Origin of the sequence: Gordonia sp. X0973 (assembly GCF_013348785.1) — a bacterium.
Lineage (GTDB): Bacteria > Actinomycetota > Actinomycetes > Mycobacteriales > Mycobacteriaceae > Gordonia.
The window spans coordinates 1758837-1816507 of sequence record NZ_CP054691.1; the positions used below are offsets into that span (position 1 = coordinate 1758837).

The 57671-nt window shown below is 70.5% G+C and carries 55 protein-coding genes and 1 riboswitch (2 of these 56 cut by a window edge); of the genes, 51 read left to right on the forward strand and 4 right to left on the reverse strand.

The window, feature by feature from the left end; genetic code table 11:
• The 15 genes from HUN08_RS08645 to HUN08_RS08715 form a co-directional block, all read left to right on the forward strand.
• Positions 1-519: the 3' portion of a PP2C family serine/threonine-protein phosphatase gene (locus HUN08_RS08645; protein ID WP_301546950.1), read on the forward strand. It extends 426 nt beyond the left edge of the window; only the last 519 of its 945 coding nucleotides appear in the window; its start codon lies beyond the left edge, outside the window; its stop codon occupies positions 517-519.
• Positions 512-1240, forward strand: a complete 729-nt coding sequence (locus tag HUN08_RS08650) for a hypothetical protein (RefSeq protein WP_124246327.1) — start codon at positions 512-514, stop codon at positions 1238-1240. The genes HUN08_RS08645 and HUN08_RS08650 overlap by 8 nt, the downstream gene beginning before the upstream one ends.
• Before the next feature lie 158 nt (positions 1241-1398).
• Positions 1399-1941, forward strand: a complete 543-nt coding sequence (locus HUN08_RS08655; protein ID WP_124246328.1) for a LuxR C-terminal-related transcriptional regulator — start codon at positions 1399-1401, stop codon at positions 1939-1941.
• Between the two features lie 151 nt (positions 1942-2092).
• A complete protein-coding gene (locus HUN08_RS08660) occupies positions 2093-2953 on the forward strand; it encodes an acyl-CoA thioesterase II (protein ID WP_124246329.1) in 861 nt (286 codons plus the stop codon).
• The gene (gene pdxT / locus HUN08_RS08665) at positions 2950-3576 is read left to right on the forward strand and encodes a pyridoxal 5'-phosphate synthase glutaminase subunit PdxT (RefSeq protein WP_124246330.1); all 627 of its coding nucleotides are present in this window, start codon (positions 2950-2952) and stop codon (positions 3574-3576) included. The genes HUN08_RS08660 and pdxT overlap by 4 nt, the downstream gene beginning before the upstream one ends.
• Before the next feature lie 30 nt (positions 3577-3606).
• A complete protein-coding gene (locus HUN08_RS08670; protein WP_124246331.1) occupies positions 3607-4362 on the forward strand; it encodes a YebC/PmpR family DNA-binding transcriptional regulator in 756 nt (251 codons plus the stop codon).
• A 115-nt stretch (positions 4363-4477) separates the two neighbouring features.
• Entirely contained in the window at positions 4478-5056 is a 579-nt protein-coding gene (ruvC, locus tag HUN08_RS08675; RefSeq protein ID WP_124246332.1) for a crossover junction endodeoxyribonuclease RuvC, read from the forward strand.
• Positions 5053-5643, forward strand: coding sequence for a Holliday junction branch migration protein RuvA (gene ruvA, locus HUN08_RS08680; RefSeq protein WP_124246333.1), 591 nt, complete (start codon positions 5053-5055; stop codon positions 5641-5643). The genes ruvC and ruvA overlap by 4 nt, the downstream gene beginning before the upstream one ends.
• A 7-nt stretch (positions 5644-5650) precedes the next feature.
• Positions 5651-6742, forward strand: a complete 1092-nt coding sequence (gene ruvB / locus HUN08_RS08685; protein WP_124246334.1) for a Holliday junction branch migration DNA helicase RuvB — start codon at positions 5651-5653, stop codon at positions 6740-6742.
• A 31-nt stretch (positions 6743-6773) separates the two neighbouring features.
• Positions 6774-7166, forward strand: coding sequence for a preprotein translocase subunit YajC (yajC, locus tag HUN08_RS08690; RefSeq protein WP_124246621.1), 393 nt, complete (start codon positions 6774-6776; stop codon positions 7164-7166).
• 20 nt (positions 7167-7186) lie between these two features.
• Complete coding sequence (gene secD, locus HUN08_RS08695) at positions 7187-8884, forward strand: protein translocase subunit SecD (RefSeq protein ID WP_124246335.1); 1698 nt, start codon at positions 7187-7189, stop codon at positions 8882-8884.
• Positions 8881-10152, forward strand: coding sequence for a protein translocase subunit SecF (gene secF, locus HUN08_RS08700; RefSeq protein WP_124246336.1), 1272 nt, complete (start codon positions 8881-8883; stop codon positions 10150-10152). Before secD ends, secF begins: the two co-directional genes overlap by 4 nt.
• Before the next feature lie 19 nt (positions 10153-10171).
• On the forward strand, positions 10172-11860 hold the full coding sequence (locus HUN08_RS08705; protein WP_124246337.1) for an ABC transporter substrate-binding protein: 1689 nt from the start codon (positions 10172-10174) through the stop codon (positions 11858-11860).
• Positions 11845-12399, forward strand: coding sequence for an adenine phosphoribosyltransferase (locus tag HUN08_RS08710; protein ID WP_124246338.1), 555 nt, complete (start codon positions 11845-11847; stop codon positions 12397-12399). Before HUN08_RS08705 ends, HUN08_RS08710 begins: the two co-directional genes overlap by 16 nt.
• A gap of 93 nt (positions 12400-12492) precedes the next feature.
• A complete protein-coding gene (locus HUN08_RS08715; RefSeq protein ID WP_124246622.1) occupies positions 12493-14850 on the forward strand; it encodes a bifunctional (p)ppGpp synthetase/guanosine-3',5'-bis(diphosphate) 3'-pyrophosphohydrolase in 2358 nt (785 codons plus the stop codon).
• A gap of 42 nt (positions 14851-14892) precedes the next feature.
• Here the strand turns inward: HUN08_RS08715 and HUN08_RS08720 are convergent, their stop codons facing one another.
• Positions 14893-15879 (reverse strand): peptidylprolyl isomerase, encoded by a 987-nt coding sequence (locus HUN08_RS08720; protein ID WP_301546951.1) that lies wholly within the window; start codon positions 15877-15879, stop codon positions 14893-14895.
• A 126-nt stretch (positions 15880-16005) separates the two neighbouring features.
• Between HUN08_RS08720 and HUN08_RS08725 the strand changes: the two genes are divergently transcribed.
• Together HUN08_RS08725 and hisS are read left to right on the forward strand one after the other, a co-directional pair.
• Positions 16006-16767 (forward strand): MBL fold metallo-hydrolase, encoded by a 762-nt coding sequence (locus tag HUN08_RS08725; protein WP_124246339.1) that lies wholly within the window; start codon positions 16006-16008, stop codon positions 16765-16767.
• On the forward strand, positions 16764-18041 hold the full coding sequence (gene hisS, locus HUN08_RS08730) for a histidine--tRNA ligase (protein WP_124246340.1): 1278 nt from the start codon (positions 16764-16766) through the stop codon (positions 18039-18041). Before HUN08_RS08725 ends, hisS begins: the two co-directional genes overlap by 4 nt.
• A gap of 40 nt (positions 18042-18081) precedes the next feature.
• On the opposite strand, the gene HUN08_RS08735 is transcribed toward hisS, so the two are convergent.
• Positions 18082-18972 (reverse strand): neutral zinc metallopeptidase, encoded by an 891-nt coding sequence (locus tag HUN08_RS08735; RefSeq protein ID WP_124246341.1) that lies wholly within the window; start codon positions 18970-18972, stop codon positions 18082-18084.
• Positions 18973-19161: 189 nt separating this feature from the next.
• Here HUN08_RS08735 and aspS point away from each other — a divergent pair, with 189 nt between their 5' ends.
• From aspS to aroB, 11 genes are all read left to right on the forward strand, one after another.
• The gene (gene aspS, locus HUN08_RS08740) at positions 19162-20991 is read left to right on the forward strand and encodes an aspartate--tRNA ligase (RefSeq protein WP_124246342.1); all 1830 of its coding nucleotides are present in this window, start codon (positions 19162-19164) and stop codon (positions 20989-20991) included.
• A 34-nt stretch (positions 20992-21025) separates the two neighbouring features.
• Positions 21026-22192 carry a hypothetical protein gene (locus HUN08_RS08745; protein ID WP_124246343.1) on the forward strand — a complete coding sequence of 389 codons (1167 nt, stop codon included), beginning with the start codon at positions 21026-21028 and terminating at the stop codon, positions 22190-22192.
• A gap of 12 nt (positions 22193-22204) precedes the next feature.
• Positions 22205-23581, forward strand: a complete 1377-nt coding sequence (locus HUN08_RS08750) for a replication-associated recombination protein A (RefSeq protein ID WP_124246344.1) — start codon at positions 22205-22207, stop codon at positions 23579-23581.
• A gap of 76 nt (positions 23582-23657) precedes the next feature.
• Positions 23658-26351: an alanine--tRNA ligase gene (gene alaS / locus HUN08_RS08755; RefSeq protein ID WP_124246345.1), complete on the forward strand. Its 2694-nt coding sequence runs from the start codon at positions 23658-23660 to the stop codon at positions 26349-26351.
• The gene (ruvX, locus tag HUN08_RS08760) at positions 26351-26806 is read left to right on the forward strand and encodes a Holliday junction resolvase RuvX (protein WP_124246346.1); all 456 of its coding nucleotides are present in this window, start codon (positions 26351-26353) and stop codon (positions 26804-26806) included. The genes alaS and ruvX overlap by 1 nt, the downstream gene beginning before the upstream one ends.
• Positions 26807-26932: 126 nt before the next feature.
• A complete protein-coding gene (gene mltG / locus HUN08_RS08765) occupies positions 26933-28570 on the forward strand; it encodes an endolytic transglycosylase MltG (protein WP_301546952.1) in 1638 nt (545 codons plus the stop codon).
• Positions 28571-28583: 13 nt separating this feature from the next.
• Positions 28584-29399, forward strand: coding sequence for a shikimate dehydrogenase (locus HUN08_RS08770; protein WP_301546953.1), 816 nt, complete (start codon positions 28584-28586; stop codon positions 29397-29399).
• A 127-nt stretch (positions 29400-29526) separates the two neighbouring features.
• The gene (locus HUN08_RS08775) at positions 29527-29922 is read left to right on the forward strand and encodes a prepilin peptidase (RefSeq protein WP_124246348.1); all 396 of its coding nucleotides are present in this window, start codon (positions 29527-29529) and stop codon (positions 29920-29922) included.
• A gap of 34 nt (positions 29923-29956) precedes the next feature.
• Positions 29957-31165 carry a chorismate synthase gene (gene aroC, locus HUN08_RS08780; protein WP_124246349.1) on the forward strand — a complete coding sequence of 403 codons (1209 nt, stop codon included), beginning with the start codon at positions 29957-29959 and terminating at the stop codon, positions 31163-31165.
• The gene (locus HUN08_RS08785; protein WP_124246350.1) at positions 31162-31725 is read left to right on the forward strand and encodes a shikimate kinase; all 564 of its coding nucleotides are present in this window, start codon (positions 31162-31164) and stop codon (positions 31723-31725) included. The genes aroC and HUN08_RS08785 overlap by 4 nt, the downstream gene beginning before the upstream one ends.
• Positions 31722-32813, forward strand: a complete 1092-nt coding sequence (gene aroB, locus HUN08_RS08790) for a 3-dehydroquinate synthase (RefSeq protein ID WP_124246351.1) — start codon at positions 31722-31724, stop codon at positions 32811-32813. The genes HUN08_RS08785 and aroB overlap by 4 nt, the downstream gene beginning before the upstream one ends.
• On the opposite strand, the gene HUN08_RS08795 is transcribed toward aroB, so the two are convergent.
• On the reverse strand, positions 32810-33295 hold the full coding sequence (locus tag HUN08_RS08795; RefSeq protein ID WP_165353434.1) for a B-4DMT family transporter: 486 nt from the start codon (positions 33293-33295) through the stop codon (positions 32810-32812). The two genes, aroB and HUN08_RS08795, sit on opposite strands and share 4 nt — an antisense overlap.
• Before the next feature lie 60 nt (positions 33296-33355).
• On the opposite strand from HUN08_RS08795, the gene HUN08_RS08800 reads away from it, so the two are divergent.
• From HUN08_RS08800 to ribD, 21 genes are all read left to right on the forward strand, one after another.
• Positions 33356-34477, forward strand: coding sequence for an aminopeptidase P family protein (locus HUN08_RS08800; RefSeq protein WP_124246352.1), 1122 nt, complete (start codon positions 33356-33358; stop codon positions 34475-34477).
• A gap of 95 nt (positions 34478-34572) precedes the next feature.
• Positions 34573-35136, forward strand: a complete 564-nt coding sequence (gene efp / locus HUN08_RS08805; RefSeq protein ID WP_124246353.1) for an elongation factor P — start codon at positions 34573-34575, stop codon at positions 35134-35136.
• 15 nt (positions 35137-35151) lie between these two features.
• Positions 35152-35637 (forward strand): transcription antitermination factor NusB, encoded by a 486-nt coding sequence (nusB, locus tag HUN08_RS08810; protein ID WP_124246354.1) that lies wholly within the window; start codon positions 35152-35154, stop codon positions 35635-35637.
• A gap of 59 nt (positions 35638-35696) precedes the next feature.
• Positions 35697-36278, forward strand: a complete 582-nt coding sequence (gene pyrR, locus HUN08_RS08815; RefSeq protein WP_124246355.1) for a bifunctional pyr operon transcriptional regulator/uracil phosphoribosyltransferase PyrR — start codon at positions 35697-35699, stop codon at positions 36276-36278.
• The gene (locus HUN08_RS08820) at positions 36278-37264 is read left to right on the forward strand and encodes an aspartate carbamoyltransferase catalytic subunit (RefSeq protein ID WP_124246356.1); all 987 of its coding nucleotides are present in this window, start codon (positions 36278-36280) and stop codon (positions 37262-37264) included. Before pyrR ends, HUN08_RS08820 begins: the two co-directional genes overlap by 1 nt.
• Positions 37261-38556 carry a dihydroorotase gene (locus HUN08_RS08825; RefSeq protein WP_124246357.1) on the forward strand — a complete coding sequence of 432 codons (1296 nt, stop codon included), beginning with the start codon at positions 37261-37263 and terminating at the stop codon, positions 38554-38556. The genes HUN08_RS08820 and HUN08_RS08825 overlap by 4 nt, the downstream gene beginning before the upstream one ends.
• Complete coding sequence (locus tag HUN08_RS08830; protein WP_124246358.1) at positions 38553-39098, forward strand: transporter; 546 nt, start codon at positions 38553-38555, stop codon at positions 39096-39098. The genes HUN08_RS08825 and HUN08_RS08830 overlap by 4 nt, the downstream gene beginning before the upstream one ends.
• Positions 39099-39104: 6 nt before the next feature.
• On the forward strand, positions 39105-40256 hold the full coding sequence (gene carA, locus HUN08_RS08835; RefSeq protein WP_124246359.1) for a glutamine-hydrolyzing carbamoyl-phosphate synthase small subunit: 1152 nt from the start codon (positions 39105-39107) through the stop codon (positions 40254-40256).
• A complete protein-coding gene (carB, locus tag HUN08_RS08840; RefSeq protein WP_124246360.1) occupies positions 40256-43624 on the forward strand; it encodes a carbamoyl-phosphate synthase large subunit in 3369 nt (1122 codons plus the stop codon). Before carA ends, carB begins: the two co-directional genes overlap by 1 nt.
• The gene (gene pyrF, locus HUN08_RS08845; RefSeq protein ID WP_124246361.1) at positions 43621-44448 is read left to right on the forward strand and encodes an orotidine-5'-phosphate decarboxylase; all 828 of its coding nucleotides are present in this window, start codon (positions 43621-43623) and stop codon (positions 44446-44448) included. The genes carB and pyrF overlap by 4 nt, the downstream gene beginning before the upstream one ends.
• Positions 44449-44463: 15 nt before the next feature.
• On the forward strand, positions 44464-44940 hold the full coding sequence (locus tag HUN08_RS08850) for a nucleoside deaminase (protein WP_124246362.1): 477 nt from the start codon (positions 44464-44466) through the stop codon (positions 44938-44940).
• A 410-nt stretch (positions 44941-45350) separates the two neighbouring features.
• Positions 45351-45668 carry an integration host factor, actinobacterial type gene (gene mihF, locus HUN08_RS08855; RefSeq protein ID WP_007323128.1) on the forward strand — a complete coding sequence of 106 codons (318 nt, stop codon included), beginning with the start codon at positions 45351-45353 and terminating at the stop codon, positions 45666-45668.
• Complete coding sequence (gene gmk, locus HUN08_RS08860; protein ID WP_124246363.1) at positions 45661-46254, forward strand: guanylate kinase; 594 nt, start codon at positions 45661-45663, stop codon at positions 46252-46254. Before mihF ends, gmk begins: the two co-directional genes overlap by 8 nt.
• Before the next feature lie 64 nt (positions 46255-46318).
• Entirely contained in the window at positions 46319-46615 is a 297-nt protein-coding gene (rpoZ, locus tag HUN08_RS08865) for a DNA-directed RNA polymerase subunit omega (protein WP_124246364.1), read from the forward strand.
• Positions 46616-46634: 19 nt separating this feature from the next.
• Entirely contained in the window at positions 46635-47879 is a 1245-nt protein-coding gene (coaBC, locus tag HUN08_RS08870) for a bifunctional phosphopantothenoylcysteine decarboxylase/phosphopantothenate--cysteine ligase CoaBC (RefSeq protein WP_124246365.1), read from the forward strand.
• 112 nt (positions 47880-47991) lie between these two features.
• Positions 47992-49200 (forward strand): methionine adenosyltransferase, encoded by a 1209-nt coding sequence (gene metK / locus HUN08_RS08875; RefSeq protein WP_124246366.1) that lies wholly within the window; start codon positions 47992-47994, stop codon positions 49198-49200.
• 85 nt (positions 49201-49285) lie between these two features.
• Positions 49286-51244 carry a primosomal protein N' gene (locus HUN08_RS08880; protein ID WP_124246626.1) on the forward strand — a complete coding sequence of 653 codons (1959 nt, stop codon included), beginning with the start codon at positions 49286-49288 and terminating at the stop codon, positions 51242-51244.
• Between the two features lie 44 nt (positions 51245-51288).
• Positions 51289-52260 (forward strand): methionyl-tRNA formyltransferase, encoded by a 972-nt coding sequence (locus tag HUN08_RS08885; RefSeq protein ID WP_124246367.1) that lies wholly within the window; start codon positions 51289-51291, stop codon positions 52258-52260.
• The gene (locus HUN08_RS08890; RefSeq protein WP_124246368.1) at positions 52257-53654 is read left to right on the forward strand and encodes an RsmB/NOP family class I SAM-dependent RNA methyltransferase; all 1398 of its coding nucleotides are present in this window, start codon (positions 52257-52259) and stop codon (positions 53652-53654) included. Before HUN08_RS08885 ends, HUN08_RS08890 begins: the two co-directional genes overlap by 4 nt.
• A 24-nt stretch (positions 53655-53678) precedes the next feature.
• The gene (rpe, locus tag HUN08_RS08895; RefSeq protein ID WP_301546954.1) at positions 53679-54374 is read left to right on the forward strand and encodes a ribulose-phosphate 3-epimerase; all 696 of its coding nucleotides are present in this window, start codon (positions 53679-53681) and stop codon (positions 54372-54374) included.
• An 11-nt stretch (positions 54375-54385) separates the two neighbouring features.
• Positions 54386-55405: a bifunctional diaminohydroxyphosphoribosylaminopyrimidine deaminase/5-amino-6-(5-phosphoribosylamino)uracil reductase RibD gene (gene ribD, locus HUN08_RS08900; protein WP_124246369.1), complete on the forward strand. Its 1020-nt coding sequence runs from the start codon at positions 54386-54388 to the stop codon at positions 55403-55405.
• 23 nt (positions 55406-55428) lie between these two features.
• On the opposite strand, the gene HUN08_RS08905 is transcribed toward ribD, so the two are convergent.
• Entirely contained in the window at positions 55429-55668 is a 240-nt protein-coding gene (locus HUN08_RS08905; RefSeq protein ID WP_124246370.1) for a DUF1049 domain-containing protein, read from the reverse strand.
• A gap of 116 nt (positions 55669-55784) precedes the next feature.
• A riboswitch (FMN riboswitch) is annotated at positions 55785-55946 on the forward strand.
• A 78-nt stretch (positions 55947-56024) separates the two neighbouring features.
• Here HUN08_RS08905 and HUN08_RS08910 point away from each other — a divergent pair.
• Complete coding sequence (locus HUN08_RS08910) at positions 56025-56651, forward strand: riboflavin synthase (RefSeq protein ID WP_124246371.1); 627 nt, start codon at positions 56025-56027, stop codon at positions 56649-56651.
• Positions 56648-57671, forward strand: partial view of a bifunctional 3,4-dihydroxy-2-butanone-4-phosphate synthase/GTP cyclohydrolase II gene (locus HUN08_RS08915; RefSeq protein WP_124246372.1) — the 5' portion only. It continues 281 nt past the right edge of the window; the window shows 1024 of its 1305 coding nt (coding positions 1-1024); its start codon is at positions 56648-56650; the stop codon falls past the right edge of the window. Before HUN08_RS08910 ends, HUN08_RS08915 begins: the two co-directional genes overlap by 4 nt.

A 57671-nucleotide genomic window follows, 5' to 3' on the forward strand; every position in this document is an offset into this window, starting at 1 on the left:
GACGGCGTGATGGAACAGGTCACCGTCGACCATTCGCAGGTCCAGGAGTTCGTCGACGCCGGGATGATGACGGCCGAGCAGGCCCGGGTCGATCCGCGTCGCAACGTCATCACCCGCGCCCTGGGCGCCGGGATGGTCACGCCGCGCGCCGACTTCTTCGTCTTCGAGACGGAGCCGGGCGATCAGCTGATGCTGTGCTCGGACGGCCTGACCGGCGAGCTGCCCGACGCCGAGATCGCGGACATCCTCGCGGGCTCGGCGACCGCGGTGGACGCCGTGGACGCGCTCGTCGAGGGCGCACTCGCACTCGGTGCGCATGACAACGTCACCGTCGTGGTCGTGCGGGTCGGCGCGGTCGGCGACGAGGGCACCGTCGACGGGGCCGGCGAGACCGAGGCCGGCGAAGACGAGCCTGACGACGACACCGGGACCGAAGAGAACGGGACCGACGACAACGGGGCCGACGGCGAGGCGGAATCCGCGGAAACCGACGGCACGACCGACGAGACCGATGCCTGACGCCTCTGCGGACGTTTACGTCGAATTCTGCGGAGAGCGGTTCGACGTCGATCCCGGAGGCCGCTTCACCATCGGTCGCGAAGGCGACCTCGCCGTCGACGACAACCCCTATCTGCACCGGCGGTTCCTGCTGGTCCACCGGGGCTCCGGCGGCCTGTGGTACCTCTCCAACGTCGGCACCCACATGTCGGCCTCGGTCACGGCTGCGGAGGTGGGCTTCCGCGCCGAGATCGCACCCGGGGTCAACCTCCCGCTCGTCTTCGGCCGCATGAGCGTGGTGTTCACCGCCGGACCGACGACCTACGAGGTCGAGATCCACGCCACCCCGGGGGAGAGGCCGGCGGCGCACACGACGACCGCGCCCTCCGGCGACACCACCGTCGGCGTGCCGAGCCTGACGGAGAGTCAGCGCCTGCTGATCCTGGTGCTCGCCGAGCCGATGCTCCGGCGGGACGGCAGTGGCGCCAGCGCCATCCCCAGCTCGGCCCAGGCGGCGGCGCGACTCGGGTGGTCGCTCACCAAGTTCAACCGCAAACTCGACAACGTCTGCGACAAACTCGACCAGATGGGCGTGTCCGGGATGCGGGCGGGCGGCGGCAAGCTGGCGTCGAACCGCCGCGCACGCCTCGTCGAGTTCGCCCTTTCCTCGCAGATGGTGTCGCGGGCCGACCTGCCGCTGCTGGACGAAGAGGCGCGACGCAACCTCCCCGCCGAGAGCTGACCCGGGTACCGACACGCCCAACCCCTTTCGATTAATGCGTTGACCTGCGCATACGACATGGGTAGTTCTCCCCATTTCCTGATCGCCGCCGCGGCCATACGGTCGTTTCCAACACCGGATGAACAACGTCCGGTGAGGCACGAGACAGGAGTTTGACGATGACCGCAGCCGCCCCGTGGAACCCGACCCACCACCGGATCGACGATGCCCGTCGCATGGAGGAAACGGCCCGTCGCCGCGCCGTGGAATCGGCCCGTCGCCGCGAGCAGGCCCTCGCCGACCTCGCCGCCCGCCGCATGGCCGTCCCCGGCCGCCCCTTCGCCGGTTCGGCTCCGCGGCCGGACTTGGAGTTCGGGGCCCGCGCGATCGGCCGGCTGCCCGGCGGCATCGTCGTCTTCGAGCGACCGGTGGAGGTCGATCCGGAAGCCGAGGCCGAGACCGCCCGCCTCACCGCCGCCGCGGACCTCGAACTGCCGCGCCCGACGCTCACCACCCGCGAGGTCGAGGTGCTGCGCACCTGGCTGCTGCTGGACTCGAAGCCGGCCGTCGCCGCCGATCTCGGCATCTCGCTGGGCACCGTCAACACCCACCTGACCCGGATCCGCGCCAAGTACGCCGACCTCGGGCGTCCGGCCCCCACCAAAGCGGGCCTGGTGGCCCGTGCCGTCCAGGACGAACTGATCTCGCTCGAAGAGCTGTAGCCGACCGGGGACTCATCCGAGTCCCCGGATCGTGGGGACGACTGAAACACAAGTCGAGGGGTCGACTGAAACACAAGTCGAGGGGTCGACAGCGGCTCGCTCCGCCCATACCGGGTCGGGGCTGGCCGCTTTCGTCGGTGATAATGGGTCCGTGCCGACCATTGACGAGATCCTGCGCGTGGAGCGGATCGAAACCGACATCTTCCGCGGCCCCGCCTATCCGAGCGTGCTGCGCCGAACCTTCGGCGGTCAGGTCGCGGGGCAGGCCCTCGTCTCGGCCACCCGGACCGTGCCGGTCGAGTTCGGCGTCCACTCGCTGCACGGCTACTTCCTGCGGCCCGGCAACCCGGACATGCCGACGGTCTTCCTCGTCGACCGGATCCGCGACGGCCGCTCGTTCGTCACCCGCCGGGTCACCGGCGTCCAGAACGGCGAGGCGATCTTCTCCATGTCGGCCTCCTTCCACGTGGGCACCGACGAGGGGATCGAGCACCAGGACCGGATGCCGTCGGTGATCGGCCCGGAGGAACTCGCCGACCGCCGCGACACCGGGACCGACGACGACCGGCGGCTCTTCGCCGAGTGGGAGAACTTCGACATCCGGATCGTGCCGCGCGACCAGATGGAACTCTCCGCCGATCTGGCGGCACAGCAGCGCGTGTGGTTCCGCTACCGGCACCGCCTGCCCGACGACTACGTCTCACACGTCTGCGTGCTCGCGTACATGAGCGACATGACGCTGCTGGGCTCGGCCTCGTCGATCCACCGCGACGAGCGGGTCCAATCCGCCTCGCTCGACCACGCCATGTGGTTCCTCCGGCCCTTCCGCGCCGACGAATGGCTGCTCTACGACCAGAACTCCCCGGCCGCGGGTCACGGCCGCGCCCTGACCCAGGGGCGTCTCTTCGACCAGCGGGGCAGACTCGTCGCCGCGGTGACCCAGGAGGGGTTGGCGCGGATCATCGGCGACCCGAGCGTCCAGGGGATCCCGATGAAGACCGAGGAGTCGTGACGGCCCCGACGATCGGGGTTCTCGCCGTCCAGGGGGATGTCCGCGAACACGTGGCCGCACTGCGCGCGGTCGGCGCCCAGACCCGCCCGGTCCGGACCCCCGACGAACTGGACGGCCTGGACGGGATCGTGCTGCCCGGCGGCGAGTCGACGACGATCTCCAAGCTCCTCACCGTCTTCGAACTCGAGAAGCCGCTGCGGGCGGCGCTCGCCGACGGACTGCCCGCATACGGCTCGTGTGCCGGCATGATCATGTTGGCCTCCCGGATCCTCGACACCCGTCCCGACGCCTGCCATCTGGACGCCCTCGACATCACCGTCCGGCGCAACGCCTTCGGTCGGCAGGTCGAATCCTTCGAGTCCGACCTCGAGTTCGCCGGGATCACCGACCGGCCCGAAGCCGCGCCGATGCGCGGCGTCTTCATCCGGGCCCCCTGGGTGGAGGAAGCCGGCCCCGGGGTGACGGTGCTGGCGACGGTTCCGGCCGGTGCGACGCCGGAGGGACGGGCCGACGGGCGGATCGTCGCCGTGGCCCAGGGCTCGGTGCTCGCCACCTCCTTCCATCCGGAGGTCACCGGCGACCTGCGGGTGCACGAGTACTTCGTCGAGATGGTGCGGCACTGATCTCCGGAGGCCCGGGTAAACTGTCTCGCCATGAGCGGACACTCCAAATGGGCGACCACCAAACACAAGAAGGCTGTCATCGATGCCAAGCGCGGCAAGATGTTCGCCAAGCTGATCAAGAACATCGAGGTCGCGGCCCGCACCGGCGGCGGCGACCCGGCCGGTAACCCGACGCTCTACGACGCGATCCAGAAGGCCAAGAAGTCCTCGGTGCCCAACGACAACATCGAGCGGGCGCGCAAGCGCGGCGCGGGCGAAGAGGCCGGCGGCGCCGACTGGCAGAACATCACCTACGAGGGTTACGGCCCCAACGGCGTCGCGATCCTCATCGAATGCCTCACCGATAACCGCAACCGCGCCGCGGGCGAGGTTCGCACCGCGATGACCCGCAACGGCGGCAACATGGCCGACCCGGGCTCGGTCTCCTACCTCTTCACCCGCAAGGGAGTGGTGACCCTGGAGAAGGCCGGGCAGAGCGAGGACGACGTCCTGATGGCCGTCCTCGACGCCGGGGCCGAGGAGGTCAACGACCTGGGGGAGACCTTCGAGGTCGTGAGCGAGCCGACCGATCTGGTCGCGGTCCGCACGGCGCTGCAGGACGCGGGAATCGACTACGACTCGGCCGAGGCCGACTTCCGGGCCTCGGTGGAGGTCCCGGTCGACGCGGACGGCGCGCGCAAGGTCTTCAAACTGATCGACGCGCTCGAGGACTCCGACGACGTGCAGAACGTCTACAGCAACGTCGACATCTCCGACGACGTGCTGGCCCAGCTCGACGAGGACTGATCCGCCGGGGAGCGTGTCGCTCCACCGTGCCGTCGGTGCGGCCTTCTAGAATCTCGAACAGTTGTTCGCGACGCGCGGCGTCGGGAACGGGTGGACGAGGCCGGTTGGAGGGCGCATGCGTGTGATGGGGGTGGACCCCGGACTGACCCGGTGCGGGATCGCGCTGGTCGAGTCCGGCGCGGGCCGGGCGGTGACCGCGCTCGACGTCGACGTGGTGCGCACCCCGCCGACGATGGACCTCGCCGACCGTCTGCTCGCCGTGCACACCGCGGCAGTCCACTGGCTCGACACGCACCGCCCGGAGGTCGTGGCGATCGAGCGGGTGTTCGCGCAGCAGCAGGTCAGCACCGCGATGGGTACCGCGCAGGCCGCCGGTGTGGTGGCCCTCGCCGCCGCCCAGCGCGACATCCCGGTGCGCTTCCACACGCCCAGCGAGGTGAAAGCCGCCGTCACCGGCTCCGGTCGGGCGGACAAGGCGCAGGTCACGACGATGGTCACCAGGATCCTGGGGATGCAGACCCGGCCCAAACCGGCCGACGCGGCCGACGCCCTCGCCCTGGCGATCTGCCAGTGCTGGCGCGGTCCGATGGACGACCGCATCGTCGCGGCCCAGGCCAAGGCCCAGGAGTTGGCCCGTGCGCATCGGGCCAAGCTGAAGGCGGCCCACGCCGCGGCGCTGGAGGCCCGGCGATGATCGCGTCGGTGCGGGGGCCGGTGGTCGACGTCGCGCTCGACCACGTCGTCGTCGACTGCGCCGGCGTCGGGTACCGCGTCCTGGTCACACCGGCGACCATCGCCACGCTCAAGCGCGGCGCGGAGACCACGCTGCTCACGACGATGATCGTGCGCGAGGACTCGATGACGCTGTACGGCTTCACCGACGGGGCGGCGCGCGACCTGTTCGTCCTGCTGCAAACGGTGACCGGCGTCGGACCTCGCCTGGCGATGGCGGCGTTGGCGGTCCACGAACCGGCCGAACTCGCCGCGGCCCTCTCCTCGTCGAACACGAAGGCGCTGACGGCCGTGCCCGGTATCGGCAAGCGCGTCGCCGAACGGCTCGTCGTGGAGCTGCGCGACAAGGTCGGGGTCGTCGCCGGCGGGTCGTCGTCGCCGTTGTCGTCGGGCACCACGGTGGGTGCCGAGGTGACCGAGGCGCTGATCGGGCTCGGCTTCGCGGAGACCGCCGCCGACAAGGCCGTGGCATCGGTTCTGGCACAGACACCCGACGGCGATTCGGCGACCGTGCTGCGTGCGAGCCTGGCGCTGTTGGGCAAGAAGTAGGGGGGCGATGACGATGGATTCCGGCGACGATGACGCAGAGCGCACCTTGAGCGCGGGACGGCTGTCGGCCGACGGCGAACTCGACGCCAATCTGCGGCCGCGCTCGCTGGCCGACTTCATCGGGCAGGCCAAGGTCCGCGAACAGCTCGAACTGGTGCTGCGCGGCGCCAAGGGCCGCGGCGGCACCCCGGACCACATCCTGCTGTCCGGTCCGCCCGGCCTGGGCAAGACGTCGCTGGCCATGATCATCGCCGGCGAACTCGGTTCGGCGATCCGGGTGACATCGGGCCCGGCCCTGGAGCGCGCGGGGGACCTGGCCGCGATGCTGTCCAACCTCGTCGAGGGCGACGTCCTGTTCATCGACGAGATCCACCGCATCGCGCGGCCCGCCGAGGAGATGCTGTACCTCGCGATGGAGGACTTCCGCGTCGACGTCGTCGTCGGCAAGGGGCCGGGGGCGACGTCGATCCCGCTCGACGTCGCACCCTTCACCCTGGTGGGCGCGACCACCCGGTCCGGAGCACTGACCGGTCCGCTGCGGGACCGGTTCGGTTTCACCGCGCATATGGAGTTCTACGAGACGGACGAGTTGGTCGCGGTGCTGACCCGATCGGCGCGGATCCTGGGCGTCGACCTCACCGACGAGGCGGCCGCCGAGGTGGCGAGCCGGTCGCGGGGCACCCCGCGCATCGCCAATCGGTTGCTGCGCCGCGTGCGCGACTACGCCGAGGTGCGCGGCGACGGATCGGTGACGCTGCCCATCGCCCGCGCCGCCCTGACCGTCTACGACGTCGACGAGCGCGGTCTGGACCGCCTCGACCGCGCCGTGCTCTCCGCACTGGTGCAGGGGTTCGGTGGCGGCCCGGTCGGGGTCTCGACGCTGGCCGTCGCGGTGGGCGAGGAGCCGGCGACCGTCGAGGAGGTGTGTGAGCCCTTCCTGGTCCGCGCCGGATTGATCGCCCGCACCCCGCGCGGACGGGTCGCGACGGCGGCGGCATGGCACCATCTGGGCCTCGTCCCGCCGGCCGGTGCGCTGAACGCGACCTGGGGCGTGCGGGCGCGCGGTGACGAACCGAACCTGTTCGACGAGTACGAGTGACGCGTCTGGCAGACTGGTCGCCATGAAGGGCATGGAATTACTGATCCCGGCGATGCTGGTGCTCATGGGGGCGATGCTGTTCTTCGGCACCCGTAAGCAGAAGAAGCAGATGCAAGAGATGCAGGAGATGCAGGCCTCGCTGGTCACCGGAACCCGGATCCAGTTGATGTCGGGGCTCTTCGGCACCGTCATCGACGCCAACGAGGACTTCGTCGACGTCGAGACCGCACCGGGAGTCGTCGGACGCTGGAACAAACTCGCCGTGCGCGGCGTCGTTCCCGTCGACGAGGCCGCCGACACCTACGTCGGCGTCGGCCTGGTCGACGACGCACCCGCCGACCACGCGGGTGACGAAACCCCGGCTGCCGGCACGAGCGGCGCGGAGTCGGGTGCGACCTCCGACGACGCGGCCGACGAGAAATAACTCAGGAGAACCGAACCACTGTGACCACTCCGCGTCGTCCCGCGGCGAGGCGAACCAGTTCGCGGGAAACCCCGCCCTGGCAGCCGCTGCTCGCCTTCTTCGCCCTCCTCGGCATCGTCTTCGGCCTGGTGTTCTTCACCGGTGACCGCAAGCCGGAGCCCAAGCTCGGTATCGACCTGCAGGGCGGCACGCGCGTCATCCTGACGCCCCGCACGCTGGACGGGAAACGTCCGGACAAGGACCAGCTGGAGAAGGCGCGCCAGATCATCCAGCAGCGCGTCGACGGCCTCGGCGTCGCCGGCTCGGAGGTCGTGATCAGCAGTGACAACCTGATCATCACCGTGCCGGGCGACGACGGACGCCAGGCCCGCAACCTCGGGCAGACCGCCCGGCTCTACATCCGGCCCGTGGTGAAGAGCCCGGCCGGGCAGGACGTCGTGATGAACGCCGTCCCGCAGCCGCCGAAGAAGGCGGACGACACCGTGCCGACGCCCGAGCAGCGTCGAGCCGCCATCGACGAGCAGCGCAAACTGCGGCAGGCGCCGAAGGATGCCACTCCCCAGCAGCTGGCCGCGTTGCAGGCGCATATGCCGAAGATGAACTGCGACCCGAAGGCCGACGACCCGCTGGCGGGTAACGACGATCCCAACGCCTATCTCGTCGCGTGCAGCACCGACGGCAAGCAGGTCTACCTGCTCGAGCCGATGATCATCGACGGCGCCGACATCGGGAAGGCCGGCGCGAACCTTTCGACGCAGACCAATCAGTGGACCGTCGCCCTGGACTTCAAGAGCGGATCCCCGGCCCACAAGTTGTGGCCCGACTACACCGGTCAGCACCGGGGGACCATGACGGCGATGACCCTGGACTCCCGGGTGGTCTCGGCTCCGGTGATCCAGAGCCAGATCAACGCGGGCACCGAGATCTCCGGCGGACGTGACGGCTTCACCGAGGACGGCGCGCGGGAGCTGGCCAACGTGCTCCGATTCGGCTCGCTGCCACTGTCCTTCGAATCGTCGAACGCCAGCACGGTCTCCTCGACGCTGGGCCTGTCGGCCCTGCGCGCGGGCCTCATCGCCGGCCTGGTCGGGTTCATCGCGGTCCTGATCTACGCCCTGGCGTACTACCGCATGCTCGGCATCCTGACCTTCATCTCGCTGGTCCTGGCCGCCGCCATGTCCTACGGGTTGATCGTGCTACTCGGCCGGTGGATGGGCTTCACCCTCGACCTCGCCGGTGTGGCGGGTTTCATCATCGGTATCGGTATGACGGCCGACTCCTTCGTGGTCTACTTCGAGCGCATCAAGGACGAGATGCGCGAGGGGAGATCCTTCCGCTCCGCGGTGCCGCGCGGCTGGGCCAGCGCTCGGCGCACGGTGTGGACCGGCAACGCGGTCAGTCTGATCGCGTCGGTGGTGATCTACGTCCTCGCCGTCGGATCGGTCAAGGGCTTCGCCTTCACCCTGGGACTCACGACCATCCTCGACGTGCTGATCGTCTTCCTGGTCACCCACCCGCTGGTGGTCCTCGCGAGCCGCTCCGCCTTCCTGTCCAAGCCGTCGGTCAACGGCCTCGGCGCCGTCAGCGATGTGGCGCGCGAGCGCCGCGCCGCCGCCCGCGCGGCGGTGGGCCTGGCCCCGTCCGATGACGGGCCGGCCCCCGCGGACCCGAACCCGGCAGACAACCGCTCCGGCGCCACCCGAGGAGGCCGACGATGAGTTTCAGCAGAGGCGGCCCCGGCAGCGACAGCGTCGACGGTCTTTCCAAGCGCGCGACCGGCGACGGCGACGATCCGTTGCTGCCCGCCGGCTTCCGCATCAACCGTGATCGCGGCGAAGCGGTGGAGGCGGCGGACACACTGGTCGCCGATGCCGACTTCACCGCCGACGCGAACCGGTCGTTCCTGTCGCGGCTGTACACCGGCACCGGCGCCTTCGAGGTGGTCGGCCACCGCAAGCGCTGGTACATGGTCACCGGCGTGATCCTGGCGATCTGCCTCCTCTCGATCCTGCTCCGCGGCTTCACCTTCGGAATCGACTTCCAGGGCGGAACCCAGGTGTCGCTGCCCGCGACCGACTCCTCGGTGACGGTGCCGCGCGTCGAGAAGGTGTTCACCGAGGTCCTCGGCAAGGCGCCCGAGATGACGCAGACCGCCGGCTCCGGTGCGGCCAAGACCATCCAGGTCCGCGTCGAGCATCTCGACGAGGCCCAGGCGAACAAGCTGACCGACGCCATCGTTGCGGAGTTCTCGCCCGCGCTGACCCGTTCGAACGTGTCCTCGGACGACGTGAGTTCGACGTGGGGGTCGGAGATCACCCGCAAGATGGTGCTCGCGCTGGTGGTGTTCCTGGTGATCGTGACGATCTACATCGCCATCCGCTTCGACAAGGAGATGTCGATCGCCTCCCTGGCGTCGCTGTTCTTCGACGTGATCGTCACCGCCGGCGTCTATTCGATCGTCGGCTTCGAGGTCACCCCGGCCACGGTCATCGGCCTGCTCACCATCCTCGGTTTCTCCATCTACGACACGGTCGTCGTGTTCGACAAGGTCGAGGAGAACACCAGATCCTTCATGCGGACCTCGCGTCGCACCTATGCCGAGCAGGCGAACCTGGCGGTCAACCAGACGCTGATGCGGTCCATCAACACGACCGTCATCTCGATTCTGCCGATCATCGCGCTGATGGTCATCGCCGTCTGGATGCTCGGCGTCGGCACCCTGCAAGACCTGGCGCTCATCCAGCTGGTCGGCGTCGTGGTCGGCACGTTCTCCTCGGTCTTCCTGGCCACGCCGATGCTGGTGAGCCTCAAGGAGCGCAATCCCGACATCGCCGCCCATACCCGCAAGGTGTTGGCGCGCCGGGCCGGCACGGAGACGAAGGCGGTACCCGCCGCGGCTCGTCGGGGGGCGCGTCACGCCCTCGCGGACGGCGAGGGCGAGGCGGGGCAGGCGCGTCCGACCGGAAAGCGGCGTCGCTCGCGCTAGTCTGGCCATCGTGCGAAACATGATGCGCCCGAAAGCGATCGGTGTGCTCGCGGCGGCGGCGCTGCTCGCCGTGCCAGTACTCGCCGGTTGCGGGGCCGACCAGAACAGGCCGCTCTACTACCGGACCGACGCGCGTCTGAGCACCTACAACGCCGCGAGCGCCAAGGGCAACTCCGACGGCGTGCTGATGGCGTTCGCCCGGGTCCAGGGCGGCTTCAACGCGATGGGACCGCAGGGCCAGACGATGTCCGACCGCGACATCGGCGAGGTGGCACAGCAACCCGGCCCGGTACTGACACTGCGCTACACCTTCTCGGCGAAGGCGGTGTTCTCCGACGGGACGAAACTCAGCTGCGACGACCTGCTGCTCTCCTGGGCCGCGCAGAGCGGCCGGTTCAAAGGCTTCGATGCCGCGACCACCGCCGGTTACCGCGACATCGACCGGGTCGATTGCGCGGCCGGCGAGCCCAGCGCCACGGTCTACTTCCTCAAGGGCCGCGACTATCGAGACTGGCGCTCGCTGTTCGGCGCGGGGACGTTGCTGCCGGCGCATATCGTCGCCCAGGACGCCGGGGTTCCGTCCGTCGTCGACCCCATCCGCAAGCGCGACCCGGCCGTCCTCGCCGCCATCGCCAAATCGTGGAATACCGGCTTCGACCTTCCGACCGGTCGGCTCGACCCGAAGCGATTCGTCTCCTCCGGCCCGTACCGGGCCGACTCCTTCGATCCGAAGACCGGGCTCCGACTGGTCCGGAACGAGGCGTGGTGGGGCGAGCCGGCGGCGCTCGCCAGCATCGTCGTCTTCGGGCGCAACACCGACACGGCGGCGCGGGCCGCGGCCGGCGGTTTCGAGGTCACCGATACGACCGCTGGTATCGAGCCGCCGTCGGAGAAGGGCGGCAATCCCGAGTCGCCGAAGATCGCGCCGTCGGCCGGCGCCCTCTCCACCGAGCAGCTCGTCCTGGCGTCGCGCGGCCCGCTGGGCCCCCCGCCGGCCCGCCAGGCCTTCGGCGCCTGCGTGCCGCGCGATCAGCTGGCGCGCTCGTTCGGCTACGGGTCGCAGCCGTGGAACCTGCACGTCTACCCGCCCGCGGGCGACCTGGCCGATCCGATCAACGGCCAATTCGGCCAACGCTTCGCCCGCGCCGACATTCTCCGGTCCCGGGACCAGCTGAAACAGCGACCGCCCGGCCCGAACGGGGAACCGGCACCGCCGCTGCGGGTGCGCATCGGCTATCTCGGCCCCGACAACCGCCATCAGCAGATGGTCGCCGCGATCGCGGACTCCTGCCGACGCGCCGGGATCGACGTGGTGGACGCGGGCAGCCCGACCGTGTCGGTCGGCGACCTGCGCGCCGGGAAGCTCGACGTGCTGTTGCTGAACTCCGGGGCGAGTTTCGCCGCGTCGGGAGCCGCGGAGGCGGTCCGGGACTCGTATTCGCTCTACGGCGGCGACCCGCTCAACATCGGCGACTTCAACGATCCGGCGGCGACCGAGGCGGTGGCCAAGTTCGCGGTCGCCGAGGTGGCCGGCGACCAACTCGCGCTGTCGCGGACGATGGAGGCCGCGGCGTGGCGGGGGTTGTCGGCGCTGCCGTTGTTCGCGACGCCCCGCGAACAGGTCTGGTCGGAGAAGTTGACCGGCGTCATCAGCGGTCGCGGACGCGTCGGCACCGGCTGGAACATGGACCGGTGGATGCGCAAGTGAGCGCCGATGCCGCCGCGGCCATTGCCTCGCTGACCCGCTCGGTCGCCGATTTCCCGGTACCCGGGGTCGTGTTCTCCGACCTGACGCCGGTCTTGGCCGATCCGGCGGGCTTCGCCGCGGTGGTGACGGCACTGGCCGAGGCCGCCGAGGGGGCCGAGGCGGTGGCGGGTATCGACGCGCGCGGCTTCCTCCTCGGCGGCGCGGTGGCCCACCACCTCGGCGTTGGCGTCATCGCCGTGCGCAAGCAGGGCAAACTTCCGCCGCCGGTGCTGTCGGCCAGCTACGACCTGGAGTACGGCACGGCGACGCTGGAGATCCCCGCCGACGGGATCGACCTCCGCGGGAAGCGGATCCTGGTGATCGACGACGTGCTGGCCACCGGCGGGACGATCGCCGCCGCGGCCGGACTCCTGCAGTCGGCGGGCGCCACCGTCTCGGCGGTCGCCGTGGTGCTCGAACTCGTCGACCTCGGTGGTCGGGCCGCGCTGCGCCGCGCGCTGGCCCCCGACGCCGCCGTCCATGCGCTGAGCGCCGGGTAGATCGCGGTTCTCCCGTCTAAACTGGTCACACAGCCAGCGAGAGGAGCGCGCGTGGACGACGCGACGAGGACCGAGGCCGCCGCCGGAGTCCCGCTGCCCCTCGGGGCGGTCGACGACCCGGATACCGAACCGTCGGCCCAGGCCGCCCCGGTTGCGGTGGGCCCGGTCGCCGAGGGTGCGGTGGCACCGTCGTCGGCGACGCGCCGCGTCCGCGCCCGTCTGGCCCGCCGCATGACGGCGACCCGGTCGTCGGTCCGCCCGGTTCTCGAGCCGTTGGCGGCGTTGCACCGCGAGGTGTACCCCAAGGCGGACGTGACGCTGCTGCAACGCGCCTACGACATCGCCGAGGCGCAGCATGAGGGCCAGTTCCGCAAGTCCGGTGATTCCTACATCACGCATCCGCTCGCCGTCGCGACGATCCTCGCCGACCTCGGCATGGACACCACGACCCTCGTCGCGGCGCTGCTGCACGACACCGTCGAGGACACCGGCTACTCGTTGGAGCAGCTCACCGAGGACTTCGGTCCGGAGGTCGCGCATCTCGTCGACGGCGTCACCAAACTCGACAAGGTCGCCCTCGGCACGGCCGCGGAGGCCGAGACCATCCGCAAGATGATCATCGCGATGGCCCGGGATCCGCGCGTGCTCGTCATCAAGGTCGCCGACCGGCTGCACAACATGCGCACGATGCGGTTCCTGCCGCCGGAGAAGCAGGCCCGCAAGGCTCGGGAAACCCTCGAGGTCATCGCCCCGCTGGCCCACCGGCTGGGGATGGCGACGGTCAAATGGGAACTCGAAGACCTCTCCTTCGCCATCCTGCACCCCAAGCGGTACGAGGAGATCGTGCGCCTGGTGGCCGATCGCGCCCCGTCGCGCGACACCTACCTCGCCCGCGTGCGCGACGACGTGAACGCCGCCCTCGGCGCGGCCCGGCTGTCGGCGGTCGTGGAGGGCAGGCCCAAGCACTATTGGTCGATCTACCAGAAGATGATCGTCAAGGGCCGCGACTTCGACGACATCCACGACCTCGTCGGCATCCGCATCCTCTGCGACGACGTCCGCGACTGCTATGCGGCGGTCGGCGTGGTGCACTCGCTGTGGCAGCCGATGGCGGGCCGGTTCAAGGACTACATCGCCCAGCCGCGCTACGGCGTCTACCAGTCGCTGCACACGACGGTGATCGGCCCGGAGGGCAAGCCGCTGGAGGTGCAGATCCGCACCACCGACATGCACCGGACCGCGGAGTTCGGGATCGCGGCGCATTGGCGGTACAAGGAGAGCGGCTACCGCGATCGCAAGGGCCACAAGCGGGCCGAGCTGGCCGAGATCGACGACATGGCGTGGATGCGGCAGCTCCTCGACTGGCAGCGGGAGGCGGCCGATCCGGGGGAGTTCCTGGAATCGCTGCGCTACGACCTCGCCGTCAAGGAGATCTTCGTCTTCACGCCGAAGGGTGACGTGATGACGTTGCCCACCGGTTCGACCCCGGTCGACTTCGCCTACGCGGTGCACACCGAGGTCGGCCACCGCTGCATCGGTGCGCGGGTCAACGGCCGGTTGGTGGCGTTGGAGCGCAAACTCGACAACGGCGAGGTCGTCGAGGTCTTCACCTCCAAGGCGCCCAACGCCGGGCCGTCGAAAGACTGGCAGAACTTCGTCGTGTCGCCGCGCGCGAAGACGAAGATCCGGCAGTGGTTCGCCAAAGAGCGCCGCGAGGAGGCCCTCGACACCGGCAAGGACGCGATCGCCAAGGAGGTGAGGCGCGGCGGACTGCCGCTGCAACGCCTGCTGACCAGCGAGAACATGAGTTCCGTCGCGGCCGAGCTGCGCTATCCCGATGTCACCGCCCTGTACACGGCGGTGGGGGAGAACCAGGTGTCGGCGCACCGGGTCGTCACGCGCCTGGTCGCCCAACTCGGCGGCCTCGACAGTGCCGAGGAAGAACTCGCGGAGATCACCACCCCGTCGACGATCCCGCCGCGCCGGCGTTCCGGCGGGGATGCGGGCGTCGTGGTCGAGGGCGTCGACAACGTGCTGATCAAGCTCGCGAAATGCTGCACGCCGGTGCCGGGGGACGAGATCCTCGGCTTCGTCACACGCGGCGGCGGGGTGAGCGTGCACCGGACCGACTGCACGAATGCCGAGTCGCTGCGGGAGCAGGACGAGCGGCTCATCGACGTGGTCTGGGCCCCGTCGGATTCCTCGGTGTTCCTCGTCGCGATCCAGGTGGAGGCCCTCGACCGCCACCGGCTGCTGTCCGACGTCACGAAGGCGCTGGCCGACGAGCGGCTCAACATCCTCTCGGCATCGGTGACCACCAACAACGACCGCGTGGCGGTCAGCCGGTTCACCTTCGAGATGGGCGACCCGACGCACCTCGGGCACGTGTTGAACGTCGTGCGCAACATCGAGGGCGTCTACGACGTCTACCGCGTCACGTCAGCCGCGTAGCTCGCGGAGCGGCCGTGATGCAGCCGCGTAGCTCGCGGAGAGCTAGCCGACGGTCGCCGTCTTGATGGTGACCGGCTCCTTCGGCTTGCCGCCGTCGGCGCTCCCGTCGGGCCCCTTTTCGGTGGGGATCTTCGAGATGGCGTCGAGGGTCTTCATGCCGCTCTCGTCGAGGTGGCCGACGACGGCGAAGTCCGGCGTGAGTTGCGAGTCGGCCCAGACGATGAAGAACTGGGCGGCCCCGGTGTTGGCGCGTCCGAGCATCGCGTTGTTGGAGTTCGCGATCGCGACGGTGCCGCGGGGGTAGACGACCGGGCCGGACCCGCCGAGCATTGGGTTGTTCTGCGCGCCGTCGACGGCCTTGAGGTTGGTGGGCGACTCGTCCGGGCTGGTCCAGCCGGGTCCGCCCATGCCGGTGCCGGTGGGGTCGCCGCACTGCAGCACCTTGAGGTTCTGGCTCCGGGTGAGGCGGTGGCAGTCGGTTCCGTTGTAGTAGCCGGCCTTGACCAGCGACTGGATCGCCGCCGAGTTGCACGGTGCCGAGGCGTGATCGAGGGTGATGGGCAGGTCGCCGCGGTTGGTCTGCAGGTTCATCGGCGTGGTCGAGCCGACGGGCCACAGGCCGGTCTTGACGTAGCGGTGCGAGCCGGGGAAGGGGAGCGGCACATTCGACGAGGGCTGCGGAGCCGAGCGCTCCTTGGGCACCCCCGCGGCCAGCGCGTCCATGTACTTGGCCGCCTCGGCGCGCCGCTCCGGCGGCTGCTCGTTGACGATCTTGTCGCGACCCTTGACCGTGTCGGCCAGCGTGTTCTGCGGCTTGCCCCACTGGCAGGTGACGGTCCCGACGAAGGTGTGGGCGAGCCAGGCGACCGTCAACGCGATCACCAGCGTCACCACGGTCACGATCGACACGGCGATGTTGCGGTTGCGGCGACGGCGGGCCCGTTCGCTTTCCAGGCGCGCCTCGAGCTTGCGCTTCGCGGCCGTGCGGCGGTCCTCGTTACTGGTCAATGACTCGTCACTGCTGGTCACGTGCGGCAACTCTCCTCGGGAGGGGTCGTAGGTCTTGTGCCATAGTGCCAGCAATCCGTCCCCGGCGGCGACACCGGGTCGGCGGGCGGCGTCGCGCAGGGCGTGATTTCTGCGAGAATGGCGATCATGCTGATCACCGGTTTCCCCGCTGGCATGTTCCAGACGAACTGCTACATCGTGTCCGGCGACGCCGTTGCCGGCGGCTCGGGCGGCGACGCGGTCGTCATCGACCCGGGGCAGGAATCCGCAGCGCAGGTGCAGAAGTTGTGTGCCGAGCACGGGTTGACGCCGGTCGCGGTCCTCCTGACCCACGGGCATCTCGACCACACGTGGAACGCCGCCCAGGTGTGCGAGGAGTACGGGATTCCGTGCTACATCCATCCCGCGGACCGTCCGATGCTCACCGACCCGTCCAAGGGGATCGGCAAGACCCTGGGCGCGGTCGTCGGCGTGTTGACCTTCCACGAGCCGGAGAAGGTCGTCGAGTTCGGCGACGAGGACGAGGTCGAGTTGGCGGGGCTGAGGTTCTCGGTCGAACTCGCTCCCGGCCATACCCAGGGCTCGGTGCTGCTCGGGCTGGACGTGCCGCTCGACGATGCCGCCGCGGAGGGCGGTGCCGACGCCGGGTCGGCGCGGGTGGTCTTTTCCGGCGACGTATTGTTCCAGGGGTCGATCGGGCGCACCGATCTGCCCGGCGGGGACCACCAGCAGCTGCTGGACTCGATCGCGGCGCGGTTGCTCCCGCTGCCCGACGACACGCTGGTGCTGCCGGGCCATGGGCCGCAGACGACGATCGGCACCGAACGCGCGAACAACCCGTTTCTGGCCGGTCTCGGCGGGCACGAGGGTGGAGCGCAAGGACCTTCGAAAGGACGTTACGGACTGTGAGCGAGTTTCAGGCGCCGCGCGGAATCCCGGACTACTACCCGCCGCGCTCGGCCGACTTCACGCGCGTCCGCAACACCCTGACCGCGGCGGCCGCCCTGGCCGGATACGGCCACATCGAGCTCCCGGTGTTCGAGGACACCGCGCTGTTCGCGCGGGGGGTGGGTGAGTCGACCGACGTCGTCTCGAAGGAGATGTACACCTTCGCCGACCGCGGGGACCGCAGCGTGACGCTGCGCCCGGAGGGGACGGCCGGTGTCATGCGCACGGTGATCCAGCACGGACTGGACCGTGGTCAACTCCCGGTGAAGCTCTGCTACAGCGGCCCCTTCTTCCGATACGAGAAGCCGCAGGAGGGGCGTTACCGCCAACTGCAGCAGGTCGGGGTCGAGGCCATCGGTGTCGACGACCCGGCCATCGACGCCGAGGTCATCGCCGTCGCCGACGAGGGCTTCCGGCGCTTGGGCCTCACCGGCTACCGCCTCGAACTGTCGTCGCTCGGCACCGCAGCGGACCGTCCCGGCTATCGCAAGCTCCTGCAGGACTTCCTCGACGGACTCGACCTCGACGAGGCGACGCGGGCGCGCGCCGCGATCAACCCGCTGCGCGTGCTCGACGACAAGCGGCCCGAGGTGCGCGAGATGACCGCGGCGGCGCCGTTGCTCCTCGATCACCTGTCCGAGGAGTCGGCGGAGCATTTCGCGGCCGTGCGGGAGCACCTGGACCGGTTGGGCGTCGCCTACGTGATCAATCCGCGATTGGTGCGCGGCCTGGACTACTACACCAAGACGACCTTCGAATTCGTCCACGACGGTCTCGGCGCCCAGTCGGGGATCGGCGGAGGCGGCCGCTACGACGGCCTGATGCGCCAGCTGGGCGGCAAACAGGACCTGTCCGGAATCGGGTTCGGTATCGGCGTGGACCGCACGGTGCTGGCCCTGCGCGCGGAGGGCGTCGCCGAGGAGGAGCCGGCGCGGTGCCGCGTCTTCGGCGTCCCGATGGGGGCCGCGGCCAAGAGTGAACTCGTCGTGATCGCCGCCAAGCTGCGGGCGGCGGGCATCGCCGTCGACCTCGCCTACGGCGATCGGGGGATCAAGGGGGCGATGAAGGCAGCGGACCGGTCCGGCGCCACTTTCGCCCTGGTGCTGGGCGAACGCGAACTCGCCGAGGGCGGCGTCGAAGTCAAGAACCTGACCGACGGCACCCAGGAGCGGGTGTCGTTGTCGAACGTGGTCGAGGAGATCCGGCTCCTCGTCGCCGAGTCCGAGCGGGCCTGACCCGGATCATCCGTCCGAATCGGCCCGCCCGGCGGCTCGCTTACAGCGAATTGGTGGCGAAGGTGTCGCAGCGGCGCGGATCACCGGACTGGTATCCGGTCATGAACCAGCGCGAGCGTTGCTCGGCCGAGCCGTGGGTCCAACCCTCCGGATTCGAGTGCGAGCCCTGGATCGTGTCGTCGCCGATCGCCTTGGCGGTCTGGATCACCGAGGCGATCTGGTCCTGGCTGATCGGGGCGAGCATCGCATCCGGTCCCTTGTCCGCGTGCGCCGCCCAGACGCCGGCGAGGCAATCGGCCTGCAGCTCGATCCGCACCGAACCGTCGTTGCCCATGCGGTTGCCCTTGCGGAGCACCCCGGTCAGGTTCTCCACGTGGTGGCCGTACTCGTGGGCCACAACGTAGCTCTGTGCGAGGGGGCCGTTGCTGCCGCCCATCCGCTTGAGCGTCGTGAAGAAGGACGGATCGAAGTAGGCGGTCTGGTCGGCCGGGCAGTAGAACGGGCCCATCCCCGACGAGGCCGCGCCGCAACCGGTGTTCACCGCGCCGCTGAAGATCTTGGTGCGGGGCTCGGTGTAGCCGGGCAGCAGTTTCGCCCACACCTTGTTCACGCTGTCCACGGTGGCAACGATGCGGCAGATGTCGTCGGAGTTGGCCATCTCGATGGTGCAGTTCTGGATGTGCTGCGCGATCGCGTCGTTGGCCGGGTTCGTTGCCGGACCGACGCCGCTGCCGGTCTCGCCCAGGAGGTTACCGGGGTTGACGCCGAGGAACAGGGCGATGAGGGCGATGATCAGACCGGCACCGCCGCCCATCGCGATCCGCCCGCCGCCGCCACCGCCCATGCCGCCACCGAGGCCGCCCAAACCGCCGCCCGAACCCCCGCTGGAGACCGTCGAGGTGTCGAGCGGGCCGCTGCCTTGGAAAGTCATTGTTCTCCTGTCATTGCAGTCAGTGGATTCCAGCATATTCGGCGCAACGCGCATCGGCGACGTTTCCCCGCGTGTACGACGCCGGACGCGGGTCGGTGCGGCCGGGGCCGTAGACTCGGACGTCGATTCGAATTGATTCCGCCCGGCCCCGCGGCCGGGTGATGGACCACGACCGTTGGAGGGACCCAAGTGCTGCGCACCCATCTCGCAGGATCACTGCGCCGAGAGTCGGCCGGCGAGACCGTCACGGTCGCCGGCTGGGTGGCACGCCGTCGCGACCACGGCGGTGTGGTGTTCATCGATCTGCGCGACGCCTCCGGCCTGGTCCAGGTCGTCTTCCGCGACGACGCGGTCGCCGCCGCCGCGCACCGCCTGCGCTCGGAGTTCTGCATCGCGGTCACCGGCGTGGTGGAGGTGCGCCCGGAGGGGTCGGAGAACCCGAACCTCGCCTCGGGCGCGGTGGAGATCAACGCCGCCCGCCTGGAGGTGCTCAACGAGTCGGCGCCGCTGCCGTTCCAGCTCGACGAGCAGCCCGGCGAGGAGGTGCGCCTGCGCTACCGCTACCTGGATCTGCGGCGCGACGACCCGGCCGCGGCGATCCGGCTGCGCTCGGCCGCCAGTGCCGCGGCCCGCGGCGTGTTGTCGGCCAACGACTTCGTCGAGATCGAGACGCCGACGTTGACGCGGTCCACCCCGGAGGGCGCCCGTGACTTCCTGGTCCCCGCGCGGTTGCAACCGGGCACGTTCTACGCCCTCCCGCAGAGCCCGCAGCTGTTCAAACAGCTGCTGATGGTCGCCGGGATGGAGCGCTACTACCAGATCGCGCGCTGCTACCGCGACGAGGATTTCCGCGCCGACCGGCAGCCCGAGTTCACCCAGCTCGACATCGAGATGAGTTTCGTCGACGAGGACGACGTCATCGCGCTGGCCGAGCAGATCCTGGTCGCCCTGTGGCGCCTCATCGGCGTCGAGATCACCACGCCGATCCCGCGGATGACCTATGCGGACGCGTTGCGGCGCTTCGGCTCCGACAAGCCGGACCTGCGGTTCGACCTGGAACTCGTCGAATGCGCCGAGTTCTTCTCCGACACCCCGTTCCGCGTCTTCCAGGCGCCGTATGTCGGCGCCGTCGTCATGCCGGGCGGTGCCGGGCAGCCGCGTCGCACACTCGACGCCTGGCAGGAGTGGGCCAAGCAACGCGGCGCGAAGGGGCTCGCCTACGTCCTGGTCGGCGAGGACGGCGAACTCGGCGGGCCGGTCGCCAAGAACCTCTCCGACGCCGAGCGGGCCGGATTGGCCGAGCACGTCGGCGCGAAGCCGGGGGATTGCGTGTTCTTCGCCGCCGGACCCGCGAAGGCACAGCGGGCCCTGCTGGGCGCTGCGCGAGTCGAGATCGCCACGCGGCTGGGGTTGATCCCCGCCCCGGGCGACGCGGTGGATCCCGCCACGGCCGACTGGGCGTTCACCTGGGTGGTCGACGCGCCGCTGTTCGAGCCGGCCGACGACGCCACCGCCGCCGGCGACGTCGCCGTCGGATCGGGCAGTTGGACCGCGGTCCACCACGCGTTCACCTCGCCGAAGCCGGAGTCCCTGGACGACCTCGAGGCCGATCCGGGCGCGGCGCTGGCCTTCGCCTACGACATCGTGTGCAACGGCAACGAGATCGGCGGCGGATCGATCCGCATCCATCGCCGCGACGTGCAGGAGCGGGTCTTCGCGATCATGGGGATCAGCCACGACGAGGCGCAGGAGAAGTTCGGCTTCCTGCTCGACGCCTTCGCCTTCGGCGCCCCGCCGCACGGCGGCATCGCCTTCGGGTGGGACCGGATCACCGCGCTCCTGGCCGGCGAGTCGTCGATCCGCGAGGTCATCGCCTTCCCGAAGTCCGGTGGTGGCGTTGACCCGCTGACCGCCGCGCCTGCCCCGATCACCGCAGCACAGCGCAAGGAGTCGGGCATCGACGCGAAACCGGACGCCCCGAAAGCCGAGTCGAAGGCTTCGGGGTCGTCAGGGCAGTGACGCGAGCAGGTATCGCGGGTACGTTGGATGCATCATGACGGCCATCGTTGAAAGTCCGATCGACGGCGCATTGACCACCGCGGAGAGCGTGCTGTCGGCGCGAGCCGGAACACCGGTGGCACTGTCGGACCCCGAGGATCTGGGGGGCAGTGGGCGCAGCATCGTCGTGCGCGCGCGGGTCTCGAAGAACCCGGTTTCCACGCACCGCACCCTGGTGATCAAATCGCTTGGCGCCGAAGACGATCCGGAATCCTTCCATCGCGAGGTGGCCGCGTATCAGTACGCGACGGCGCTTCCGAGCGAGAGCCGTCCCGGACCGCAGCTGATCGCGCACGACCCGGTTCGGCGCGTCATCGTGCTGTCCGACCTGGGCACCGGGGCGGCGATGACCGACCTGCTCGGGGGCACCGACACCGAAGAGGTGTCGCGCGCCGTCAGCGCCTGGGGGCAGGCGCTGGGCCGCATGCACGCGGCCACCGTCGGCGGTGAAGAGGACTTCAACGCGCTGCTGCGCCGATCGCACGCCCGCTCCTTCGAAGGCGTGCCGACCCGGTGGGCCAAGCGGGTCGTCGCCGAACTTCCCGGCGTGGCGCGGTCCCTGCGCGTCGAGGTGCCCGAATCGGTGTCCCACCGGTTGGCGACCGCCGTCGGACTGTTCGCCGAGGGGGAGTTCCGCGCGTTCAGCCCCTCCGACGTCGGGCCGGAGAACATTCTGATCAACGCCGACGGCGTCCGGTTCATGGACTACGAGTGGGGCGGATTCCGCGACGCGGTGCTCGACGTCGCCTACGGCCTGGTCACCTTCGGTGAACACCTCGGTCCGCGTTCGGCCGCGGTGCGCGCCGAGTTGGAGACCGCACTGGTCGACGCCTGGCGCTCGGAGGCCGAGTCGATGTGGCCGGCGCTGGGCGACGACCGCGCCGTCGCCGACCTCATCGCGTCCGCGCGACTGCTGTGGGTGTGGTGCTCGACCGTCGTATTCGTCGGTGCCTCCGACAGCGGGCCGACCGATGCCGCCGAGGAGAGCATGCTCTCCCACGACTGGGCGATCACCACGGCCGATCCGGTGGTGGCCTGCCAGCGATGGGACGAACTCGCCGTCGCGAGCGAGCGCCTGGCCGGCGACAACCCGCGGATGGCCGAGCTGGCCGCGTTCAGCGGAGCATTCGCCGCGGCGCTGCGGCGGGACTGGCTCTCCTAGCGCGCCCAGACGATGGACCACCTGTTCGAGTCGGAGACCGAGGCGTCGCAACACGCCCCGCCCGCGCCCGCTGCCTCCGCACCGCTGGCGGTGCGGATGCGGCCGCAGACCCTCGACGACGTCGTCGGCCAGGAACACCTGCTGCGGCCCGGCTCGCCGCTGCACCGGCTGGTCGAGGGCTCCGGGGCGGCGTCGGTGCTGCTCTACGGACCGCCCGGCACCGGCAAGACGACGATGGCCTCGTTGATCTCCCGCGCCACCGGCGGACGGTTCGAGGCGCTCTCGGCGCTCTCGGCCGGTGTGAAGGAGGTGCGGGCCGTCATCGACCTGGCCCGTCGCCGTTTGATCGCCGGTGAGCAGACCGTGCTGTTCATCGACGAGGTCCACCGGTTCTCCAAGAACCAGCAGGACGCCCTGCTCGACGCGGTGGAGAACCGGATCGTCCTGTTGGTCGCGGCCACCACGGAGAACCCGTCGTTCTCGGTGGTCGCGCCGTTGCTGTCGCGATCGTTGGTCCTGGCCCTGCAGCCGCTGTCGGAGGCGGAGATCGGCACGGTCATCGACCGGGCGGTCGCCGCACCGCAGGGCTTGGCGGGCCGGGTGCGCCTCGACGATCAGGCGCGCGACCACTTGATCGCCGTGGCCGGCGGGGATGCGCGCCGCGCCCTCACCGCGTTGGAGGCGGCTGCCGCCGGGGTCCTCGCGGGCATGCCGTCGGAAGTGTCGGACGAGCCGGATGCCGAGCCCGCCGCACTGCGGGTCGCCGACGTCGAGGCGGCGATCGACCAGGCCGCGGTGCGCTACGACCGGGACGGCGATCAGCACTATGACGTCGTCAGTGCGTTCATCAAGTCCATCCGCGGCTCCGACGTGGATGCCGCGCTGCACTATCTCGCGCGGATGATCACCGCGGGGGAGGACCCCCGGTTCATCGCGCGGCGGTTGATGATCCACGCCAGCGAGGACATCGGGATGGCCGATCCCACCGCGCTGACGGCGGCGGTGAACGCCGCCCAGGTCGTCGCGCTGGTCGGCCTGCCCGAGGCGAGACTCGCCCTGGCGCAGGCGACCATCCACCTGGCGACCGCGCCGAAGTCCAACGGGGTCGTGGCCGCCATCGGGGCGGCGATGGCCGACATCTCCGCCGGTCGGATCGGGTCGGTGCCGTCACATCTGCGCGACGGACACTATGCGGGCGCCAAGGATCTCGGCCACGCGGTCGGCTACCGGTATCCGCACGACGACCCGGACGGGGTGGTGGCCCAGCAGTATCCGCCCGACGAGTTGGTGGGCGTCGACTATTACGCGCCGACCGGCCGCGGCACCGAACAGCAGCTGTCGGCCCGGGTGCCCCGCCTGCGGGCGATCATCCGCCGCCTGCGCCCCTGATCGCCGCCGCTAGACTTGATCCCCGGGGTCGCGCCGACCCCGAGTTCCGCTCCGCCCGACGAAGGACACCCCAGCAGTGCAGACGCACGAGATCCGCAAGCGATTCCTGGACCATTTCATCGCATCCGGCCACACCGAGGTCCCGAGTGCGCCCCTGGTCCTCGACGACCCGAATCTGATGTTCGTCAACGCGGGCATGGTGCCGTTCAAGCCCTACTTCCTGGGCGAGCAGACCCCGCCCTTCGCGCGGGCGACCAGCGTGCAGAAGTGCGTGCGGACCCTCGACATCGAGGAAGTCGGCATCACCACGCGCCACAACACCTTCTTCCAGATGGCGGGCAACTTCTCCTTCGGCGACTACTTCAAGCGAGAGGCCATCGAGTTCGCCTGGTCGCTGCTCACCAGCCCGGTCGCCGACGGCGGCTACGGGATCGACCCGGGCCGCCTCTGGCCGACCGTCTACCTCGACGACGACGAGGCCGAGTCGATCTGGCGCGACGAGATCGGCGTGCCCGCCGAGCGGATCCAGCGCCGCGGGCGCAAGGACAACTACTGGTCGATGGGCGTTCCCGGGCCGTGCGGGCCCTGTTCGGAGATCTTCTACGACCGGGGCCCCGAGTACGGGCAGGAGGGCGGTCCCGAGGTCGACGAGGACCGCTACATCGAGATCTGGAATCTCGTCTTCATGCAGAACGAGCGCGGTGAGGGCGGCGCGAAGGAGGACTACGAGATCCTCGGTCCGCTGCCCAAGCGCAACATCGACACCGGCATGGGCATCGAGCGCGTCGCCTGCATCCTGCAGGGCGTCGACAACGTCTACGAGACCGATCTGCTCAAGCCGATCATCGACCGCGCCGTCGAACTGACCGGCCGCGCCTACGGGGCGGGCGGGGAGACCGGTGCATCCGACGACGTGAAATTCCGCGTCATCGCCGATCACACGAGGACCGCCGCGATGCTGATCGGCGACGGCGTGCTGCCGGGCAACGAGGGACGCGGATACGTGCTGCGCCGATTGCTGCGCAGGATCGTCCGATCGGCCCGCCTGCTGGGCGCCACCGGCCCGACGATGGGCGCCTTCGTCGACACCGCGGTCGACGTGATGGCGCCGTCGTACCCGGAACTCGCCGGGGCGCGGGAGCGGATCCGCACCGTCGCGGTCGGCGAGGAGGAGACCTTCGCGAAGACGCTGTCGGCGGGCTCGGCCTTGTTCGCCGATGCCGCGGCCGAGACCAAGGCGGCCAGTAGCGACCGGATCAGCGGCGCGGCCGCCTTCACCCTGCACGACACCTACGGCTTCCCGATCGACCTCACCCTGGAGATGGCGGCCGAGGCCGGGCTGGCGGTCGATTCCGACGGTTTCGCCGAACTCATGGCACAGCAGCGCAAGCGGGCCAAGGAGGACGCGAACGCGCGCAAGACCGGCCACGCCGATCTCTCCGTGTACCGGGAGTTCATCGACGCCCACCCGACGACCTTCGTCGGGTTCGACGAACTGGTCAGCGAGGCCCGGGTGCTGGCCGTCGTCTCGGCGGGCAGTCGCGTGGGCCGCGCCGGTGCGGGAACCGAGGTCGAGATCGTGCTGGACCGCACGCCGCTGTACGCCGAGGGCGGCGGTCAGTTGGCCGACATCGGCACGATCACCACCAGTTCCGGCGTCCGGGTGGCCGTCTCCGACGTCCAGAAGGCCGGCAAGTCGGTGTGGCTGCACCGCGGCGTCGTCGAGACGGGTGAGATCGCCGAGGGCGACGAGGTCATCGCCTCGGTCGATCCCCAGTGGCGCCACGGCGCCACGCAGGGGCACTCGGGCACCCACATGGTGCATGCCGCGCTGCGCCAGGTGCTCGGTCCGACGGCGACCCAGGCCGGTTCGTTGAACAAACCCGGCTACCTGCGCTTCGACTTCCATGCGAATGGTCCGTTGAGCGAGGAACAGCGTCACGAGATCGAGGAGATCTCCAACGGCGCGGTCGAGGCCAACTATCCGGTCAACACCTTCGAGACCGGTTTCGACGAGGCCAAGGCGATGGGTGCGATGGCGCTCTTCGGCGAGAACTACGGCGACGTGGTCCGCGTCGTGGAGATCGGCGGCCCGTTCTCGATGGAACTGTGCGGCGGAACCCACGTCGGGACGTCGTCGCAGATCGGGCCGATCACGCTGATCGGCGAGTCCTCGGTCGGATCGGGGATCCGGCGCGTCGAGGCCTACGTCGGCATGGACTCCTTCCGCCACCTGTCCACCGAGCGCGCCCTGCTCGCGGGTCTCGCTTCCTCGCTCAAGGTGCCCAGTGCCGAGGTCCCCGGTCGCGTGGAGCAATTGGTGACCCGGTTGCGCGACGCCGAGCGCGAGGTGGCCCGGTTGCGCGCCGAGCAGGCCAGGGCGGCAACGTCGGACCTGCTCGACTCGGCCCAGCAGGTGGCCGGCGTCGACGTGATCGGCGGCCGGATCGCCGACGGACTCGACGCCAACGAGCTGCGCGAGCTGGCCGCGGACCTGCGGAGCCGGGCCCGCTCGGACAAGGCCGTCGTGGTCCTGTTCTCGGCGAGCCCGGGCGAGGACGGGGCGGCGGACAAGGTCCCCTTCGTCATCGCGACGACGCCGGGTGCGCGCGATGCGGGCGTGGGCGCGGGGGTGCTGGTCAAGGAAATCGCCCCGCTGGTCGGCGGGCGCGGCGGCGGCAAGCCGGATCTGGCGCAGGGCGCCGGAACCGACGCCGACGGCATCTCGGCCGCGATGGCGAAGATCACCGGACTGCTGGCGGATCGCTGATGGCGCACCCGGGCGGGCGCAGAATCGGGATCGATGTCGGCACCGTCCGCGTCGGGGTCGCGGTCTGCGATCCCGACGGCATCCTGGCCACGCCGGTCGAGACGGTGGCCCGCGCGGGCAAAGGGGGACGCCCGAGCAGCGCCGACGACGAGGCGGCCATCGCCCGGCTCGCCGATCTGGTGGCCGAGTACGAGGCGGTCGCCGTGATCGTCGGACTGCCGCGCGATCTGCGCGGGGAGGAGGCGCTCGCCGCGCAGGCGGTCCGCGCATTCGCCGACAAACTCGCACGCGCGATCGCTCCGGTGCCGCTCGAGTTCGTCGACGAACGCATGACGACGGTCGCCGCCAGCCGGTCCCTGCGCGCGGCGGGGCGGGATTCACGCGGCGCGCGCGGTGTCATAGATCAAGCCGCGGCGGTGGCGATTCTGCAAGGATGGTTGGATGGCGTCCGGTAGTCGCCGGATCAGACATAGGTGAGCAGTCGCGGCCGACCGAGTGAAAGTGCGGCGGCCGCACCCGGCGGTGAGGTGCCTAGCGCCGGGGAATCAGGCAAATCGGGCGTGACGGAAGGAGATGGGTGCGTGACGGAGAACACGGGCAACGGTAGCGACCGGTCGGACGAGCAGCCGGCGCCGGTCCGGCGGCGGGCCCGCCGAGACGAGGCGGCGCGTCGATCCGACTCGCCGGCATGGATGACCGGTGAGATTCCGCGCGTGTCGTCCGATCCGGAGGACTCGGCCGCGACCAACGTCACGCCGAATATCGTCCGCCACGTCGACGCGTCCGACAGCGGCGCCGAGGCGACCGGGCCGGTCGATCCGGGACTGCCGCCGGCCCCGGCCGAAGAACCCGTCGCCGAGGTGGACATCGACCCCGGCGATGCGACGAGTGACGGCGCCGCGCCGGTCGCCGCCGAACCCGGACCGCCCGCGGTCCCCGATGACGAGGAGTCAGTGATCCAGGAGCGGTCCGTGCCGGCCCCGACACCGTCGTGGCATGCCGATTACGACGATGCCGAACGGGACGCCAAGAAGGCCAAGCAAAAGGCCGCGGCGGCAGCGGACGGGCGGATGCCGGCCCGGCGCAGCCGCGGGCGCAACGCGGTACTCGCCGCGCTGGCCCTGGCGGTGGTCCTGGTCCTGGCGGCGGGTGGCTACGTCGGTGCACGCCACTTCGGCCTGTTGACGTCGAAGAAGGACTTCACCGACCAGGCCGGCACCTCCGACGTGCTCGTCACCATCCCGGAGAACTCGTCGTTGACGAACTTCGGCGAGATCCTGAAGCGCGAGGGCGTGGTCGGCTCGGTGCAGGCCTTCATCAACGCGGCCGGCACCCAATCGCTGTCCGGCGGGATCTACCAGATGCGGACCGGCATCCCGGCCGCGACGGCGGTCCAGATGATGGAGGGCACGTTGCACCGCGTCGGCCGGGTCGTCATTCCCGAAGGCGTGCAACTCGAGGCCAAGCGAGGCGTCGACCGCAAGACGATTCCGGGCGTATTCGACCTCGTCGCCGATGCGACGAGCGTGACGCTGAACGGGAAGACCGTTGGCGTGACCGCGCAACAGCTCGAGGACGCGGCCAAGTCGACACCGATCGAGCAGCTCGGGATCCCGACCTGGGCCCGGGAGGGGGTCGCCGCGCTGCCGGGGGACTACCGACGGATCGAGGGGCTGATCGCGCCGGGCACCTGGGAGGCCATCGACCCGGAGGCGTCGCCGACCGAGATCCTCAAGCAGCTGATCAGCGACAGCACCAGCCGATACGAGTCGTGGGGGCTGCTGACCGGCAACCGCAGCGGCCTGAAGCCGTACGAGGTGCTGATCGCGGCGTCGATCATGGAGCGCGAGGTGCGACACACCGAGGACCTGCCGAAGGTCGGACGGGTGATCCTGAACCGGTTGGCGAAGAACCAGCGCCTGGAAATGGACTCCACCACCAACTACACCGCGGCCGAGACCAACATCGACGTCCACGGCGACAACTACAAGGCCGACACCCGGTGGAACACCTACCGGATCTTCGGACTGCCGCCGACGCCGATCGCCACGGTCGGGGAGAACGCGCTCAAAGCGATGCTCGACCCGCCGAAGGGCAACTGGCTGTACTTCCTCACCGTCGACAAGGACGGGCAGACGGTGTTCTCGGACAACTTCGAGGAACACAAGCGCAATCGCAACATCGCGTGCCAGAACAAGTTCCTCAAGACCGGTTGCTGAGGCGATCACCGCAGTGCTGCACAAAGCGGCGGTCCTCGGGTACCCGATCGAGCACTCCCGCTCACCCGACCTGCACCGTGCCGCCTATCGCGCGCTAGGGCTCGCGGACTGGACCTATGAGCGCATCGAGTGCCGCGCGGGAGAGCTGGCGGCGCTCGTCGACTCACTCGACGAGCGATTCGTGGGGCTCTCGGTCACGATGCCGGGCAAGCCCGAGGCACTGGCCTACGCCGCGCGGGTGACCGACCGCGCCGGCGCCGTCGGCTCGGCGAACACCCTGGTGCGCGAAACCGGCGGCTGGCTGGCCGACTGCACCGACATCGACGGTGTGAGTGGAGCCCTCGGCGCCGTCGGGGTCGATCGCGCCGAAGGCGCCTCGGCCGTCGTCATCGGGGCCGGGGGGACCGCGCGACCGGCGCTGGCCGCCCTCGCCGAAGCCGGCATCACCGAGGTCGGGCTGGTCGTCCGCGACCCCGGGCGGACCGGTGCGGCCGTCGAGACCGCCGCGCGCTTGGGGATCGACGTACGACTCCTCGATTTCGACGCCGAGTCGCCGGAGCTGCGGGCCGCGCTGTCGGAGGCGGTGGTCGCCGTCTCGACGGTGCCCGCCGCGGCCGCCGCCGCCCTCGTCCCGGCCGTGAACGCACCGCTGCGGCTCGTCGACGCGATCTACGATCCGTGGCCGACGCCGCTGGCGGCACGGGTCGCCGAACACGGGGGAACGGTCGCCGGCGGGCTGGTGATGCTCCTCAACCAGGCCTATCGCCAGGTGGAGCTGTTCACCGGCCGTCCGGCCCCGCGCGAGGCCATGGCCGCCGCGATCGGCTAGCGGCACCCGGCACCCGTAGCGCCCGGCGTCGCGGGTCGCAATCCACAGATCGGCGCCGTCCACAGGAGCCTTGTCGCCCGGTGGTCGCGCCGGTCGTGGTGCGCGTGGACGCGGGCAGGCTGGGCGGATGGAGACAGTCGTCGGCCTGTGGCTGCTGGTCGTCGGCGACGTCGACCGGCGCAGCGGGCGACTGCCGATCCCGGTCCTGTGGCCGGGGGTGGCGGCGGTGGCCGCACAGTCGGCCGCTCGGCTAGGTGCGAGCGATCCGCGTCTCGTCGCGGCCGCGCTGGTCGCGACGCTCCCGTATCTGCTGGCGCATGCGCTCGGCCAGGTCGGCGGCGGGGACGTGAAGCTGGCCTTCGTCGTCGGAGGATTGGCCGTCGATCCCGCCGTCGCCGTCCTCGCGGTGGTCACCGCCCAGCTCGTCGGGGTGTGGGGTTCGGCCCGGTCGGCGCGCCGCCGACGCCCGCACGGGCCGGCGCTCGCGGGCGTCGCGGCGGCACTCGTCCTCGGCGGCGGTTGACACCGCCAACCGGATTCGGTTCGGCGCGGGGCGCATGGAAGAATCGGGAATCGTGTTGCGCTGGATAACCGCAGGAGAATCCCACGGGCGCGCCTTGGTGGCGCTCGTGGAGGGAATGGTCGCCGGAGTCGAGGTCACCTCGGCCGATATCGCCGAGCAGTTGGCCCGTCGACGCCTGGGCTACGGCCGTGGCGCCCGGATGAAGTTCGAGGCCGACGAGGTGACCGTTCTGGCCGGTCTGCGCCACGGATCGACGCTGGGCAGCCCGATCGCGATCGAGATCGGCAACACCGAATGGCCCAAGTGGGAACAGGTGATGGCTGCGGACCCCGTCGACGCCGCCGAACTCGAGGCGAGTGCGCGCAACGCGCCGCTGACGCGGCCCCGCCCCGGACACGCCGACTACTCGGGGATGCTGAAGTACGGATTCGACGACGCCCGGCCCATCCTGGAACGGGCGAGTGCGCGCGAGACCGCCGCACGGGTCGCGGCCGGTACGGTCGCCCGACGGTTCCTCAAGCAGGTCGCCGGGATCGACGTCGTGTCGCATGTGATCTCGATCGGTGCGAGCGAGCCGTACACCGGCCCGACGCCCGGTCCCGCCGACCTGGCGGCGATCGATGAGAGCCCCGTCCGAGCCTTCGGCTCGTCCGCGGAGGCCTCGATGATCGCCGAGATCGAGGCGGCCAAGAAGGACGGCGACACCCTCGGCGGCGTCGTCGAGGTCGTCGCGACGCAGGTGCCCGTCGGCCTGGGCTCGCATGTCAGCGGTGAGACCCGGCTCGACGCCCGGCTCGCCGCGGCGCTGATGGGCATTCAGGCGATCAAGGGCGTCGAGGTCGGAGACGGATTCGAGACCGCTCGTCGCCGCGGCAGCCAGGCCCACGACGAGATGGTGCCCGGCCCCGACGGCGTCGAGCGTTCGACGAATCGGGCCGGGGGACTCGAGGGCGGCATGACCAACGGTCAGGAGCTGCGGGTGCGGGCGGCGATGAAGCCGATCTCCACCGTCCCGCGCGCCCTCGCCACCGTCGACATGGCGACGGGGGAGACCGCCAGCGCGATCCACCAGCGCTCCGACGTGTGCGCGGTCCCCGCGGCCGGTGTGGTCGCCGAGGCGATGGTCGCCCTGGTCCTGGCCCAGGCGCTGCTGGAGAAATTCGGCGGCGACTCGATCGCCGAGACCAAGGCGAACCTCGTGGCCTACGCCGAGCGCATCGCCGCCCGCCCGCCGCGCCCATGACGTCGGCCCGCGGGCCCGTGGTGGTCCTCACCGGCTTCATGGGATCGGGGAAGTCCACCGTGGGCCGAGCGCTCGCCCACGCACTCGGCGTCGGCTTCGTCGATACCGATGCCGAAGTGGAGCGCCGCAGCGGCCGCACCATCCCGGAGATCTTCGCGACCGACGGCGAACCCGCGTTCCGCGCGATCGAGCGCGACGTCGTGCTGGACGTCCTGACCGGTCATCGCGGTGTGGTGGCGCTGGGCGGCGGATCGGTGACCGTCCCGGAGATCGCCGCGGCACTGGCGCACCACCACGTCGTCTACCTCGACGTCACGCCAGAGGTCGGCTTCGCGCGAGTCGCGGCGTCAGACCGGCCGCTGCTGCGCGCCCCGGATCCGGCTTCCCGGTACGCCGCCCTGCTCGCCGACCGGGTCGGGGCCTACCGTGCCGTGGCCACCCGTAGCGTCGACGGCGGAGATGCCGTCGACACCATCGTCGAGGCGATCCGCGCCGGGCTTCCCGAGCCCGCGGACGCCGACTCGCCAGCCAACCCACCATCGCAGGAGGACCGCATATGAGCAGCGAACCGATTCGGATCGGCGTGCGCGCCGCGTCACCCTACGACGTCGTGATCGGCCGCGGCCTGCTCGACGAGGTGGCGGTCGCGGCGGCCGGTGCCGACTCCGTCGCGATCCTCTACCAACCGCCGTTGCAGGCCACGGCCGAGACGGTCCGGGAGTTCCTCGCGTCGAAGGGGTTCGACGCCCACCGGGTGGAGATCCCCGACGCCGAGGCGGGCAAGGATCTGCAGGTGGCGGCCTTCTGCTGGGATGTCTGCGGACGGATCGGACTCAAGCGCAACGACAAGATCATCAGCCTGGGCGGCGGCGCGGCCACCGACCTCGCCGGGTTCGTCGCGGCCACCTGGATGCGCGGCATCGGCGTCATCCACATCCCGACGACCCTGCTCGCGATGGTCGACGCCGCGGTGGGCGGCAAGACCGGCATCAACACCGACGCCGGCAAGAACCTGGTCGGCTCCTTCCACGAGCCGGACGCGGTGCTCGTCGACACGGCCACCCTGGAGACGGTGCCGCGCAACGAGGTGATCGCGGGGATGGCCGAGGTCATCAAGACCGGTTTCATCGCCGACCCGGTGATCCTCGACCTGATCGAAGCCGATCCGCAGGGGGCCTTGGACACCTCCGGCGACCTGCTCCCGGAGCTGATCCGGCGCTCGGTCCAGGTCAAGGCCGACGTCGTGTCCGCCGACCTGAAGGAATCCTCGCTGCGGGAGATCCTGAACTACGGCCACACCCTCGGCCACGCGATCGAGCGGCGCGAGCGGTACCGCTGGCGCCACGGCGCGGCGGTATCGGTCGGCCTGGTGTTCGCCGCCGAGTTGGCGCGCCTGGCGGGACGACTCGACGACGAGACCGCCGACCGGCACCGCAGCGTCCTGGAACTCATCGGCCTGCCGACCAGCTACGACGCGGATGCCCTCGGCGAGCTCATGAAGGGGATGGCGGGGGACAAGAAGAACCGCTCGGGCGTGCTGCGCTTCGTCGTCCTCGACGGGCTGGCACAGCCGGGCCGACTCGAAGGGCCGGACCCGACGTTGATCGCGGCCGCGTACTCGGCGGTCGCGCGCGAAGAATCGGCTTAGGCGAGGTCGGCGCCGTCGCCGACGACGACCTGCTCCTCGGCGCGGGCGGCGGCCTTGCGCTCCTCGCGCCGGACCAGCCACCGGCCGATGCTCACCCCGATGAATGCGGGCACGTAGACCAGCAGGGTGAGGAAGGAGATGCCCGCGGTCAGTGCGACGAACAAGGGTGCCGGACCCATACCGGGGACGATCGTCGAACCGACGATCCAGCCGATGACCGCGGCGATGACCGCGGACAGGAAACCGGCCTTCAACCACACCATGGTGAGGTCGGCGTAGTCGTCGGGATCCTGGTTCGCGCGGGCGTCGCGGATACCGTCGTACCCGCCCCACAGGAGGGCGACCAGGACGATCAGGGCGAGGGCGATCGTCGACCAGATCGTTCCCGCCGTCGCACCGATGTGCATCAGGACGCCGACCAGGACCCAGGCCACCGTGACGAAGGCGCCCATCGAAACGCCGCGCAGAATCCACGAGTTCATAGCGGGTAGGTTACCGGTCGCGATCAGTGAAGCCAATCACAGGGTTGCTAGCGTGGCGTGATGCCAGCTTCGTTGCCGCCCGCCGATTCCGGTGCCCTCCGTCGCGACCGCCTGCGCGGAGTGCTCCGGGAGGCGCACCCCGACGTCGAGGCACTGCTCGTCACCGACCTGGTCAACGTGCGCTATCTGTCCGGTTTCACCGGCTCGAACGGCGCTGTGCTGATCTGGGTCGACGGGGACGCGCGCGCAGATCGCATCGGCACCGACGGCCGCTACACGGTGCAGGTGGGCGAGCAGGCCGGCGATCTGGAGCTGGTCGGTGCGCGCGACGTGGCAGCCGCGCTGCTCGAATCCGCTGCCGCCGACGGGGCGGGGCGGATCGCGATCGAAGCCGACGCCATGACCGTCGCCCAGCATGCCGCCCTGCGCGCATCGGTGCCGGAGGTGGCACTGGTCGCGGCGACGGGACTGGTCGAAGGGCTGCGGGTGGTCAAAGACGACGGGGAGGTCGGGGCCATCGCCGCGGCGTGCGCCGCGGCCGATGCGGCGTTGGCGGACCTGGTCGCCGCGGGAACCATCGCGCCGGGTCGTACCGAGCGCCAGGTGGCCCGCGCCCTCGAGTGGGCGATGTACGACCACGGTGCCGACGCGGTGGCCTTCGAGACGATCGTCGCCGCGGGAGCGAACTCGGCGGTACCGCACCATCGGCCGACCTCGGCGGTCCTGGCCGCCGGTGACTTCGTCAAGATCGATTTCGGTGCCGTCGTCGGCGGCTACCACTCCGATATGACGCGGACCTATGTGCTGGGCCCGGCCCAGCCCTGGCAGCGCGAGATCTACGAGGTGGTCGCCGCCGCGGCGACGGCCGGTCGGCAAGCCGCGACGGCGGGTACCGCGTCGGCCGACGTGGACGGCGCCGCGCGCCAGGTCATCGTCGACGCGGGGTACGGCGATCAGTTCGTCCACGGCCTCGGACACGGGGTCGGCCTGCAGATCCACGAAGCCCCTCCGGTGGGCTCGACGGCGACGGGTACACTCCTTGGCGGCGCAGTGGTCACGGTGGAACCCGGGGTCTACCTGCCCGGACGCGGCGGAGTCCGCATCGAGGACACGGTCGTCGTGTCCGACGGGCCCTGCCGGATACTCACTGCGACCGACCGGACTTTCACCGTCCTGGACTGACGTCCCCGCAATCGGGGAGCGGTCCACGGGAGCGGTGGCATGACGCTAGCCCGAGGAGACGAAAGACTCGGGCCACGACAGAAAGGCTCACGCCCATGGCGACGACTGCGGATTTCAAGAACGGCCTCGTGCTGCGAATGGACGACCAGCTCTGGCAGATCTTGGAGTTCCAGCACGTCAAGCCCGGCAAGGGCCCGGCCTTCGTGCGCACCAAGATCAAGAACATCCTCTCCGGCAAGATCGTCGACAAGACCTTCAACGCCGGGGTGAAGGTGGAGACGGCCACCGTCGACCGCCGGGACATGACCTTCCTGTACAACGACGGCACCGACTACGTCTTCATGGACACCGCGGATTACGAGCAGTACCCGATTCCGCCGGCCACCGTCGGCGACGGCGCCCGCTTCCTGCTGGAGAACATGACGGTCCAGGTCTCGCTCAACGAGGGAGTGCCGCTGTTCATCGAGCTGCCCGTGACCGTCGAGATGACCGTCACCCACACCGACCCGGGCGTCCAGGGCGACCGCTCGACCGGTGGTACCAAGCCCGCGACCATGGAGAGCGGCGCGGAGATCCAGGTGCCGCTGTTCATCAACACCGGCGACAAGCTGAAGGTCGACTCGCGCGACGGCGGCTACCTCGGCCGCGTCAACTCCTGACGCCCGCGCATCGCTGTGAAACATTCCGGTACCAGGCATAAGGCCCGCAACCGCGCGGTCGACCTCCTCTTCGAGGCCGAGGCGAAGGGGGTCTCACCGCAGGAGCTGATCAGTCAGCGCCGTGAGCTGTTCGTCGACGACGACAGCGTCGGCACGGTGCACGACTACACCGAGAAGGCCGTCCTCGGCGTCGCCGCCGACCAGGCGCAGATCGACGCCGTGATCTCCTCGCATCTCGACAAGTGGCAACTTGACCGCCTCCCGGCCGTCGACCGGGCGATCCTGCGTCTGGCGACCTGGGAGCTGTTCAACGCCGACGACGTGGATACCTTCGTCATCGTCGACGAGGCGATCCAACTGGCCAAGGAGCTGTCGACCGACAACTCGCCGGCGTTCGTCAACGGCGTTCTCGCGAAGATCGCCGAACTCGCGCCGCAGGTCCGCGCCGCGGCCCGCGCCGGCGACGATCCCGCTTCGGACGCCCGGGCGGGCGGGGTGTAGCCTCTTAACCGACAGACGTCCTTTAACGACCGTCCCGTGAGGCGGAGAAGGAGGTCGGTGTGACCAGCGCTGCCCACCGGGTATTGCTCGACGACGCCGATGTATCGCGCACGATTGCTCGGATCGCGCACCAGATCATCGAGAAGACCGCTCTCGACGATGGTGCCGACAAGCACGTCGTCCTCCTCGGCATTCCCAGTCGCGGCCCGGTCCTCGCCCAGCGCTTCGCCGAGAAGATCGCCGAGTACGCCGGCGTCACCGTGCCCACCGGCTTCCTCGACATCACCCTCTACCGCGACGACCTGCGGGCCCAACCGCACCGCCCGCTGGAGCGGACCGCCGTTCCGGCCGGCGGCATCGACAACGCGAACGTGATCCTCGTCGACGACGTGCTCTACTCCGGGCGCACCGTCCGCGCCGCCCTCGACGCGCTGCGCGACTTGGGCCGGCCGGCGACGGTGCAGCTGGCCGTGCTCGTCGACCGCGGCCACCGCGAGCTGCCGATCCGCGCCGACTACGTCGGCAAGAACCTGCCGACCGCGCGCGACGAGGACGTCGCCGTCCACTTCACCGAGACCGACGGCGTCGACGAGGTGGTCCTCGGGCCGCGCCGGACACCGACCGGGGGGAGTGCCGACTGATGCGCCATCTGCTGTCCACCGCCGACCTGTCCCGCGACGACGCGGTGGGAATCCTCGACGACGCCGACGGCTTCGCCCAGGCGCTGCTCGGGCGTGAGATCCGCAAACTGCCGACCTTGCGCGGTCGGACCGTCATGACGGTCTTCTACGAGAACTCCACCCGCACCCGGGTGTCCTTCGAGGTCGCGGGCAAGTGGATGAGCGCCGACGTGATCAACGTGAGCGCCTCCAGCTCGTCGGCGAGCAAGGGCGAATCGCTGCGCGACACCGCAAAGACGCTGCGGGCGGCCGGGGCCGACGCCCTGATCGTGCGCCACCCGAGTTCCGGAGCCGCGCACCAGATCGCCGAGTGGACCACCGAGACCGACGACTCGGGTGCGACCGTCGGCCCCGCCGTCATCAACGCGGGCGACGGCACCCACGAGCACCCCACCCAGGCGCTGCTCGACGCGCTGACGCTGCGCCAGCGCCTCGGCGACATCGAGGGGCGGCGCGTGGTGATCGTCGGCGACATCGTCCACTCCCGGGTGGCGCGGTCCAACGCGCACCTGCTGTCCACCCTGGGCGCCGAGGTGGTGCTGGTGGCGCCGCCGACCCTGCTCCCGGTGGGCGTCGACGAGTGGCCGGTCACGGTCAGCCACGAACTCGACGCGGAGCTCCCCGGTGCCGACGCGGTGATGATGCTGCGCGTCCAGGCGGAACGGATGAACGGCGGATTCTTCCCGAGCCCGCGCGAGTACTCGGTGCGCTACGGGCTGGGCGACGCCCGCCTGGCGATGCTGCGCGACGACGCCGTGATCCTGCACCCCGGGCCGATGCTGCGCGGAATGGAGATCGGCTACTCGGTGGCCGATGCCCCGCAGGCGACGGTCCTCGAGCAGGTTCGCAACGGCGTACACGTGCGGATGGCGGTGCTGCTGCGGCTGCTCGTCGGCACCGATTCGAGTCAACAGCGAGGAGACGACAAGGTGGAGGCCGGTTCATGAGTGGTGGCGTGGTGCTGCGCGGTGTGCGTCCCTACGGTGGCGACGAGGTGGACATCGCCATCGCCGACGGCGTGATCGGTGAGATCGGCACCGGGCTCACCGCGGCCGACGGGGCGGAGGTCGTCGAGGGCAAGGGCGCCATCGTCCTGCCCGGGTTCGTCGACCTGCACACCCATCTGCGCGAGCCGGGCCGGGAGGACACCGAGACCATCGGCACCGGGTCGGCCGCGGCCGCCCGCGGCGGGTACACCGCGGTGTTCGCGATGGCCAACACCGATCCGGTCGCCGACAACGCCACCATCACCGACAACGTGTACCGAACCGGGCGCGAGATCGGGCTCGTGGACGTCCACCCCGTCGGTGCGGTCACGGTCGGCCTGCAGGGGCGTCAACTCGCCGAGATGGGCATGATGGCCGCCGGCGCCGCGCGGGTGAAGATGTTCAGCGACGACGGCAAATGTGTCGACGATCCGCTGGTCATGCGCCGCGCGCTGGAGTACTCGAAGGGCCTGGGGGTGCTGATCGCCCAGCATGCCGAGGAGCCCCGCCTCACAGTCGGCGCCGTCGCCCACGAGGGCCCGACCGCGGCCCGCCTGGGCCTGACCGGCTGGCCGCGTGCGGCGGAGGAATCCATCGTGGCGCGCGACGCGCTGCTGGCCCGCGACGCCGGCGCCCGCATCCACATCTGCCACGCGTCGACGGCCGGCACCGTCGAACTCGTCAAGTGGGCGCGCGGGCAGGGGATCGCGATCACCGCGGAGGTGACGCCGCACCACCTGCTGCTGACCGACGAGCGGCTCGCCGACTACGACGGAAACAACCGCGTCAACCCGCCGCTGCGCGAGGGGAGCGACACCGTGGCACTGCGCGCGGCCCTGGCCGACGGGATCATCGACTGCGTCGCCACCGACCACGCACCGCACGCCATGCAGGACAAATGCTGCGAGTTCGCCGCCGCCCGGCCCGGGATGCTCGGGTTGGAGACGGCGCTGGCGATCATCGTCGAGACGATGGTCAACCCGGGTCTGCTCGACTGGCGCGGCGTGGCCCGCGTGATGAGTGAGCGCCCGGCCGCCATCGTCGGCCTGACCGACCAGGGCCGGCCGATCGCGGTCGGCGAGCCGGCCAACCTGGCCCTGATCGACCCGGATCGGAGCTGGGAGGTCGTCCCCACCGAACTCGCCAGCAAGTCGCAGAACACCCCCTACGGCGGCATGACCATGCCGGCGACCGTGATCGCCACGTTGCTGCGGGGCCGGATCACCCAACTCGATTCAGAGGTGCGCTGGTGAGCACTGGAACGATCGTCCTCAACATCGTCTTCCTCGTCGCCGTCGCCGCTTTCCTGTTCTTCATCGCCTGGTTGATGTGGCTCTTCTTCACCGGTCGACAGCACCGCGGGCGCGAGCAGGCAGTGGAGTTCGGCGACTTCCCCGCGCTGCCCGACGACCCGGGGGAGCTCATCGTCGGCCCCACCGCGGGCGTCTACTCGGGTACCTCGCGCGCCGAGAACTGGATCGACCGGGTTCAGGTCGCCGACCTGGGCGACCGCGCCGCCTGCAGCGCCTCCGGCTACACCCACGGCATCGCGATCGAGCGGCGCGGCGCGTCGACGATCTGGATACCGGTGCAGGCCCTCGTCGCGGTGCGCACCACCAACCGCGCGGCGGGCAAGGTGATGACCGCCGACGGGCTGCTCGCGATCGACTGGGCGCTACCCGGCGGCACGGCGCTGACCACCGCGTTGCGCGCCGACGCCAAGGCCGACTATCCCCACTGGCTCGTCGCCTACCCGGGCGCGCAACCGACCACCGACCCCGACGCAGCGGAGTGAACGCAGATGACTGATACGGCAAAACTGGTACTCGAGAACGGTCGGGTGTTCACCGGTACCCGATTCGGCGCGGTGGGCGAAACCCTCGGCGAAGCGGTGTTCTGCACCGCCATGACCGGCTACCAGGAAGCGCTCACCGACCCGAGCTACCACCGGCAGATCCTTGTCGCCACGGCGCCGCAGATCGGCAACACCGGGTGGAACGACGAGGACGGCGAGAGCCGTCTCACCGCCGGTGACGGCGCCGATCCGGGCAAGATCTGGGTGGCCGGCTACGCGGTGCGCAACCCCACCCGGCGCGTCTCCAACTGGCGCGCCAACAGCAGCCTGGAGGATCAGCTGCGGGCGCAGGAGGTCGTCGGGATCGCGGGCATCGACACGCGGGCGGTCACCCGGGTGCTGCGCGATCACGGTTCCATGCGAGCCGGGGTGTTCTCCGGCGCGGCCCTCGCCGACGACGACGAATTGCTCGCTCGGGTGCTCGACCAGCCGGAGATGGCGGGGGCGAACCTGTCCGCCGAGGTCAGCACACCGAAGCCGTATGTCGTCCCGGCCGACGGCGAGACCCGCTTCCGCGTGGCCGCGCTGGACCTGGGCATCAAGGCCAACACGCCGCGGATGTTCGCCGAGCGCGGCATCGAGGTGCACGTGCTGCCCGTCGCCAGCGGACTCGACGCCATCGCCGACCTGAAGCCCGACGGCGTCTTCCTCTCCAACGGCCCCGGCGACCCCGCGACCGCGGATGCGGCCGTCGCGCTGACCCGCTCGGTCATCGAAGCCGGATACCCGTTGTTCGGGATCTGCTTCGGCAACCAAATCCTCGGCCGTGCGCTGGGCCGCAGCACGTACAAGATGCGGTTCGGCCACCGCGGCATCAACATCCCCGTCCTCGACGTTGCCACCGGCCGTGCATCGATCACCTCGCAGAACCACGGGTTCGCGCTCGAGGGTGAGGCCGGTGAGGAGTTCGACACCGACTTCGGCCGCGGCCGCGTCAGCCACGTCTGCGCCAACGACGGCACCGTCGAAGGCGTCGAACTGGTCGACGGGCGCGCCTTCTCAGTCCAGTACCACCCGGAGGCCGCGGCCGGTCCGCATGACGCGGCCTACCTCTTCGACAAGTTCGCCACCGCGATGACGGAAGGGAAGCGCTCCTAATGCCACGCCGCTCAGACCTCAACCACGTCCTGGTGATCGGGTCGGGTCCCATCGTCATCGGCCAGGCCTGCGAGTTCGACTACTCGGGCACCCAGGCGTGCCGCGTACTCAAGGCCGAAGGGCTGCGGGTCTCGTTGGTCAACTCCAACCCGGCGACGATCATGACCGACCCCGAATTCGCCGACGCGACCTACGTGGAGCCGATCACCCCCGAGTTCGTCGAGCGGGTGATCGAGGCCGAGCGCGACGCGGGGCACCCGATCGACGCGGTGCTGGCAACCCTCGGCGGTCAGACCGCGCTGAACACGGCGGTCGCGCTCCACGACCGCGGTTCCCTGGAGAAGTACGACATCGAGCTGATCGGCGCCGACTTCGACGCCATCCAGCGCGGCGAGGACCGGCAGATGTTCAAGGACATCGTCGCCTCGGTCGGCGGCGAGAGCGCGCGCTCGCGGGTGTGCCACACGATGGACGAGGTCCGCGACACGGTCGCCGAGCTCGGCTACCCGGTCGTCGTGCGCCCCTCGTTCACGATGGGCGGCCTCGGCTCCGGCATGGCCTACAACGAGGCCGACCTGGACCGGATCGCCGGCGGCGGCCTCGCGGCCTCCCCGACGGCCAACGTCCTCATCGAGGAATCGATCCTCGGCTGGAAGGAATACGAACTCGAGTTGATGCGCGATCACCGCGACAACGTCGTGGTGATCTGTTCCATCGAGAACGTCGACCCGGTGGGCGTCCACACCGGTGACTCGGTGACGGTCGCCCCCGCGATGACCCTGACCGACCGCGAATACCAGAAGATGCGCGACCTCTCGATCGAGATCCTGCGCGAGGTGGGTGTGGACACCGGCGGTTGCAACATCCAGTTCGCCCAGGACCCGCGCGACGGGCGCTTGGTGGTCATCGAGATGAATCCGCGTGTGTCGCGTTCCTCGGCGCTCGCGTCGAAGGCCACCGGCTTCCCGATCGCGAAGATCGCGGCCAAGCTGGCCATCGGCTACAGCCTCGACGAGATCGTCAACGACATCACCAAGGAGACGCCGGCCTGCTTCGAGCCGACGCTGGACTACGTCGTCGTCAAGGCGCCGCGGTTCGCCTTCGAGAAGTTCCCCGGTGCCGACGACACGCTGACCACCACCATGAAATCCGTGGGCGAGGCGATGAGCCTGGGCCGTAGCTTCGCCGAGGCCTTCGGCAAGGTCCTACGCTCGCTGGAGACCAAGGCCGCCGGGTTCTGGACCGAAGCCGACCGACCCGACCCGGCCACCGTCGACCTGCCCGTGCTGCTGGAGAAGGTGCGCACGCCCAAGGACGGCCGCTTCTACGACATCATGCTGGCGCTCGAGGCCGGGGCGAGCATCGAGCAGCTGTACGAGGCCACCGCCATCGACCCGTGGTTCCTGGCGGAGATCGCCTGGATCGGCGAGATGGGCGCCCAGGTCCGTGACGCCGACTCGGTGGACGAGCGGCTGTTGCGCGAGGCGAAGACGACGGGTCTCTCGGATCGTCAGATCGCCGCGCTGCGCGCCGCCGCGGGCGACGCGGAGCTGGGCACCGAGGAGGGGGTCGCCGCGCTGCGCGAGCGGCTCGGCGTCCACCCGGTGTACAAGACGGTCGACACCTGTGCCGCCGAGTTCGAGGCCAAGACCCCGTACCACTACTCGACCTATGAGCTCGATCCCGCGGCGACCAGCGAGGTCGCACCGCAGACCGAACGGCCGAAGGTCCTGATCCTCGGCTCCGGCCCCAACCGGATCGGTCAGGGCATCGAGTTCGACTACTCCTGTGTGCACGCCGCGATGACGCTGTCGCAGGCCGGGTACGAGACCGTCATGGTCAACTGCAACCCGGAGACGGTCTCGACCGACTACGACACCGCCGACCGACTCTACTTCGAGCCGTTGACCTTCGAAGACGTCCTCGAGGTGTACCGGGCCGAATCGGAGTCGGGCACCGTCGCCGGCGTGATCGTCCAGTTGGGCGGACAGACTCCGCTCGGCTTGGCCCATCGCCTGGCGAACGCGGGGGTGCCGATCGTGGGCACCAGCCCCGACGCGATCGACCTCGCCGAGGACCGCGGAGAGTTCGGCAAGGTGCTGACCAGGGCGGGCCTGCCCGCCCCGGCCTTCGGCACCGCCACCAGCGTCGACGAGGCGCGCGCCGTCGCCGACCGCATCGGGTACCCGGTGCTGGTCCGGCCGTCCTATGTCCTGGGCGGGCGCGGCATGGAGATCGTGTACGACGAGGCATCGCTGCGGGATTACATCGCCCGGGCCACCGAGCTCACGCCGGATCACCCGGTGCTCGTCGACCGCTTCCTCGAGGACGCGGTGGAGATCGACGTCGACGCGCTCTGCGACGGCACCGAGGTCTACCTCGGCGGGATCATGGAGCACATCGAGGAGGCCGGCATCCACTCCGGCGACTCGGCCTGTGCGCTGCCGCCCGTGACCCTCGGGCGCTCCGACCTCGACGCGGTCCGGGCCGCCACGGAGGCGCTGGCCCACGGGATCGGCGTCCGCGGCCTGATCAACGTCCAATACGCGCTGAAGGACGACATCCTCTACGTGCTGGAGGCCAACCCCCGCGCGAGCCGCACCGTGCCGTTCGTGTCGAAGGCGACCGCGGTGCCGCTGGCGAAGGCCTGCGCCCGCGTCATGCTGGGGGAGTCGATCGCCGAGCTGCGCACCGCGCAGTTGCTGCCGGCGACCGGCGACGGCGGCAACACGCCGATCAGCGCACCCATCGCGGTCAAAGAGGCGGTCCTGCCCTTCCACCGGTTCCGGCGGGCCGACGGCACCGGGGTGGACTCGCTGCTGAGCCCGGAGATGAAGTCCACCGGCGAGGTCATGGGCATCGACGCCGACTTCGGTCGGGCGTTCGCGAAGTCGCAGACCGCGGCCTACGGCTCGCTGCCGCGCAGCGGCGCGGTCTTCGTCTCGGTGGCCAACAAGGACAAGCGGGCGCTGCTGTTCCCGGTCAAGCGCCTGGCCGACCTCGGATTCACCATCCTGGCGACCGAGGGGACCGCGGACATGCTGCGGCGCAACGGGATCGCCTGCACCCGCGTGCGCAAGCACTCCGATCCGGAGGTGGCGGCAGGGGAGCGGTCCATCGTCGATGCGATCCGCGACGGCGAGGTCGCCATGGTGATCAACACCCCCTTCGGCAATTCGGGTCCCCGCGTCGACGGCTACGAGATCCGCACCGCCGCGGTGGGCGCCACGATTCCCTGCATCACGACGGTGCAGGGCGCCAGCGCCGCCGTCCAGGGCATCGAGGCGCTGCTCACCGGCGACCTCGGTGTGAACTCGCTGCAGAACCTCCACGCGGCACTCGTCAACAGCCCGGGCGTCGCGGGATGACCGACGGGTTCGGCGCGCGCTACCGGGCCGCCGTCGCGGCCCGGGGGCGACTGTGCGCGGGTATCGACCCGCATCCCGAACTGCTGGAGCGATGGGGGCTGCCGGTCGACGCCTCGGGTCTGGGCCGCTTCGGCGACATCTGCGTCGCGGCGCTGGGCCCCACCGCCGCGGTGATCAAGCCGCAGGTGGCGTTCTTCGAGGCCTTCGGCGCGGCCGGGTTCGCCGTCCTCGAGCGGGTCATCCGCGGCTGCCGCGATGCCGGCGCCTTGGTGCTCGCCGACGCGAAGCGGGGGGATATCGGGTCGACGATGACGGCCTATTCCCGTGCCTGGCTGTCCGACGACTCGCCGCTGTGCTCCGACGCGGTCACCGCGTCGCCCTATCTGGGCTTCGGTTCGTTGAAGCCGGCGATAGACGAGGCACGGGCGTCGTCGCGAGCGGTGATCGTGCTCGCCCGCACGTCGAACCCGGACGGGGCGCCGGTCCAACTGGCCGTCGGCGCGGCGGGTCGCGTCGGCCAGCAGATCGTCGACGAGGCGGCTGCCGTCAACGCTGACGGGAAGGCTACGGCCGGGGTCGTCGTCGGTGCCACCCGCGCCCACGGACTGGACCTGGGCGCGCTGAACGGCGTGATCCTCGCCCCCGGCGTCGGCGCCCAGGGCGCCACCGCGGGCGAGTTGCCCACGCTGTTCGCCGGCGCCGATCAGCGCTGGCTGTTGCCGGCCAGTTCCCGTGGCGTGTTGCGGGCCGGGCCGGATGTCGACACACTGCGCGCCGCATGCGAGTCGGCGCGCGACGAAATCGAAGCGGCACTGAAGCCGTGAACTGAGGATGCGCCGATGATCGACGAAACCGATCTGCACCACCTGCGCCGCTGCATCGACCTGGCCGAGGAGGCACTCGAGGCCGGCGACGAACCGTTCGGCTCGATCCTGGTGGCCGGCGACGGGAGCGTGATCGCCGAGGACCGCAACCGGATCGTCGAGAAGGCCGACCCGACCTATCACCCGGAATTGACCCTCGCCCAGCTCGCCGCGCGCGAAATGGCCCCCGCGGAGCGGGCGGCCGCCACGCTCTACACCTCCGGCGAGCACTGCCCGATGTGTTCGGCCGCGCACGCGTGGGTCGGACTCGGCCGCATCGTCTTCGCCAGCTCGACGGCCCAACTGAGCGGTTGGCTGGCCGAGATGTCGGCCGCGCCCGCACCCGTCGCCCCGCTGCCGATCACGACCGTCGCGCCGGGCATACCGGTCGACGGCCCGGTGCCGGAATTGGCGGCGCGAATCCGGGAGTTGCACGCGCGATCGCGGCGCTGAGGCCGCGCGCCGCACGGGCCGTACCAGGCGAGCGGCGCTCCACCCGACCCGGACAAACCGACCAAACGAGCGGTGCGACTGTTCGACACGCCGGTGACCTGCGTGAACGCAAAGATCTGCGACCTGGGTGCGGAACGCCTCGTCGGCAAGCGCGCGAGCCCGTCGGCTGCACCCGGAATATCGCGTTGACCTGCAGTGATTTCCGTCAACCGGGCACCTCTGCGCGGTGACGCCATGGGGCCGGCGGCGAGACGCTACCTCATGGCGATCCAGGGACTTTGGAGGGGTACCCCTCGAAATGCCTGTTCAGGTTGGGTACCGTCAACCTCGCGCCGCAGGCAACCCAGCGGCCCGCCGGTCATCACCATGGCTGAGCGGCGGAGATGAAAGAACGATCTACGGAGGATCACGTGGCCCTTCCCCAGTTGACTGATGAGCAGCGCGCGGCAGCGCTGGAAAAGGCTGCGGCCGCCCGCCGGGCCCGCGCCGAGCTCAAGGAGCGCCTCAAGCGCGGTGGCACGGACCTCAAGCAGGTCCTCAAGGACGCCGAGAACGACGAGATCCTCGGCAAGATGAAGGTTTCGGCTCTGCTGGAGGCCCTGCCCAAGGTTGGCAAGGTGAAGGCCGCCGAGATCATGGAGGAGCTCGAGATCGCCCCGACCCGTCGCGTGCGCGGCCTGGGCGACCGTCAGCGCAAGGCACTTCTGGAGAAGTTTGACCTTGCCTGATCGCTCTCCCGAGCTTTCGACGCCGAGGGGCCGACTGGTTGTACTGGTCGGCCCCTCGGCCGTCGGTAAGTCGACCGTCGTCAACGCGGTGCGCGAACGGCTGCCCGAATTGTTCTTCAGCGTGTCCGCGACGACCCGCGGCCCACGGCCGGGCGAGGTCGACGGGCGCGACTACCGGTTCGTCACCCGCGAGCGCTTCGACGAGATGATCGCCGACGGCGAGCTCCTGGAGTGGGCCGAGATCCACGGCGGCCTGCAGCGCTCGGGTACCCCCGCCGCACCGGTGCTGGAGGCGCTGGAGGCCGGCGCACCCGTCCTCGTCGAGGTCGATATCCAGGGCGCGGAGAACCTCGTCGCCCGGCTCCCCGAGGCGCAGACCGTGTTCCTGGCCCCGCCCACCTGGGAGGAATTGGTCGCCCGCTTGACCGGCCGCGGCACCGAGTCGCCGGAGGTCGTGGAGCGTCGACTGGCCACGGCCCGGGCCGAAATGGAACTCGCCGACCAGTTCGACCACACGCTGGTGAACCACGAAGTCGACTCGGTGGCCGATCAGTTGGTATCCTTGCTGGTCGGACCCGCGCGATAAGCGGTCGACCACCGAGTTTGAGACCACCTCGAAACATTTTCAGTCTTTTGATGCAGGAGTTTGCGTGAGCACCCAGAACCTTGATGTCACCGAGATCGCCGACGCACCGGCGTACGACACCCCGCTGGGCATCACCAACCCGCCGATCGACGACCTGCTCGACCGGGTCTCGTCGAAGTACGCCCTGGTGATCTTCGCCGCCAAGCGCGCACGTCAGATCAACGACTACTACAACCAGCTCGGCGACGGCATCCTCGAGTTCGTCGGCCCGCTCGTCGAGCCCGGCCTGCACGAGAAGCCGCTGTCCATCGCGATGCGCGAGATCCACTCCGACCTCCTCGTCCACACCGAGGGCGAGTAGCGGCACCGTCGACGGGCTGATGACGTCTCCGGCGCGCAAGCGCATCCTGGTCGGTGTCGGCGGCGGAATCGCCGCTTACAAGGCCTGTGCGGTCATCCGGCACTTCACCGAGGCGGGCCACGACGTCCACGTCATCCCGACCGACGCGGCCCTGAACTTCGTCGGGGCTGCGACGTTCGAGGCGCTGTCGGGACACCCCGTGTCGACGACGGTCTTCGATCGCGTCGACGAGGTGGCCCACGTCCGACTCGGCCAGGAGGCCGACCTCTTCGTCGTCGCCCCCGCCACGGCCGATCTGCTGTCGCGCGCGGCGACCGGCCGCGCCGACGATCTGCTGACCGCCTCGCTGCTGACCGCCCGGTGCCCGGTGCTGTTCGCGCCGGCCATGCACACGGAGATGTGGGAGCACCCGGCGACCGTCGACAATGTCACGATGCTGCGCCGACGGGGATCAATCGTGATGCCCCCGGCCACCGGGCGGCTGACCGGCCGCGACAGCGGCGCCGGACGGCTCCCGGAACCGGCGGAGATCGGCATGCTCGGCGACCTGCTGCTCGACGAGCCGGAGGCGTTGCCGTTCGACCTGGACGGCGTGCACATCCTGATCAGCGCCGGTGGCACCCGTGAGGCCCTCGACCCGGTGCGGTACCTCGGCAACCACAGCTCCGGAAAGCAGGGATTCGCCCTGGCGCGCGCCGCCGCCGCCCGCGGCGCCGACGTCGCCGTCGTGGCCGGCTCGACCTCGGGGGCAGGGGATCCGGCCGGGGTGGAGATCGTGCCGATCGCCAGCGCCGTCGAACTCTCCGACGAGATGACCAAGCGGGCCCGGGAGGCCGACGTCATCATCATGGCCGCCGCCGTCGCCGACTTCCGGCCGGTCGTCGTCGCCGACGCGAAGATCAAGAAGGGGGCCACCGGTCCCGCGCCGATCGAGTTGGAGACCAATCCGGACATCCTCGCCGGTCTGGTGCAGGCCCGCGGCCGTGGCGAGATCGGGGCCGACACCGTCATCGTCGGGTTCGCCGCGGAGACCGGCGACGAGAACGGTGGGGTATTGGAACACGGGCGAGCGAAATTCGCCCGCAAGGGATGCGACCTCCTCGTCGTCAACCCGGTGGGATCGGGGAAGGCCTTCGGCACCGAGGACAACACCGGCTGGTTACTCAGCACCGCCGGGACGGAGACGGCGCTGCCGCTCACGTCGAAGACGTTGCTCGCCAGCCGGATACTCGACGCGCTGTCGCCGCTCCTGCACCGCGACTGAGCCCGTCGTCGCGACCCGCCGGGCGTCGGCCGTCGTCACCGGTGTGTAGGTTGGACGGTGGTTTTCGAGCCGATCGGTGGGCGATCGGCGGCACAGGCTCGGAAGGGACCCGATGACATCCTCGTCACGACTGTTCACCAGTGAATCCGTCACGGAGGGCCACCCCGACAAGATCTGTGACGCGATCAGCGACTCCATCCTCGACGCACTGCTCGCGAAGGACCCGCACGCCAAGGTCGCGGTCGAGACGCTGGTGACCACCGGACAGGTGCACGTCGCCGGCGAGGTCAACACCACCGCCTACGCCGACATCCCCACCATCGTGCGCGAGCGCATCCTCGACATCGGCTACGACTCGTCGGTCAAGGGCTTCGACGGCGCGTCCTGCGGCGTCAACGTCGCGATCGGCGCCCAGTCGCCGGAGATCAACCAGGGTTTGAGTTCGTCGCATGAGACGCAGACCGGCTCGGACGCCGACGACCTGGACAAACAGGGCGCCGGCGACCAGGGCCTGATGTTCGGCTACGCCACCGACGAGACCCCCGAGTACATGCCGGTGCCGATCGCCCTGGCGCACCGCCTGTCGCGGCGCCTGACCGAGGTCCGCAAGGGCGGCGAACTCGACTACCTGCGCCCCGACGGGAAGACGCAGGTCACCATCGAATACGCCGGTGACAAGCCGGTGCGCCTGGACACCGTCGTGATCTCGACGCAGCACAGCGAGGGTGTCGACCGTGACGCGACCCTGGCACCCGCATTGGCCGACGTCGTCCTCAAGCCGGTGCTCGCCGAGTTCCAGCTCGACGGACTCGACACGTCGGCCCCGCGCCTGCTGGTGAACCCCACGGGCAGCTTCGTCCTCGGCGGACCGATGGGCGACGCCGGACTCACCGGCCGCAAGATCATCGTCGACACCTACGGCGGCATGGCGCGCCACGGCGGCGGCGCCTTCTCCGGCAAGGATCCGTCGAAGGTGGACCGCAGCGCCGCCTACGCGATGCGCTGGGTGGCGAAGAACGCGGTCGCGGCGGGTCTCGCCAGCCGGATCGAGGTCCAGGTCGCCTACGCCATCGGCAAGGCCGCCCCGGTCGGCCTCTTCGTCGAGACCTTCGGCACCGAGAAGGTCGATCCGGAGAAGATCCAGAAGGCCATCACCCAGGTCTTCGACCTGCGCCCGGGGGCGATCATCCGCGATCTCGACCTGCTCCGCCCGATCTACGCCCCGACCGCCGCGTACGGCCACTTCGGCCGAACCGACGTCGACCTGCCGTGGGAGCACACCGACAAGGCCGCCGAATTGAAGTCCGCGGTCGGGCTGTAGTCCCGACCAGGGCGGTAAGGGCGTCCACGTGAGCGCCTCGTCGCGAGAACCGGCGCCGACGGCCCCGATCGCCCAGGTTCTCCCCATGCTGGGCCTGGCGCATCTGGACCGGCCGTTCGACTACCTCGTCGACGCAGACCAGGACGCCCAGGCGGTCCCCGGCGCCCGCCTGCGCGTGCGGTTCTCCGGGCGACTCGTCGACGCCTTCCTCCTGGCCCGCCTGGAGCGCAGCGAGCACGACGGCAAGCTGGGGTGGATCGACCGGGTGGTCTCCCCGGAACCGGTCCTCACGCCCGAGGTCGCCCAGCTGTGCCGGTCCGTCGCCGATCGCTATGCCGGGACGATGTCGGACGTGGTGCGCCTGGCGGTGCCGCCCCGCCACGCGCGGACCGAGAAGGAGGAGGCGGCCGCCCCGCCGCCACCCTTCATCGATCCGGACCCGGAGCTGACGCGGTGGGCGGCCTATCGGGGCGCACAGGCCTTTGCCGCCGCCGTCGCGGCCGGCCGGGCACCGCGGGCGGCCTGGCAATCGACGCCGGGGGAGGATTGGCCGGCCCGGCTCGCCGAGTTGATCGGTCACACCGTGGCCGCGGGGCGCGGCGTCATCGCCGTCGTCCCCGACCAGCGCGACCTCGACAGGTTGGAATGGGCATGTGCGCCGCTGGGGGAACGATGCGTGACGCTCGCCGCCGGATTGGGCCCGACGGCGCGTTACCGGCGCTGGCTCGCCGCGCTGCGGGGCGGTGCCGACGTGGTGTTGGGCACGCGCAGCGCCGTGTTCGCGCCGGTGCGCAACCTGGGGCTGATCGTCGTGTGGGACGACGGCGACCCCAGCCTGGACGAGCCGCGCGCGCCCTACCCGCATCCGCGCGAGGTCGCCGTGCTGCGCAGCCACCAGCAACAATGCGGGTTGCTGCTGGCCGGCGTCTCCCGCACGGCGGAGGTGCAATCGCTGGTCGCGGCGGGGTGGGCGCATGACGTCGTCGCCGAGCGCGCCGTCGTCCGCGAGCGCGGTCCCCGGGTGCTCGCCCTCGACGAGGAGAACCGGGTCGTCGGAAACGATCCGCTGGTCCGCTTGGCCCGGGTACCCGAGTTCGCCTTCCGACTGGCCCGGACCAGTCTCGATGCCGATCGGCCGGTCCTCATCAGCGTCCCGCGCCGGGGCTACCTGCCGTCGCTGTCCTGCGCCAAGTGCCGGACGCACGCGCGGTGCCGCGCCTGCCACGGTCCGCTGGCGATGGCGCCGGACGGCTCCGTCTCCTGCCGGTGGTGCGGCCGCGTCGAGACGTCGGTGCGTTGCGCGGTCTGCGGATCGACCGAGATCCGGGCGCGCACGGTCGGCGCCGCGCGCACCGCGGAGGAACTCGGGCGCGCCTTTCGCGGTGTCCCGGTCCTGACCAGCGACGGGGCCAAACGCACCGACCGGATTCCGGGTGGGGCCCGCCTCGTCGTGGCGACGCCGGGGGCCGAGCCGGTCGTCGAACCCGGGCAGGACGACGACGGCGGCTACGGCACGGTCATCGCCGTCGACACCTGGGCCCACCTCGACCGGGAGGACCTGCGCGCCGAGGAGGATGCGGCACGGCACTGGTTCTCCCTCGGCGCCCTGGCCCGCCCCGCCCGCGACGGCGGGACGCTGGTGATCCTCGCCGACAACGACATCCCCGTGGTCCAGGCGGTCGTCCGCTGGGACCCCGTTGCCTTCGCCGCCGAACAGCTGGCACAACGCGTCGAACTCGGCTTTCCGCCGGCGGTGACGATGGCGGCCGTCGACGGCACCGCCGAGGCGGTGCGGCTGTTCGTCGACCTCGTCGAGCTTCCGGCCGACGCCGGCATCCTCGGCCCGGTGCCGCTACCGCCGGGGGTGCGACCGCCGCCCGGCGACTTCGGGCCGAAGGCGGAGTTCGAGCGGCTGCTGTTCCGCGTCGACCGCAGTCGTGGGCGGGAGCTGGCACGGGCGTTGAGCCTGGCTCAGGCCCGTCGCGCCACCGGGCGCGACGGCGGACCGCTGCGGGTCCAGGTCGACCCGCCGACCATCGGTTGAGAGGCTCGCGACGGTCGCCGGAGCCGCCCCCTACTATTGATCGAATGCGCGTCATCTTCGCCGGTACGCCCGCGGTCGCGGTGCCCTCCCTGAACGCCCTGCACGATTCGGCCGACCACCAGGTCGTCGGCGTGATTTCACGGCCGGACGCGGTCTCCGGGCGGGGCCGCAAGGTGAACCGTTCCGACGTGGCGCGCCGGGCCGATGAGCTGGGGATCGACGTCATCACGCCGGCCCGCCTCCACCACGGCGGCGAGGCTGACCCCGAGGTGCTCGCCACCCTCAACCGATGGGCCCCGGACTGCGCGGCCGTCGTCGCCTACGGCGGTCTCATCCCGCCCTCGCTGCTGAATCTGCCGACGCACGGCTGGGTCAACCTCCACTTCTCCTTGCTACCGGCGTGGCGGGGCGCGGCACCGGTCCAGGCGGCCATCGCCGCGGGGGACGCCGTCACCGGCGCGAGTACCTTCCAACTCGACGCGGGCCTGGACACCGGCCCCGTCTACGGGACGCTGACCACCGAGATCGGTGCCGACGAGACCAGCGGCGAATTGCTCGCCCGACTCGCCGACGAGGGCTCCCGGCTGCTCGTCGCGACCTTCGACGGCATCGGGTCGGGTGAGTTGGCCCCCGTCGCGCAGCCCGATCACGACGTCTCGCGCGCGGCCAAGATCACGGTCGACGACGCACACGTCGTATGGGATCGGCCGGCGCATATCGTCGCGAGGCTCATCCGGGCGCACACCCCGGACCCGGGCGCGTGGGCGCTCGTCGACGGCGGCGACACCGAGACCCGCCTGCGCGTCGGACCGCTGCGACGGGGGGTCGGCGACGCGCCCGGTGCACCCTCGGCACTGGACCCCGGCGAGGTCGCCGTGACCAAGAAGGCCGTCTACGTCGGCACCGCCGACGAGGTCGTCGCGTTGACGTGGGTGATACCGCCGGGCAAGAAGCAGATGCCGGCGGCCGATTGGGCGCGCGGCGCGCGCCTGGCCCCCGGGGCGGTGCTGCGATGAGCGGCGAACGTCCCGCCGGGGGAAAATACCGCGACAAGTCCGTCGACCCGGTCCGGACGGTCGCCCGCGACGTGCTGCGGGCGGTGCGCGATCGCGGCGCCTACGCGAACCTGTTGCTCCCCGCCTTGCTGCGGGAACGGAGGATCAGCGGGCGCGACGCGGCCCTGGCCACCGAGTTGACCTACGGCACCGCGCGGGCGCAGGGCACCCTCGACGCGATCATCGCCGAAGCCGCCGGGCGCCCGGTCGCCGAGATCGACGGCAAACTTCTCGACGTGCTGCGCCTCGGTGCGTATCAACTGCTGCGCACCAGGATCGGCTCGCACGCGGCCGTCTCCACGTCGGTCGACCTGGTCCGATCCGAGGACGGGCAGGGGCCGGCCGGTTTCGTCAACGCCGTGCTGCGCAAGGTCTCCCAGCGCGACGAGGACCTGTGGGCCGACGAGCTGGCGCCGTTCATCGGTGCCGATCCGGTGGGGCACCTGGCGTTCCGGTACGCGCATCCGCGGTGGATCGCCGAAGTCTTCGCCGACGCACTGGGCGGATCGGTCGGCTCGCTGCAGGCCGCACTGGCCGCCGACGATTCCCGCCCGCCGGTCCACCTGGTGGCGCGCCCCGGCCAGATCACCGCCGAGGAATTGGCGCTGGTGTCCGGCGGCGAGACCGGGCGGCTCTCGCCGTATTGCGTCTACCTGCCCGGCGGCGATCCCGGGGAGCTCGACGTGGTCCGCGAGGGGTTGGCCGGCGTCCAAGACGAGGGCAGCCAGTTGGTCGCGCTGGCGCTCACCCGCGCCGAGGTGGAGGGACCCGACGCCGGGCGTTGGCTGGACCTGTGCGCCGGCCCGGGCGGCAAGGCCGCGTTGATCGGCTCGCTCGCCGAAGTCGAGGGCGCCCATCTCGACGCCGTCGAGGTCTCCGAACACCGGGCCGAGCTGATCCGCTCGGTGACCGCCGATCTGCCCGTCGACGTGATCGTCGCGGACGGCCGCAGCAGCGGCCTGGAACCGGGCTATGACCGCGTGCTCGTCGACGCCCCGTGCAGCGGTCTTGGGTCGCTTCGCCGTCGGCCGGAGTCCCGCTGGCGGCGTCAGCCGTCCGATGTCGCGGAGCTGGTGGGGCTGCAACGGGAACTGCTCACCGAGGCACTGCGGCTGACCCGGCCAGGCGGGGTGGTCGTCTACTCGACGTGTTCGCCGCACCCGGAGGAGACGACCGGCGTCGTCGACGCGGTGTGCGCGGCCACCGGTGCCGAACAGATCGATGCGCGGGCATTCGTGCAGACCGAGGGAATGGCCGAGGTGGGCGACCTCGGGGACGGCCCGCCTGTACAGCTGTGGCCGCATCTGCACGGGACCGACGCGATGTTCCTGGCCGCGCTGCGCCGTCGGGCCTAGCAAGCGACACATACAATCGTGGCCATGTGCCGACCCAGTGCCCCGATGATCGCTCCGTCCATCCTCTCGGCGGACTTCGCCAACCTCGCGGCGGAGGCGGCCGCCGTGCGGGGGTCGGATTGGCTGCACGTCGACGTCATGGACGCCCATTTCGTCCCCAACCTGACCCTGGGCCTGCCCGTCGTCGAAAGTCTCCTCGCGGCGACCGACATTCCGCTGGACTGTCACCTGATGATCGACGATCCGGGCCGGTGGGCGCCGCCTTATGCCGAGGCCGGCGCCTACAACGTCACCTTCCACGCCGAGGCAACCGACGATCCGCGCGCAGTGGCCCGCGACATCCGGGCGGCCGGCGGGAAGGCCGGCCTGGCGATCAAGCCGGGTACCGATCTCGATCCCTACCTCGAGATCCTGCGCGACGTCGACACCCTGCTCGTCATGAGCGTCGAGCCCGGGTTCGGCGGCCAGAGCTTCATCCCCGAAGTGCTGTCCAAGGTGCGCACCGTGCGCAACCTCGTCGATTCCGGCGAACTCGACGTCTTGGTCGAGATCGACGGCGGGATCAACGCGGCGACGATCGAACAGGCCGCGGAGGCGGGCGTCGACTGCTTCGTCGCCGGTTCCGCGGTATACAGCGCGAAGGACCCGGGCCTGGCCGTGGCCGCGCTGCGCGAACAGGCCGCGGCGTATTGGCCGACGGCGACCGTCGGAGCAGAGTAGGAGGGCGGGCGATGGCCGAGCAGCCCTTCGTCGACGCGATGCGGCGAGCCGTCGCGGAGTCGCGCAACGCCCTCGGGGTCTCGTCGCCGAATCCGCCGGTCGGCGCGGTGATCGTCGGCGAGCACGGCGACGTGATCGCGGTCGGCCACACGCAGCCGCCCGGTGCCGCACACGCCGAGGTCGTCGCCCTGGAAGCGGCGGGGGAGGCGGCGCGGGGGGCCACTGTCGTCGTCACCTTGGAGCCGTGCAACCACACCGGGCGTACCGGGCCGTGCGCGCGGGCACTCGTCGACGCCGGTGTCGCGCGGGTCGTCTACGCGGTGGCCGACCCCAATCCGAGCGCCGCGGGCGGTGCCGACACCTTGCGCGACGCCGGCGTCGAGGTGGTCTCCGGCGTGGGTGCGGCCGAGGCGGTCGACGGACCGCTGCGGGCCTGGTTGCACCGCCAGCGCACCGGCAGGCCGCTGGTCGTCGCGAAGATCGCCGCCACCCTCGACGGCCGGGTCGCCGCGCCGGACGGCACCAGCCAGTGGATCACCGGGGAGGAGGCGCGGGAGGACGCGCACGCGGTGCGGGCCGGACTCGACGCCATCGTCGTCGGAACCGGGACCGCCCTCGCCGACGACCCGTCGCTCACCGCCCGCGATTCCGACGGTGCACCGCGGTCATACCAGCCGACGCGAGTCGTCCTGGGGGAGCGGGTGCTCCCGGCGACGGCCCGGCTCCACGACGACGCCGCGCCGACGGTGTTCGTGGAGTCCCGCGACCCGGCCGCGGTCTTCACCGCCGTCCCGGACGCGTTGACGGTCCTGGTCGAGGGCGGCCCGACGGTGCTCGGCGCCTTCTTCGCCGCCGACCTCGTCGACGAGGTACACGCCTACATCGCCCCGACCGTGCTCGGTGCCGGGCGCAACGCGGTCGACGACCCGACGGTGACGACCCTGGCCCAGGCCCACCGATTCGCCCTCGTCACGGCCGTCCCACTCGGGGACGACGTCCGCCTCACCCTGCGGCGGCGCCCCGAGCGTTGACTCGGCGCGCCGACGCTCCGACGCTATTTGCGGCGCAGGAAGAGCCCGACGAGCAACCCGAGGATCGCGGCCACCGAGAGGGCCAGCCACACGTGCGTGTTGAAGCTGAGCCAGCCGAAGGGGAGGAAGTTGATCCGGGTCTCGATCCGGTTCAGCGAGATGAACACGATCGCGATGACCGCGACGATGATGGGGAACCAATGCCGCTTGAGCAGGCCCAGGACCGAACCGGAGAAGCTGGAGTTTGTGGCGTCGTTCGTCATGGACGAAGCATGGCACAGTCGTACCGGATTCGCGGGTCAGACGGCGACTTGGAGTCGTGGTGATCGCAGGTCGGCGCGGCTGGCAGCGGATTCGTCGAGCGTGCTAGCGTTTCTAACAGAGTTCTCGGGGCAGGGTGCAATTCCCTACCGGCGGTGATGACCGAAGAATCGGTCCAGCCCGCGAGCGCCCGCACCGGTCGGTGACGACCAGCGCGGGGTCAGCAGATCCGGTGTGATTCCGGAGCCGACGGTCACAGTCCGGATGCGAGAGAACGCCGCCGCGGCATGTGCCGCGGTCGATGTGCCCTCCCGTCGCCCCCGCGTTCCCGGCCGAGGTGAGTGGAAGAGGAGACGACGTGTTCACCGGAATCGTCGAAGAGTGCGGCACGATCACCGCGAAGACAGAGTTGACCGATGCCGCGCGGCTGAGCGTCCGCGGCCCGACCGTGACGAGCGACGCGTCCTTCGGCGACTCGATCGCCGTCAACGGCGTCTGCCTCACGGTGACCGAGCTCGCCGACGACGGCTCCTTCGCCGTCGACGTCATGGCCGAGACGCTCAAGCGCAGTTCGCTTGCCGATCTCGACGTCGGCGCCACCGTCAACCTGGAACGCGCGATGCGCGCCGACGGTCGGTTCGGCGGCCATATCGTGCAGGGCCACGTCGACGGGGTCGGCACCATCGTCGCGATCAGCCCGGCGGAGAACTGGACGGTCATCTGGATCGCCTTTCCCGAGCAGCTGAGCCGCTACGTCGTCGAAAAGGGATCGATCACCGTCGACGGGGTGTCGCTCACCGTCGCGGCGGTCGGCGGCGAGCAAGGCCAGCGCTGGTTCGAGGTGTCGCTGATCCCGACGACGCTGGCGCACACCAATCTGGGGCAGGCGCGGGTCGGCAACCCGGTGAACCTGGAGGCCGACGTGATCGCCAAGTACGTGGAGAGGCTGACGGTCGCCGCCGGCGGAAAAGAGGAGTCGAAGTGAGCGAGCAGAGGGGCGAGCCGATCCGATTCGACACGGTCGAGCGCGCCATCGAGGACATCAAGGCGGGCAAGGCCGTCGTCGTGGTCGACGACGAGGACCGCGAGAACGAGGGCGACCTGATCTTCGCCGCGGAGTTGGCGACGCCCGAGTTGGTCGCCTTCATGGTGCGCTACACGTCGGGCTACCTGTGTGTGCCGCTCACCGGCGAGGACTGCGACCGGCTGGGCCTGCCGCCGATGTACACCACCAACCAGGACAAACACGGCACCGCGTACACGGTCACCGTCGACGCCCGCGAGGGCATCGGCACCGGGATCAGCGCGTCGGACCGGGCCACGACGATGCGGCTGCTCGCCGCGCCGGACAGCCGGGCCGTCGACTTCACCCGCCCCGGCCACGTCGTGCCGCTGCGGGCCAAGGAGGGCGGCGTGCTGCGCCGCCCCGGTCACACCGAGGCCGCCGTCGACCTGGCCCGACTCGCCGGGTTGTCGCCGGCCGGGGTGATCTGCGAGATCGTCAGCCAGAAGGACGAGGGCTCGATGGCGCACGCCGACGAGCTGCGGGTCTTCGCCGACGACCACGGCCTGGCGATGATCTCCATCGCCGATCTGATCGCATGGCGCCGTCGGCACGAGAAGCACGTCACCCGCGTCGCCGATGCCCGCATCCCCACCGAGTACGGCACCTTCCGCGCGGTCGGTTACAACTCAGACTTCGACGACGTCGAGCACGTCGCCCTGGTGCTGGGGGACATCGGTGCCGACCACGGCGACGACGTCCTGGTCCGCGTGCACTCGGAATGCCTGACCGGCGACGTCTTCGGCTCGCTGCGCTGCGACTGCGGTCCGCAGCTGGACGCGGCGATGCGGATGGTCGCCGACGAGGGCCGCGGCATCGTCCTGTACATGCGCGGCCACGAGGGGCGCGGCATCGGACTGCTGCACAAGCTCCAGGCGTACCAACTGCAGGACGCCGGTGCCGACACCGTTGACGCCAACCTTTCCCTCGGCCTGCCCGCCG

Coding starts and splice junctions, on each gene's coding strand:
- HUN08_RS08650 (WP_124246327.1), top strand. CDS start 512: ATGCCTGACGCCTCTGCGGACGTTTACGTCGAATTCTGCGGAGAGCGG.
- HUN08_RS08850 (WP_124246362.1), top strand. CDS start 44,464: ATGATCGACGAAACCGATCTGCACCACCTGCGCCGCTGCATCGACCTG.
- ruvB (WP_124246334.1), top strand. CDS start 5,651: ATGACGATGGATTCCGGCGACGATGACGCAGAGCGCACCTTGAGCGCG.
- coaBC (WP_124246365.1), top strand. CDS start 46,635: ATGACGTCTCCGGCGCGCAAGCGCATCCTGGTCGGTGTCGGCGGCGGA.
- HUN08_RS08800 (WP_124246352.1), top strand. CDS start 33,356: ATGCCAGCTTCGTTGCCGCCCGCCGATTCCGGTGCCCTCCGTCGCGAC.
- carB (WP_124246360.1), top strand. CDS start 40,256: ATGCCACGCCGCTCAGACCTCAACCACGTCCTGGTGATCGGGTCGGGT.
- HUN08_RS08745 (WP_124246343.1), top strand. CDS start 21,026: ATGACGGCCATCGTTGAAAGTCCGATCGACGGCGCATTGACCACCGCG.
- HUN08_RS08825 (WP_124246357.1), top strand. CDS start 37,261: ATGAGTGGTGGCGTGGTGCTGCGCGGTGTGCGTCCCTACGGTGGCGAC.
- carA (WP_124246359.1), top strand. CDS start 39,105: ATGACTGATACGGCAAAACTGGTACTCGAGAACGGTCGGGTGTTCACC.
- pyrF (WP_124246361.1), top strand. CDS start 43,621: ATGACCGACGGGTTCGGCGCGCGCTACCGGGCCGCCGTCGCGGCCCGG.
- rpe (WP_301546954.1), top strand. CDS start 53,679: ATGTGCCGACCCAGTGCCCCGATGATCGCTCCGTCCATCCTCTCGGCG.
- HUN08_RS08705 (WP_124246337.1), top strand. CDS start 10,172: ATGATGCGCCCGAAAGCGATCGGTGTGCTCGCGGCGGCGGCGCTGCTC.
- yajC (WP_124246621.1), top strand. CDS start 6,774: ATGGAATTACTGATCCCGGCGATGCTGGTGCTCATGGGGGCGATGCTG.
- HUN08_RS08725 (WP_124246339.1), top strand. CDS start 16,006: ATGCTGATCACCGGTTTCCCCGCTGGCATGTTCCAGACGAACTGCTAC.
- HUN08_RS08890 (WP_124246368.1), top strand. CDS start 52,257: ATGAGCGGCGAACGTCCCGCCGGGGGAAAATACCGCGACAAGTCCGTC.
- HUN08_RS08775 (WP_124246348.1), top strand. CDS start 29,527: ATGGAGACAGTCGTCGGCCTGTGGCTGCTGGTCGTCGGCGACGTCGAC.
- metK (WP_124246366.1), top strand. CDS start 47,992: ATGACATCCTCGTCACGACTGTTCACCAGTGAATCCGTCACGGAGGGC.
- ruvX (WP_124246346.1), top strand. CDS start 26,351: ATGGCGCACCCGGGCGGGCGCAGAATCGGGATCGATGTCGGCACCGTC.
- HUN08_RS08880 (WP_124246626.1), top strand. CDS start 49,286: ATGCTGGGCCTGGCGCATCTGGACCGGCCGTTCGACTACCTCGTCGAC.
- HUN08_RS08655 (WP_124246328.1), top strand. CDS start 1,399: ATGACCGCAGCCGCCCCGTGGAACCCGACCCACCACCGGATCGACGAT.
- HUN08_RS08795 (WP_165353434.1), bottom strand. CDS start 33,295: ATGAACTCGTGGATTCTGCGCGGCGTTTCGATGGGCGCCTTCGTCACG.
- ruvC (WP_124246332.1), top strand. CDS start 4,478: ATGCGTGTGATGGGGGTGGACCCCGGACTGACCCGGTGCGGGATCGCG.
- secF (WP_124246336.1), top strand. CDS start 8,881: ATGAGTTTCAGCAGAGGCGGCCCCGGCAGCGACAGCGTCGACGGTCTT.
- HUN08_RS08750 (WP_124246344.1), top strand. CDS start 22,205: ATGGACCACCTGTTCGAGTCGGAGACCGAGGCGTCGCAACACGCCCCG.
- HUN08_RS08735 (WP_124246341.1), bottom strand. CDS start 18,972: ATGACTTTCCAAGGCAGCGGCCCGCTCGACACCTCGACGGTCTCCAGC.
- aroB (WP_124246351.1), top strand. CDS start 31,722: ATGAGCAGCGAACCGATTCGGATCGGCGTGCGCGCCGCGTCACCCTAC.
- efp (WP_124246353.1), top strand. CDS start 34,573: ATGGCGACGACTGCGGATTTCAAGAACGGCCTCGTGCTGCGAATGGAC.
- aroC (WP_124246349.1), top strand. CDS start 29,957: ATGGAAGAATCGGGAATCGTGTTGCGCTGGATAACCGCAGGAGAATCC.
- HUN08_RS08905 (WP_124246370.1), bottom strand. CDS start 55,668: ATGACGAACGACGCCACAAACTCCAGCTTCTCCGGTTCGGTCCTGGGC.
- ribD (WP_124246369.1), top strand. CDS start 54,386: ATGGCCGAGCAGCCCTTCGTCGACGCGATGCGGCGAGCCGTCGCGGAG.
- HUN08_RS08785 (WP_124246350.1), top strand. CDS start 31,162: ATGACGTCGGCCCGCGGGCCCGTGGTGGTCCTCACCGGCTTCATGGGA.
- HUN08_RS08670 (WP_124246331.1), top strand. CDS start 3,607: ATGAGCGGACACTCCAAATGGGCGACCACCAAACACAAGAAGGCTGTC.
- HUN08_RS08885 (WP_124246367.1), top strand. CDS start 51,289: ATGCGCGTCATCTTCGCCGGTACGCCCGCGGTCGCGGTGCCCTCCCTG.
- HUN08_RS08820 (WP_124246356.1), top strand. CDS start 36,278: ATGCGCCATCTGCTGTCCACCGCCGACCTGTCCCGCGACGACGCGGTG.
- ruvA (WP_124246333.1), top strand. CDS start 5,053: ATGATCGCGTCGGTGCGGGGGCCGGTGGTCGACGTCGCGCTCGACCAC.